This is a genomic window from Crenobacter sp. CS_VA4, from assembly GCF_055597485.1.
The window spans coordinates 1-55518 of record NZ_JBVMAE010000001.1; the positions used below are offsets into that span (position 1 = coordinate 1).

At 67.3% G+C, this 55518-nt stretch carries 53 protein-coding genes and 6 tRNA genes (1 of these 59 only partly in view); 23 read left to right on the forward strand and 36 right to left on the reverse strand.

The genetic code is table 11. The features are described 5' to 3' along the window. The 8 genes from ACZ2IA_RS00005 to ACZ2IA_RS00040 all read right to left on the reverse strand — a co-directional run. A partial coding sequence (locus ACZ2IA_RS00005; protein ID WP_039555751.1) for a GTP-binding protein occupies positions 1-86 on the reverse strand: 86 nt, incomplete at its 3' end. Positions 87-125: 39 nt separating this feature from the next. Next, a tRNA-Thr gene (locus tag ACZ2IA_RS00010) sits at positions 126-200 on the reverse strand. Positions 201-219: 19 nt separating this feature from the next. Beyond that, positions 220-293 (reverse strand) — tRNA-Gly (locus ACZ2IA_RS00015). 51 nt (positions 294-344) lie between these two features. Continuing rightward, positions 345-429: transfer RNA gene (locus ACZ2IA_RS00020), tRNA-Tyr, on the reverse strand. Positions 430-591: 162 nt separating this feature from the next. After that, positions 592-846: a YfhL family 4Fe-4S dicluster ferredoxin gene (locus ACZ2IA_RS00025; RefSeq protein WP_470290503.1), complete on the reverse strand. Its 255-nt coding sequence runs from the start codon at positions 844-846 to the stop codon at positions 592-594. A gap of 68 nt (positions 847-914) precedes the next feature. Then, positions 915-1484, reverse strand: coding sequence for a 16S rRNA (guanine(966)-N(2))-methyltransferase RsmD (rsmD, locus tag ACZ2IA_RS00030; RefSeq protein ID WP_470290504.1), 570 nt, complete (start codon positions 1482-1484; stop codon positions 915-917). Between the two features lie 67 nt (positions 1485-1551). Continuing rightward, the gene (locus ACZ2IA_RS00035; protein ID WP_470290505.1) at positions 1552-2856 is read right to left on the reverse strand and encodes a M16 family metallopeptidase; all 1305 of its coding nucleotides are present in this window, start codon (positions 2854-2856) and stop codon (positions 1552-1554) included. Next, on the reverse strand, positions 2846-4228 hold the full coding sequence (locus tag ACZ2IA_RS00040; RefSeq protein WP_470290506.1) for a M16 family metallopeptidase: 1383 nt from the start codon (positions 4226-4228) through the stop codon (positions 2846-2848). The genes ACZ2IA_RS00035 and ACZ2IA_RS00040 overlap by 11 nt, the downstream gene beginning before the upstream one ends. A gap of 73 nt (positions 4229-4301) precedes the next feature. On the opposite strand from ACZ2IA_RS00040, the gene ftsY reads away from it, so the two are divergent. The 4 genes from ftsY to rpoH all read left to right on the forward strand — a co-directional run bounded on the left by ftsY (position 4302) and on the right by rpoH (position 8078). Continuing rightward, entirely contained in the window at positions 4302-5471 is a 1170-nt protein-coding gene (gene ftsY / locus ACZ2IA_RS00045; RefSeq protein ID WP_470290507.1) for a signal recognition particle-docking protein FtsY, read from the forward strand. A gap of 63 nt (positions 5472-5534) precedes the next feature. After that, a complete protein-coding gene (ftsE, locus tag ACZ2IA_RS00050) occupies positions 5535-6188 on the forward strand; it encodes a cell division ATP-binding protein FtsE (protein ID WP_470290508.1) in 654 nt (217 codons plus the stop codon). After that, complete coding sequence (gene ftsX / locus ACZ2IA_RS00055; protein WP_470290509.1) at positions 6185-7093, forward strand: permease-like cell division protein FtsX; 909 nt, start codon at positions 6185-6187, stop codon at positions 7091-7093. The genes ftsE and ftsX overlap by 4 nt, the downstream gene beginning before the upstream one ends. Positions 7094-7223: 130 nt before the next feature. After that, positions 7224-8078 carry an RNA polymerase sigma factor RpoH gene (rpoH, locus tag ACZ2IA_RS00060; protein WP_470290510.1) on the forward strand — a complete coding sequence of 285 codons (855 nt, stop codon included), beginning with the start codon at positions 7224-7226 and terminating at the stop codon, positions 8076-8078. 78 nt (positions 8079-8156) lie between these two features. Here rpoH and ACZ2IA_RS00065 read toward each other — a convergent pair whose 3' ends face one another. The 3 genes from ACZ2IA_RS00065 to ACZ2IA_RS00075 form a co-directional block, all read right to left on the reverse strand. After that, on the reverse strand, positions 8157-9959 hold the full coding sequence (locus ACZ2IA_RS00065; RefSeq protein ID WP_470290511.1) for a PglL family O-oligosaccharyltransferase: 1803 nt from the start codon (positions 9957-9959) through the stop codon (positions 8157-8159). 82 nt (positions 9960-10041) lie between these two features. Next, the gene (locus ACZ2IA_RS00070; RefSeq protein WP_470290512.1) at positions 10042-11877 is read right to left on the reverse strand and encodes a PglL family O-oligosaccharyltransferase; all 1836 of its coding nucleotides are present in this window, start codon (positions 11875-11877) and stop codon (positions 10042-10044) included. 70 nt (positions 11878-11947) lie between these two features. Next, on the reverse strand, positions 11948-12409 hold the full coding sequence (locus tag ACZ2IA_RS00075; RefSeq protein WP_470290513.1) for a pilin: 462 nt from the start codon (positions 12407-12409) through the stop codon (positions 11948-11950). A 245-nt stretch (positions 12410-12654) separates the two neighbouring features. Between ACZ2IA_RS00075 and ACZ2IA_RS00080 the strand changes: the two genes are divergently transcribed. The 3 genes from ACZ2IA_RS00080 (at position 12655) to proB (ending at position 16713) form a co-directional block, all read left to right on the forward strand. After that, positions 12655-14001: an adenosylmethionine--8-amino-7-oxononanoate transaminase gene (locus ACZ2IA_RS00080; protein ID WP_470290514.1), complete on the forward strand. Its 1347-nt coding sequence runs from the start codon at positions 12655-12657 to the stop codon at positions 13999-14001. A gap of 72 nt (positions 14002-14073) precedes the next feature. Further along, positions 14074-15525 (forward strand): cyclic-di-GMP receptor FimW-related protein, encoded by a 1452-nt coding sequence (locus ACZ2IA_RS00085; RefSeq protein ID WP_470290515.1) that lies wholly within the window; start codon positions 14074-14076, stop codon positions 15523-15525. Positions 15526-15594: 69 nt separating this feature from the next. Further along, positions 15595-16713, forward strand: a complete 1119-nt coding sequence (gene proB, locus ACZ2IA_RS00090; RefSeq protein WP_470290516.1) for a glutamate 5-kinase — start codon at positions 15595-15597, stop codon at positions 16711-16713. Between the two features lie 178 nt (positions 16714-16891). Here proB and ACZ2IA_RS00095 read toward each other — a convergent pair whose 3' ends face one another. The 7 genes from ACZ2IA_RS00095 to amgK form a co-directional block, all read right to left on the reverse strand. Further along, positions 16892-17293 (reverse strand): hypothetical protein, encoded by a 402-nt coding sequence (locus ACZ2IA_RS00095; protein WP_470290517.1) that lies wholly within the window; start codon positions 17291-17293, stop codon positions 16892-16894. A gap of 90 nt (positions 17294-17383) precedes the next feature. Beyond that, a complete protein-coding gene (gene ruvB / locus ACZ2IA_RS00100) occupies positions 17384-18418 on the reverse strand; it encodes a Holliday junction branch migration DNA helicase RuvB (RefSeq protein WP_470290518.1) in 1035 nt (344 codons plus the stop codon). A 140-nt stretch (positions 18419-18558) separates the two neighbouring features. Beyond that, entirely contained in the window at positions 18559-19314 is a 756-nt protein-coding gene (locus tag ACZ2IA_RS00105) for an NYN domain-containing protein (RefSeq protein ID WP_470290519.1), read from the reverse strand. A gap of 12 nt (positions 19315-19326) precedes the next feature. Beyond that, positions 19327-19920 carry a Holliday junction branch migration protein RuvA gene (gene ruvA / locus ACZ2IA_RS00110; RefSeq protein WP_470290520.1) on the reverse strand — a complete coding sequence of 198 codons (594 nt, stop codon included), beginning with the start codon at positions 19918-19920 and terminating at the stop codon, positions 19327-19329. A 29-nt stretch (positions 19921-19949) separates the two neighbouring features. Continuing rightward, complete coding sequence (ruvC, locus tag ACZ2IA_RS00115; protein WP_470290521.1) at positions 19950-20480, reverse strand: crossover junction endodeoxyribonuclease RuvC; 531 nt, start codon at positions 20478-20480, stop codon at positions 19950-19952. Next, entirely contained in the window at positions 20480-21178 is a 699-nt protein-coding gene (murU, locus tag ACZ2IA_RS00120) for an N-acetylmuramate alpha-1-phosphate uridylyltransferase MurU (protein WP_470290522.1), read from the reverse strand. Before murU ends, ruvC begins: the two co-directional genes overlap by 1 nt. Further along, entirely contained in the window at positions 21178-22182 is a 1005-nt protein-coding gene (amgK, locus tag ACZ2IA_RS00125) for an N-acetylmuramate/N-acetylglucosamine kinase AmgK (protein WP_470290523.1), read from the reverse strand. Before amgK ends, murU begins: the two co-directional genes overlap by 1 nt. A 75-nt stretch (positions 22183-22257) precedes the next feature. Between amgK and ACZ2IA_RS00130 the strand changes: the two genes are divergently transcribed. The 3 genes from ACZ2IA_RS00130 to pdxA all read left to right on the forward strand — a co-directional run bounded on the left by ACZ2IA_RS00130 (position 22258) and on the right by pdxA (position 26984). Next, the gene (locus tag ACZ2IA_RS00130; RefSeq protein WP_470290524.1) at positions 22258-24513 is read left to right on the forward strand and encodes an LPS-assembly protein LptD; all 2256 of its coding nucleotides are present in this window, start codon (positions 22258-22260) and stop codon (positions 24511-24513) included. After that, positions 24503-25837, forward strand: a complete 1335-nt coding sequence (locus tag ACZ2IA_RS00135) for a peptidylprolyl isomerase (protein WP_470290525.1) — start codon at positions 24503-24505, stop codon at positions 25835-25837. Before ACZ2IA_RS00130 ends, ACZ2IA_RS00135 begins: the two co-directional genes overlap by 11 nt. 172 nt (positions 25838-26009) lie before the next feature. Next, entirely contained in the window at positions 26010-26984 is a 975-nt protein-coding gene (gene pdxA, locus ACZ2IA_RS00140) for a 4-hydroxythreonine-4-phosphate dehydrogenase PdxA (RefSeq protein WP_470290526.1), read from the forward strand. A gap of 67 nt (positions 26985-27051) precedes the next feature. Here pdxA and ACZ2IA_RS00145 read toward each other — a convergent pair whose 3' ends face one another. Further along, a complete protein-coding gene (locus tag ACZ2IA_RS00145; RefSeq protein WP_470290527.1) occupies positions 27052-27612 on the reverse strand; it encodes a 4'-phosphopantetheinyl transferase family protein in 561 nt (186 codons plus the stop codon). Next, complete coding sequence (locus ACZ2IA_RS00150; protein WP_470290528.1) at positions 27600-31565, reverse strand: Pls/PosA family non-ribosomal peptide synthetase; 3966 nt, start codon at positions 31563-31565, stop codon at positions 27600-27602. The genes ACZ2IA_RS00145 and ACZ2IA_RS00150 overlap by 13 nt, the downstream gene beginning before the upstream one ends. 191 nt (positions 31566-31756) lie before the next feature. Between ACZ2IA_RS00150 and ACZ2IA_RS00155 the strand changes: the two genes are divergently transcribed. The 3 genes from ACZ2IA_RS00155 to ACZ2IA_RS00165 all read left to right on the forward strand — a co-directional run bounded on the left by ACZ2IA_RS00155 (position 31757) and on the right by ACZ2IA_RS00165 (position 37864). Then, positions 31757-31981, forward strand: coding sequence for a hypothetical protein (locus ACZ2IA_RS00155; protein ID WP_470290529.1), 225 nt, complete (start codon positions 31757-31759; stop codon positions 31979-31981). Beyond that, entirely contained in the window at positions 31978-33783 is a 1806-nt protein-coding gene (locus ACZ2IA_RS00160; protein WP_470290530.1) for a monovalent cation:proton antiporter-2 (CPA2) family protein, read from the forward strand. The genes ACZ2IA_RS00155 and ACZ2IA_RS00160 overlap by 4 nt, the downstream gene beginning before the upstream one ends. 232 nt (positions 33784-34015) lie before the next feature. Continuing rightward, positions 34016-37864: a DUF3683 domain-containing protein gene (locus ACZ2IA_RS00165; protein ID WP_470290835.1), complete on the forward strand. Its 3849-nt coding sequence runs from the start codon at positions 34016-34018 to the stop codon at positions 37862-37864. Positions 37865-38022: 158 nt separating this feature from the next. Here the strand turns inward: ACZ2IA_RS00165 and ACZ2IA_RS00170 are convergent, their stop codons facing one another. The 4 genes from ACZ2IA_RS00170 to paeA all read right to left on the reverse strand — a co-directional run bounded on the left by ACZ2IA_RS00170 (position 38023) and on the right by paeA (position 41426). Next, positions 38023-38475: a hypothetical protein gene (locus tag ACZ2IA_RS00170; RefSeq protein WP_470290531.1), complete on the reverse strand. Its 453-nt coding sequence runs from the start codon at positions 38473-38475 to the stop codon at positions 38023-38025. A gap of 205 nt (positions 38476-38680) precedes the next feature. After that, positions 38681-39151 (reverse strand): hypothetical protein, encoded by a 471-nt coding sequence (locus ACZ2IA_RS00175; protein WP_470290532.1) that lies wholly within the window; start codon positions 39149-39151, stop codon positions 38681-38683. Next, a complete protein-coding gene (locus tag ACZ2IA_RS00180) occupies positions 39141-40007 on the reverse strand; it encodes a DMT family transporter (RefSeq protein WP_470290533.1) in 867 nt (288 codons plus the stop codon). The genes ACZ2IA_RS00175 and ACZ2IA_RS00180 overlap by 11 nt, the downstream gene beginning before the upstream one ends. Before the next feature lie 105 nt (positions 40008-40112). Beyond that, on the reverse strand, positions 40113-41426 hold the full coding sequence (paeA, locus tag ACZ2IA_RS00185; RefSeq protein ID WP_470290534.1) for a polyamine export protein PaeA: 1314 nt from the start codon (positions 41424-41426) through the stop codon (positions 40113-40115). Between the two features lie 158 nt (positions 41427-41584). Here paeA and ACZ2IA_RS00190 point away from each other — a divergent pair, with 158 nt between their 5' ends. After that, positions 41585-41989 carry an HIT family protein gene (locus tag ACZ2IA_RS00190; protein WP_470290535.1) on the forward strand — a complete coding sequence of 135 codons (405 nt, stop codon included), beginning with the start codon at positions 41585-41587 and terminating at the stop codon, positions 41987-41989. 204 nt (positions 41990-42193) lie between these two features. Beyond that, positions 42194-43039: a sulfurtransferase gene (locus ACZ2IA_RS00195; RefSeq protein WP_470290536.1), complete on the forward strand. Its 846-nt coding sequence runs from the start codon at positions 42194-42196 to the stop codon at positions 43037-43039. Between the two features lie 43 nt (positions 43040-43082). Here ACZ2IA_RS00195 and ACZ2IA_RS00200 read toward each other — a convergent pair whose 3' ends face one another. Together ACZ2IA_RS00200 and ACZ2IA_RS00205 are read right to left on the reverse strand one after the other, a co-directional pair. Further along, the gene (locus ACZ2IA_RS00200; protein WP_470290537.1) at positions 43083-43676 is read right to left on the reverse strand and encodes an alpha/beta hydrolase; all 594 of its coding nucleotides are present in this window, start codon (positions 43674-43676) and stop codon (positions 43083-43085) included. A 1-nt stretch (position 43677) separates the two neighbouring features. Further along, the gene (locus ACZ2IA_RS00205) at positions 43678-44451 is read right to left on the reverse strand and encodes an exodeoxyribonuclease III (protein WP_470290538.1); all 774 of its coding nucleotides are present in this window, start codon (positions 44449-44451) and stop codon (positions 43678-43680) included. Between the two features lie 74 nt (positions 44452-44525). Here ACZ2IA_RS00205 and pyrE point away from each other — a divergent pair, with 74 nt between their 5' ends. Then, positions 44526-45167 carry an orotate phosphoribosyltransferase gene (gene pyrE / locus ACZ2IA_RS00210; RefSeq protein ID WP_470290539.1) on the forward strand — a complete coding sequence of 214 codons (642 nt, stop codon included), beginning with the start codon at positions 44526-44528 and terminating at the stop codon, positions 45165-45167. Positions 45168-45223: 56 nt separating this feature from the next. Here the strand turns inward: pyrE and ACZ2IA_RS00215 are convergent, their stop codons facing one another. The 5 genes from ACZ2IA_RS00215 to cutA form a co-directional block, all read right to left on the reverse strand. Continuing rightward, a complete protein-coding gene (locus ACZ2IA_RS00215; RefSeq protein WP_470290540.1) occupies positions 45224-45559 on the reverse strand; it encodes a hypothetical protein in 336 nt (111 codons plus the stop codon). A 127-nt stretch (positions 45560-45686) separates the two neighbouring features. Further along, positions 45687-45762, reverse strand: a tRNA-Lys gene (locus ACZ2IA_RS00220). An 18-nt stretch (positions 45763-45780) separates the two neighbouring features. Continuing rightward, a tRNA-Lys gene (locus ACZ2IA_RS00225) sits at positions 45781-45856 on the reverse strand. A gap of 22 nt (positions 45857-45878) precedes the next feature. Further along, positions 45879-45954, reverse strand: a tRNA-Lys gene (locus ACZ2IA_RS00230). Positions 45955-46086: 132 nt separating this feature from the next. After that, the gene (cutA, locus tag ACZ2IA_RS00235) at positions 46087-46410 is read right to left on the reverse strand and encodes a divalent-cation tolerance protein CutA (RefSeq protein ID WP_470290541.1); all 324 of its coding nucleotides are present in this window, start codon (positions 46408-46410) and stop codon (positions 46087-46089) included. Between the two features lie 15 nt (positions 46411-46425). Between cutA and ACZ2IA_RS00240 the strand changes: the two genes are divergently transcribed. The 7 genes from ACZ2IA_RS00240 (at position 46426) to ACZ2IA_RS00270 (ending at position 50250) form a co-directional block, all read left to right on the forward strand. Then, positions 46426-46866, forward strand: coding sequence for an FxsA family protein (locus tag ACZ2IA_RS00240; protein ID WP_470290542.1), 441 nt, complete (start codon positions 46426-46428; stop codon positions 46864-46866). A gap of 108 nt (positions 46867-46974) precedes the next feature. Beyond that, on the forward strand, positions 46975-47439 hold the full coding sequence (locus tag ACZ2IA_RS00245; protein ID WP_470290543.1) for a Dps family protein: 465 nt from the start codon (positions 46975-46977) through the stop codon (positions 47437-47439). A 90-nt stretch (positions 47440-47529) separates the two neighbouring features. Then, complete coding sequence (locus tag ACZ2IA_RS00250) at positions 47530-48402, forward strand: TonB family protein (protein WP_470290544.1); 873 nt, start codon at positions 47530-47532, stop codon at positions 48400-48402. A gap of 29 nt (positions 48403-48431) precedes the next feature. Next, positions 48432-48803 (forward strand): VacJ, encoded by a 372-nt coding sequence (locus tag ACZ2IA_RS00255; protein ID WP_470290545.1) that lies wholly within the window; start codon positions 48432-48434, stop codon positions 48801-48803. A 14-nt stretch (positions 48804-48817) separates the two neighbouring features. Then, positions 48818-49207, forward strand: coding sequence for a VOC family protein (locus ACZ2IA_RS00260; RefSeq protein WP_470290546.1), 390 nt, complete (start codon positions 48818-48820; stop codon positions 49205-49207). Positions 49208-49324: 117 nt separating this feature from the next. Next, positions 49325-49732: an acyl-CoA thioesterase gene (locus ACZ2IA_RS00265; protein ID WP_470290547.1), complete on the forward strand. Its 408-nt coding sequence runs from the start codon at positions 49325-49327 to the stop codon at positions 49730-49732. A gap of 26 nt (positions 49733-49758) precedes the next feature. Next, entirely contained in the window at positions 49759-50250 is a 492-nt protein-coding gene (locus ACZ2IA_RS00270; RefSeq protein WP_470290548.1) for a TlpA family protein disulfide reductase, read from the forward strand. A 77-nt stretch (positions 50251-50327) separates the two neighbouring features. On the opposite strand, the gene ACZ2IA_RS00275 is transcribed toward ACZ2IA_RS00270, so the two are convergent. The 5 genes from ACZ2IA_RS00275 to rsmB form a co-directional block, all read right to left on the reverse strand. After that, complete coding sequence (locus tag ACZ2IA_RS00275) at positions 50328-51089, reverse strand: HesA/MoeB/ThiF family protein (protein WP_470290549.1); 762 nt, start codon at positions 51087-51089, stop codon at positions 50328-50330. A gap of 160 nt (positions 51090-51249) precedes the next feature. Next, positions 51250-52530 (reverse strand): sigma-54-dependent transcriptional regulator, encoded by a 1281-nt coding sequence (locus tag ACZ2IA_RS00280; protein WP_470290550.1) that lies wholly within the window; start codon positions 52528-52530, stop codon positions 51250-51252. Further along, on the reverse strand, positions 52530-54638 hold the full coding sequence (locus ACZ2IA_RS00285) for a sensor histidine kinase (protein WP_470290551.1): 2109 nt from the start codon (positions 54636-54638) through the stop codon (positions 52530-52532). Before ACZ2IA_RS00285 ends, ACZ2IA_RS00280 begins: the two co-directional genes overlap by 1 nt. After that, positions 54638-55255 (reverse strand): DUF4390 domain-containing protein, encoded by a 618-nt coding sequence (locus tag ACZ2IA_RS00290; protein WP_470290552.1) that lies wholly within the window; start codon positions 55253-55255, stop codon positions 54638-54640. Before ACZ2IA_RS00290 ends, ACZ2IA_RS00285 begins: the two co-directional genes overlap by 1 nt. Next, positions 55218-55518, reverse strand: the end of a protein-coding gene (gene rsmB, locus ACZ2IA_RS00295; protein ID WP_470290553.1) for a 16S rRNA (cytosine(967)-C(5))-methyltransferase RsmB. The gene runs 950 nt beyond the window's last position; the window shows 301 of its 1251 coding nt (coding positions 951-1251); the start codon falls outside the window, past its right edge; it ends in the stop codon at positions 55218-55220. Before rsmB ends, ACZ2IA_RS00290 begins: the two co-directional genes overlap by 38 nt.

The window sequence follows — 55518 nt, forward strand, 5'->3', positions numbered from 1 at the left end:
GTCAGAGTGGTCTTACCATGGTCCACGTGACCGATGGTGCCAACGTTTACGTGCGGTTTCGTCCGCTCGAACTTTTCCTTAGCCATGGCAAATTTCCCCTGAATCTGAAAACCAAAGTTAAGCGATGGTGCCCATGGGCAGAATTGAACTGCCGACCTCTCCCTTACCAAGGGAGTGCTCTACCCCTGAGCTACATGGGCCCTAAACTGACACTACGTTTGGAGCGGGTGAAGGGAATCGAACCCTCGTCGTAAGCTTGGAAGGCTTCTGCTCTACCATTGAGCTACACCCGCCTCTCACGATCTCGGGCGACTTACCACATGCCACCCAAACGCTAAATAATCTGGTGGGGGGAGAAGGATTCGAACCTTCGAAGGCTGAGCCGTCAGATTTACAGTCTGATCCCTTTGACCGCTCGGGAATCCCCCCTGAAAGAGACCCGAATAATATAGATCACCCTTTTGGCCGTCAACAGCTTTTTTGAAAAAAACTGCATCTTTTTTCGAGCCAAAACGGACAACGCCCCGATGTCGTTTCATGACATTGGGGCGTTGCATTTTGAATCAAATACTTAGGTTATCTAACAGCAAATCAGGCGGCTTGCCCGGTGATGATCAGGTATTTCTGCTGCAGTTGCTCCTGCGTCTCCGGGTTGCTCGGATCGAGCGGGATGCAATCGACCGGACAGACCTGCTGACACTGCGGCTCGTCGTAGTGGCCGACGCACTGGGTACAGAGGTTCGGGTCGATCTCATAGATTTCCTCGCCCTGCGAGATCGCGCTGTTCGGGCATTCCGGCTCGCACACGTCGCAGTTGATGCATTCGTCGGTGATCATCAAAGACATAGTAATTTCCTCAAGTATTCAATGGGCAAATTTTGGCACCCCGCCCCAGGGGCTGCAAGCATTCCCCGCTATATGGTTAGATCGGGGATGTCGTGGGCGGCCGCACGCAGCAGCGCGTAGTGCACCACCCCGGCCTTGCCCTGGCGTTCGACCTGCCAGTCAGACAAATCCGGCAGCGAGCGCCCTTCTATATAGAGATAGCCCGCTTCGGCCAACCTTGGCCGAACCAGTGGCAACAGGAGCGGCAGCAGGTCGGCGTCGAACGGCGGATCGAGCAGGATCAGGTCGAACCGGTCGCGGCAGCTTTTCAGGTACATCAAGGAGTCCATCGCGACCACGTCGATTTCGTCGGCGCCCAGCTCCTGGCGATTGGCCTTCAGCGCCATCAGCGGCGCACGCGCCTTTTCCACCATGACCACGCGCCGCGCGCCGCGCGAGGCCGCCTCGAAGCCGAGCGCGCCGCTGCCGGCGAACAAGTCGAGGCAAGTCAGGCCGTCGAGCTCCTGGCCGAGCCAGTTGAACAGCGTTTCGCGAACCCGGTCGGGGGTCGGCCGCAGACCGTCGGCGTCGGGGAACGACAACAGGCGCCGCCGGTAGCGACCGGCGATGATGCGCACCCGGTTACGGTTTGCCGACATGGCGGTCCTTTGCAAAAAGCGCAGAGTTTACCCCGATTGCCCTGCGCTTGCCTTGATCAACGCGCGTTTACGGCTGGGCTGTTGCGCCGATGACAACCGTCGACAACGCGTCGGGGTGGACGCGGCGCCGCCAGGCTTCGCGCACCCGTGCCGGGGTGAGCGCCGCCACCGCGCGCGGGTAGCGTTCGAGATAGTCGAGCGGCAGGTGGTAGGCGCCGATCACCGCCAGGTAGCCGAGCAGCTTGCGGTTGCTGTCGAAGCGCAGCGGGAAGCCGCCGATGATGTTGGCCTTGGCCTGGTCCAGCTCCGCCTCGGTTGGGCCTTCGTCGACGAAGCGCGCCAGCGTGTCGCGCGCCACCTCGAGCGCCTGTTCGGCCTGCGCCTTGCGGGTCGACAGCGAAATCGCGAACGGCCCGGCCTGCTCCATCGGCATCAGGTTGCTCGACACTCCGTAGGTCAGCCCTCGCTTGACGCGCACCTCCTTCATCAGCCGGGCATCGAAGCCGCCGCTGCCGAGCACATAGTTGCCGACCACCAGCGCGAAGTAGTCCGGATCGTCGCGGGTGATCAGCGGCGTGCCGAGGCGGATGTGCGCCTGACTGGCCGGACTGGCCTCGCGTACCACGCCGGGCTTGGCCGGCGGCACCGCCGGGATCGCCGGCAGCGCCGGGCCCTGGCTCTTCAGCCCAACGAGCAGTCGTTCGGCCAACCCTTCGGCGCCGGCCCGGTCGACGTCACCGACAATCGATACCACCGCGTAGCGCGGCTGGTAGTGGACCCTCCAGAACGCCACGAGGTCGGCACGCTGGATCGCGGCGATGCCGGCGGCGCCGAGGCGGAATTCGCTGCCGTACGGATGATCCGGATAGAGCAAACGGCCGAGCGCACGATCGGCGAGAAAGCCCGGGTTACTCTCCCGCTGCTTCAGGCCATCGATGGTGCGGCGCTTCTCGCGCTCCAGCACTGCGGCCGGAAAGGTCGGCTTGGCCAAGATGTCGGCGAACAGCGCCAGCGCCGGCTCGCGGGTGGCGGGGCGGGACAGCGTGCGCAGCGTCAGGCCGGCGCGCTCCTCGTCGGCGAAGCCGCCGATGGCGATCGCCAGGTCGGCGGTGGCGGTGCGGATCGCCTCCTCGTCGCGGCCGGCGCTGCCGTTTTCGAGCATACCGGCGGTCAGATCGGACACGCCCGGCTTGCTGTCGCGACGGTTGCCGGCGTCGAAGTCGACGCGCACGTCGAGGATCGGGTTGTCGTGCGACTCGACGAAGTACACCTGCGCGCCGCTGGGCTGCTGCCAGTGCTGGATCTCGACGGCCTGCGCAAGCCCGCTGCACAGCAACACGGTCAGCGCCACGGCGTAGGGCTTAACGGACATGGTCGCCTCCTTGCGGCAGCTCGACGGCCGGGGTCGGTTTGTTCTTGGTCGGCAAGGGCTGCAGCGTCACCACGGTCAGATTGTCGTCGATCAGGCTCCGCGCGGCGGCGCGCACGTCGGCCGAACTGACCTGCATGAGGCGCCGATCCATCGCCTCCTCGTCGCGCCAGGAGAAGCCCAGGCTCTCCAGCGTACCGATCTGCATCGCCTGCTCCTGCATCGAGTCCTTCCGGAACACCCGGCTGGCGTCGATCTGGTGGCGCACCCGCGCCAGCTCGCCTTCGCCGACGCCGTCGCGGGCAATGCGGGCGATCTCCTGGCGGATGCCCTGCTCCAGCTCGGCGACGCTGTGTCCGGCCGCCGGCATCGCCACCACGCTGAACAGCCCGCCGCCGCGGCCGAGCAGCTCATAGCCGGTGCTGACGTTGTTGGCGATGCGCGCCTCGCGCACCAGCTTGCGCGGCAGCCGCGACGCGCCCTGCCCGGCCAGCAGCGCCGACAACATATATAAGGTATAGGGATCGCGATCGTCGACCTGCTGCAGGCGCGGCGCCTTCCACGCCATCGCCAGGTACGGCAGCTCGGACGGCGCCTTGACGGTGACGCGGCGGATGCCGAGCTGTTGCGGCTCCTGCTGCGGCCGGCGCTCAGGCAGCGGCTGGGCGGCGAGCCTGCCGAAGCGCTGCCTCGCCTCGGCGATCACCGCCTGCGGATCGACATCGCCGACCACCACCAGCGTGGCGTTGTTCGGTGCGTACCACTGCCGGTACCACTGGCGCAGGTCGTCCGGCTGCATGTTCTTGATATCGTCCATCCAGCCGATCACCGGCACCCGCTCCGGGCTGGCGACGAAGGCGCTGGCGTAGAGGTTTTCGAACAACACGCCGCTCGGCTGGTCGTCGGTGCGCAAGCGCCGCTCCTCCTTGACCACCTCGAGCTCGCTCTGGAACGCGGCGTCCTTGAAGTCGAGGTTGTGCATCCGGTCGGCCTCCAGCGTCAGCGCCAAGGGCAGGCTGTTGGCCGCCAACAACTGATAGTAGACGGTGTAGTCGCGGCTGGTGAAGGCGTTGTCCCTGCCGCCGGCGGCGGCGATGCGGTGCGAGAACTCGCCGGCCGGCACCGAGGGCGTACCCTTGAACATCATGTGCTCGAGCAGGTGCGACAGGCCGGTGCGACCGTTTACCTCGTCGAGGCTGCCGACCCGGTACCACAGCTGCGACACCGCCACCGGCGCACGCGCGTCGCGCTTGACGACGATCTTGAGACCGTTGGCTAGCGTGGCTTCGACCGGGTGGTCGGCCAGCGCCATCAGCGGGGCGAGCGCCAGCACGGCGGCCGCCACACAACGCTGCACAAACAAGGGATACGGCATGATCGCTGTCCTGATCCTGTTTTGACGTTACAATCCGGGTATTTTCGACGAGTCGTGTTGACCTTAGCGAGACATGTTTAGTTTCTTCAAGAAGAAGTCCCCGCCGCCGGCCCCGCCGGCCACCGAAACCCCGCTGGTCGTGACCGAGCCGACGGCCGCGGTTTCGACCACCCACGAGCCGGTCGCACCCGCCGTCGAGACGGCGGTCGTCGAATCGCCGGCCGTTGTCGACGCCACCCCTATTATCTTGCCGGACGCCGCCCCTCCGACACCGGTCGCCGAAGCGCCCGGACAGGATGAGGAACCGCTCGAGCACCTGCCCGCGCCGAACAAGAAGCTCAGCTGGACCGAGCGGCTGAAGGCCGGCCTGTCCAAGACCCGCGACAAGCTCGGCAAGTCGCTGGCCGGCGTGTTCGGCGGCGGCAAGATCGACGAAGACCTGTACGAAGAGCTGGAAACCGTGCTCTTGACCGCCGACATGGGCGTCGACGCCACCATGCACCTGTTGAAAGACGTGCGTGACCGGGTGTCGCTGCGCGGCCTGAAGGACGGCAGCGAGCTGAAGGGCGCGCTGAAGGAGTCGCTGACCGAGCTGATCGGCCCGCTGGAGAAGCCGCTCGACGTATCCGGCCACAAGCCCTATGTCATCATGATGACGGGCGTGAACGGCGCCGGCAAGACCACCTCGATCGGCAAGCTGGCCAAGTACTTCCAGGACCAGGGCAAATCGGTGCTGCTGGCGGCCGGCGACACCTTCCGCGCCGCGGCGCGCGAGCAGCTGGTCGCCTGGGGCGATCGCAACAACATCACGGTGATCACCCAGCAGGGCGGCGACGCGGCGGCGGTGTGCTTCGACGCGATCAAGGCCGCCGAGGCGCGCGGCATCGACATCGTGCTGGCCGACACCGCCGGCCGGCTGCCGACCCAGCTGCACCTGATGGAAGAGATCAAGAAGGTGAAGCGGGTGATCCAGAAGGCGCTGCCGGACGCGCCGCACGAGATCGTGCTGGTGCTCGACGCCAATATCGGCCAGAACGCGCTGAACCAGGTGAAGGTGTTCGACGAGGCGCTCGGCCTGACCGGCCTGGTCCTGACCAAGCTCGACGGCACCGCCAAGGGCGGCGTGATCGCGGCGATCGCCAAGCAGCGGCCGATCCCGCTGCGCTTCATCGGCGTCGGCGAGAGCATCGACGACCTGCGCCCGTTCAGCGCCCGCGACTATGTCGACGCGCTGATCGACTGATTCATCAATTGACCAGTGGCGGCGGGCGGCTCGCCCGCCGCCAAGCAAGGGGAACCGTCTCGCATGATCCAGTTCGACCAGGTCACCAAGCGTTACCCGGGCGGCGTCGAGGCGCTGAAAAATCTCAGCTTCGGCATCGAGACCGGCGAGATGGTGTTTCTCGCCGGCCACTCCGGCGCCGGCAAGTCGACGCTGCTGAAGCTGATCTCCGGTCTCGAGCGCGCCACCGCCGGCAACGTGATGGTCAGCGGCCACAACCTGTCCAAACTGCGCGGCAGCCAGCTGCCGTTCGTGCGCCAGCACATCGGCGTGGTGTTCCAGGACCACAAGATCCTGTTCGACCGCAATGTGTTCGACAATGTGATGCTGCCGCTCGACATCATCGGCTTCGACCGCCGCGAGGCCGGCCGCCGGGTGCGCGCCGCGCTCGACAAGGTCGGCCTATTGGGCAAGGAAAAGGTGATGCCGATCCGCCTGTCCGGCGGCGAGCAGCAGCGGCTGTGCATCGCCCGCGCGGTGGTGCACCGCCCGGCGATCCTGATCGCCGACGAGCCTTCGGCCAACCTCGACCGCGCCTACGCGCTCGACATCATGGAATTGTTCAAGTCCTTCCACCAGGTCGGCGTCACCGTGCTGATCTCGGCGCACGACGAGACGCTGATGGAAGACTATGGCCGCCGCATCCTGCGTCTGAAGGAAGGACAGTTCGCCGCATGAAACACTACCTGTTCTTGCACTGGCAGAGCGCGCGCACCGCGCTCGCCAAGATCCTGCGCCAACCGGTCGGCAGTCTGCTGTCCCTGGCGATGCTGTCGGTGGCGATGGCGCTGCCCTTGTCGCTGTACCTGACGGTGATGAGCGTCCAGGACTGGGTCGGCAAGCTGACCGCGACGCCGCAAGTCACGCTGTTCATGGAGCAAAGCGCCGAGCAAGCGGATATCGCCGCGGTCGGCAGCGCGCTGAAGACCCATCCGCGGGTGAAGGGCTACACCTTCGTCAGCAAGAAGCAGGCGCTCACCGACCTGGAAAAGCGCAATGGCATGGCCGGGCTGACCGATGGGCTCGGCGGCAATCCGCTGCCGGACGCGTTCGTCGTCACCCCGGCGACGCTGGAGCCGAAGCAGCTGGAGCTGCTGCAGAAGGAGCTGTCCGGCCTGCCGATGGTGGAAGAGGCGCAGTTCGACGCCAACTGGGCGAAGCGGCTGTACGGCATGGTCGAGCTGGGCAAGCAGCTGACGGTGTTCCTGGCGCTGGCGCTGAGCGTGGCGCTGGTGCTGATCACGCACAACACCATCCGGATGCAGATCCTGGCGCGCCGCGACGAGATCGAGGTGTCGAAACTGATCGGCGCGACCGACAGCTTCATCCGCCGGCCGTTCCTGTATCACGCGCTGTGGCAGGGCCTGTTGGCCGGCCTGGTGGCGTGGGGGCTGACCAGCTGGCTGATCGCCACCGCCAACCCGGCGATCGCCGAATTCGCACGGCTCTACAACGAGCGGGTGGAACTTCGCGGCCTGGCCCCACTCGAACTGGCTTTGGTATTGGCTGGTGCGGCGCTGCTCGCCACGCTGGGCGCCCGGCTGGCGGCCGATCACCATCTGCGCCGGGTCAGCGCCAGCTAGCCCGAAGCCGCATTGAATCAGGCTATTGATATCATTGAAAAATTCCAACGGCGACCGGACCGGCGCCGTTTGGCACTCGCGAACGTCGAGTGCTAAGATACGGTCCATGCCCAAGGAGGAATGCCAACCTATGACAGCTACTATCGCTCTGCCCGTCCCTTCGACCAACGGCAGTCTGGAGCAGTACATCCAGACGGTGAACAGCATCCCGATGCTGACGCCCGAAGAGGAAAACGAGCTGGCGACACGCTTCCACCGCTCCGAGGATCTGGAAGCGGCCAAAAAGCTCGTGCTGTCCCACCTGCGCGTGGTGGTATCGATTGCCCGCGGCTACGCCGGTTACGGCCTGCCGCAAGCCGACCTGATCCAGGAAGGCAATATCGGCCTGATGAAGGCGGTGAAACGCTTCGAGCCGACCCGCGGCGTGCGGCTGTTCTCGTTCGCGGTGCACTGGATCAAGGCGGAAATCCACGAATTCATCCTGCGCAACTGGCGCCTGGTGCGCGTCGCGACCACCAAGCCGCAGCGCAAGCTGTTCTTCAACCTGCGCAGCATGAAGAAGAGCTTCGCCGCGCTGACCGACCATGAAGCGCAGCAGATCGCCGACGATCTTGGCGTGAAGCGCGAAGAAGTACTGGAAATGGAGACCCGCCTGACCGGTCAGGACATCGCCCTGGTGGCCGACAGCGACGACGACGAGGCGTTCGCGCCGATCGACTGGCTGGCCGACCACGACCACGAGCCGACCCGTCAGCTGGAGAAGCGCGCGTTCGACCGGCTGCAGAGCGACGGCCTGCGCGAGGCGCTGGAAGCGCTCGATCCGCGCAGCCGCCGCATCATCGAGGCGCGCTGGCTGGCCGACGACAGCGGCGCGACGCTGCACGAACTGGCCGCCGAGTTCGGCGTGTCGGCCGAGCGGATCCGCCAGATCGAGGCGAAGGCGCTGACCAAGATGAAGACGACGCTCGCCGCCGAAGTCGCCTGAGCGATTCGACCTCCCCATGAAAACAGCCCGCAGATGCGGGCTGTTTGTTTTGCTGCGGCCGGCTAACCCGGCCAAGATTCACTCGTCGCTGCCGGCGCTGGCGCTCTTGTAGCGCGCCGGCAGGCGGTCGTAGCCGGCCTGGGCGACGCGGCGCAGCCCGGCGTACTGCGGCTGGTCGTCCAGGTCGTCGAGGAAGCTCTGCGCGTAGGTCGGGAACGACGCCAGCGCCTGGCCGAGTGTCTCTTCGGCGCGGCGGTTGTCGCCGGCCAGCACCTCGAGCTTGGCCTTCTTCAGCAGCACGTCCGGGTACGGGCGCGACGCCGCCAACAGGTTCACCCAGCGGCGCTTCTGCGCCAGATTGTCCGGCGTGGCGTCGAGGTAGTTGTCGAGCGTGCTGAGCGCGTGGAAGGCGTACAGCGGCTCATGCTCGACGATGTCGGCGAGCCGGGCGATCCGCGGTGCGTCGCGCTTGGCGTTGTCGTACGGCGTGTACAGGCCGACCAGCTCCCAGTAGCGGTGATAGCCCTGCACCGACAGCACGGTCAGCACCACCGCCAGCACCGCGCTGCCGAACGGCCAGAGCCAACCGCGGCGCAGCGCTTCCGGCGGCGGCGCCAGCGCCACCGCCATCACCAGCACCGCCAGGAAGTACAGGTACCAGAGCGGGTATTCGAGCAGGCTGTGCAGCAGCGTCACCGCCAGCATCGCCAGCGGCAACGCGCCTTCCGGCCGCGCCGGGCGGCTGAAGTACGGCCACAGCGCCCAGACGAAGCCGCCGAGCGTGACCAGCGTGCCGAGCAGGCCGACTTCGGCCAACAGCTGCAGCACCAGGTTGTGCGCGTTGGTGAACAGCCCGCTGTTGAACGCCGCGTCGGCGAACTCCGGGCGCATCTGCAACAGCACGCTCTGCGTGCCGAACTGCGACCAGCCGGTGCCGAACCACGGCTGCGCCTGGAACACGATCCAGGCCTTGTGCCACTCGACGAAGCGGCGCGCGCCCATGCCGTCGCCGTTGGCGGCGAGCCGCTCGACACCGCTCGCCACCTCGACCTGGCTGTGGGTGAACAGCGATATCAGGTGGTTGGCGAGCGGCAGCACGAACTGGCCGGCGATGATCGCGACCGCGACACCGGTGAACGCGAGGCCGATGCGCCGTGACGCCGGCTCGCGCACCCGCCAGTGCCAGACCCAGCCGATCAGCACCATCGCCACCGCGTATAAGAGCACGGTACGCGAAGCGGCCCAGCCGATCGACAGCGCCAGCCACAGCACCGTCAGCACCGCCAGCCAGGGCTTCAGCCGGCGCTCGCAGGCGAGGTACGCGGTCGCGAGCGTCCCCCACGCCAGGTAATGCGCGTACTGGTTGCGCTGGCCGATATGGCCGAACACATTGGTGGTCGGGTGGCTCGAGTCGTAGAACAGCACCCCGCCCATGTGTCCGGCCAAGCCGGTCACCTGGCAGAAGCCGATCAGCGACTGCGCCAGCGCGCCGAACAGCAGCCCCCAGGCCAGCCAAACCGTCAGCGACACGCTGCCGTGCCGCTCGCGCAGCGCCGCGGCGACGTAGCCGAGCAGCACCAAGGCGGCGAAGCACAGCGAGGTCGCCCAGTTCAATCCCGGGAACAGGATGTCGACGAACCACGGCTGTACCACCCAGACCGCCGCCAGCACCAGCATCCAGACGCTGACCCGCGGCAGCCGGGCCGGCAGCGCGCCGCCCGGCAGCAGGAACAGCCAGGCGAGCAGCGCGAGCCACACCACGATCGCCTCGCCGAACCATTGCGGCAGCGGGACGTAATGGAGGCGCGACAGGAACGGCAGCGCGGCGATCAGGCACCAGCTGGTCAGCGCCAGCGGGGTGGCAACACGTTGGATGGACATGGCGAAGAACGGGAATAGAGCAAAACGCGAAGGATACCGCAAGGCGGCCGCAACACGAACTGCGGCGGCCTCGAGACAGGGTTTACTGTGGCAGTGGCCGCGCCACGCCCGGCGGCGCCAGCCGTTCGACCATCGCCCGGGCGCCGTCGTGGCGGTAGCGCGCCGCCGCCTGTTCGGCCAACTGTTTGAGTGGCAGCAACTGGCTGCCCGGCAACGGTTTGAGCAGCACGGCAAAACCCGGCGCGTAGTCCGGGTAGCTCGCCAGTGCCATCAGCAAGGCCTCGTGCGCCCGCGCCGCATCGCCCCGGTAGGCGCGCAGCACCGCCAGCTTCAGCAGCAGGTTCGGGTACGGCCGGTAGGCGGCCAAGCGCTCGAGCAGTGCCAGCTTCAGCGGCAGCAGCTCGGGGCTCGGCTCCAGGTAGCTCGCCAGCGTCAGGTCGGCGTCGTAACTCCACAAGGGGTGACGGCCGAGCGCGCCGAGCTCGACAATCCGGCTGGCATTGACGCGGGCGTCGCGGCTCGGCTGCTGCCAGTCGACCAGTGCCCAGAACTGCGAGCCGCCGCTGATCGCGTACCCCAGAGCGGCCACGCCGAGCGCGACGAGCAGCAGCCGGCGTAAGGTTGGCCGAACCGCCAGTTGCAAGGGTCGCGCCGGCGACAGCGCCAGCACGATCATCAGCCCGGTCAGGAACGGCAGGTACCAGAGCGGGTACTCGAGCAGCGAATGGCTGAGCGTGATCGCCGCCAAGGTCAGCAGCAGCAGGTTGTCGGCGCTCGCCGCATCGCGGCGGAAGTACGGCAGCAGGCACCCGCCGAGTCCCAGCGATGCCAGCAGCGTGCCGAGCAGGCCGGTTTCGGCCAACAGCTGCGCGATCAGATTGTGGCTGTGCGCGAACAACCAGCTCTCCGGTACCTTGGTGTAACCGCCGAACGCCTCGAGCCAGACGCTGTCGTAGCCGAAACCGCCCCAGCCGGTGCCGAGCAGCGGATGCGCCAGAAACACCTGCCAGGCCTTCTGCCACTCGATCCAGCGCCGCGCGCCGAAGCCGCCGTCGAGCAGCCGGTCGGCGCCGCTGCCGAGCCGCACCGGCAGGCCGAGCGCGGCCAGCATCGCGTCGATCTGGTGCACGAACAGCTGGGTGACCGCGATCGCCAGCGTCGCGACCGCCGCCGCGCGGGCAAATGCCTTGAGCGTCGCGTCGCCGCCGTTGCGGGCGCGCCAGAGCAGCGTCAGCAGGCCGAGCGCCACGCCGTACGCCAGCACCAGCCGCGCCCCGCTCCACGCCATCAACAGTGCCAGCAGCAGGCAGAGCGGCGGCAGCATCAGCCAGCGCAGCCGGCCGCGCGCGTGCAGGTAGCAGGCGGCGACCAGCCCCCAGCCGAGGTAATGGGCGAACAGGTTGCGCTGGCCGATATTGCCGATCACGCTGCCGGCCGGGTTGGCCGCGTCGAACACCAGCCAGCCGTGCGCCAGCGGCGCGAGGCCGAACACCTGCGCCGCGCCGATCAGCGCCTGCAGCAAGGCGCCCAACAGCAGGACCGCGGCCAGCGCGTCGAGCACTGTTTCCCGACCGAGCGTTTCGGCCAACTTAAACGCCAGCGCACCGGCCAGCGTCGCGAACAGCAGTGCGGCGGAGGTCAGGAGCGCCTCGCCGGGGTAGACCCGTTGCCCCCACTGGGCCACCAACAGCGGGGAGAGGGCCAAGGGAATGGCAAAGGCGACAATACTGGGGAGCCGCAACGGCGAGTCATTGCCGGTGCCACGCCGGCAGGCAAACAACAGGGTCGCCAGGCCGATCAGCGCGACGGCACCGGCCTGCGTCCACCAGTCGGCCAAGGGGGAAAAACGCCAGGGGTTGAGCAAGGGCAGCAGCAACGCCGACAGCAGCCCGTACAGCGCAAGGGTAGTGAGTCGCAAAGGAGCGTCCGGAAAGACGATAGGGTGCTGATCTCAGCACCCTATCGAGGAAGAAGCTGGCTACAGGCGCTTAGCCGCGGCAGTTGGCGGGCAAATACTTGCTAGGAGCCGGATTCGCGCTTGCACTATCACCAGCGCGGCAAGTCCAAGTGACGACACCACTAGCTAGGTGCCCTACTAGCGAGAACGTATCAGCAGTCGCAGAGATAGCAGAACCAACCGCACTGGCAAGAGTGACCGTAATAATGCCGTCATTGTTGGTGCCCGGGTTGTAATCAACCTTGCTCACATAGGTCGAAGATGCGTCGAGGATTCCAGCCGTTGCTTTATCTGCAGGCATCTTGTTATTGGTCATTGCATACTCAGACACCGAAGTCTTAGCCGCGCTCAACACCTGCAGCGCCTCGGTCACCTTGGCACGCGCGGTGTAGTCCTGGTACTGCGGAATCGCGATCGCCGCCAGAATGCCCACGATCGCAATCACGATCATCAGCTCGATCAGGGTGAAACCCTGCTGCATGGATTTAGCCATGACTACTGCCTCCAGAGAAAGATAGGTTTCGAAGCGACCGCTACGGTAAGGCCTCTTGTAAAAACATGTCAATATCATTTACAGCTGGCGGGTGGATAAGGCCGAGCCCGGCGGGCGATGAGTCAGCCTTCTCCGGCCCAGCGACACGTAGCGCATGGTGACAGCATTGCCGTGCAGGTGATAGCGCGGCCGGGTGGACGCTCGTGTCACAATGGCGCGATCGATTAGCCGAACGAGGACTCCCGATGTCGCACAACCAGGACTGGCTCGCCCGCAGCCGCGCCGCGGTCTGGCACCCCTGCACCCAGATGAAGCGCCACGAGACGCTGCCGCTGATCCCGATCGCGTCGGCCGACGGCCTGTACTTGACCGACTTCGAAGGCAAGTCCTACCTCGACGGCGTCAGCTCGTGGTGGGTGAACCTGTTCGGCCACGGCCACCTGGCGATCAAGGCCGCGATCAAGGCGCAGCTCGACTCGCTCGAGCACGTGATGCTGGCCGGCTTCACCCACCGGCCGGTGGTGGAGCTGTCGGAGCGGCTCGCCGCGCTGTCCGGCCTCGGCCACGCCTTCTACGGCTCGGACGGCGCGTCGGCGACCGAGATCGCGCTGAAGATGAGCTTCCACTACTGGCAGAACGTCGGCGAGCCGGCCAAGCGCCGCTTCGTCAGCCTGGAGGGCAGCTATCACGGCGAGACAGTCGGCGCGCTGGCGGTGACCGACGTGCCGCTGTTCTCCGACACCTACGCACCGCTGCTGAAGACCGGCCTGCGCGTGCCGAGTCCGGACGCCCGTTTGGCGGCAGCCGGCGAAACCGCCGCCGACGTGGCGCGCCGTGCCGCCACCGCGCTGGAAAACCTGCTGAAGAAACACCACGGCGAGATCGCCGCGCTGATCGTCGAACCGTTGGTGCAGGGCGCGGCCGGCATGGTGATGTATGACCCGCTCTATCTCACCCTGGCGCGCGAGCTGTGCGACCGCTACCGGGTGCACCTGATCGCCGACGAGATCGCGGTCGGCTTCGGCCGCACCGGCACGCTGTTCGCCTGCGAGCAGGCCGGCATCCGCCCGGACTTCCTCTGCCTGTCCAAGGGCATCACCGGCGGCTTCCTGCCGCTGTCGTGCGTGCTGACCACCGATAGCGTCTACGCCGCGTTCTATGACGACGACGTGACGCGCGGCTTCCTGCATTCGCACAGTTACACCGGCAACGCGCTCGCCTGCGCGGCGGCGCTGGCGGTGCTCGACCTGTTCGAACGGGACAATGTGCTTTCGGCCAACAGGGAGAAGGCCGCGCGTTTCGGCGAAATCCTGCTCCCGGTCGCCGAGCACCCAGCGGTACGCCAGTTCCGCCACGTCGGCATGATCTGGGCGTTCGACGTCGCGACCGAGCGCGGTGACTTCGCGCAGGCATTCTTCGCCGGAATGCTCTCGCGCGGCTGCCTGTTGCGCCCGATCGGCAAGACCGTCTACCTGATGCCGCCGTACATCATCGACGACGCGCAGATGCAGCAGCTGGCTGACGCGGTGTTGGCCGAACTGGATCGCCTCGCCGGCGGCCAAGGAGGAGCCTCCAGCCCGGCGTTGCCCTGACTGGCAGAGCGCTGACCCGCTGACTAGGATTAAAGCCACAGTCATGCCACCATCGAACCGACAGGACCGGCGTTGCCCTCCCACTTGCTGACCCTTCCGCCACTGGACCAGACGCCGTCGAAGGACGCGATACGCCCGGAACGCGTCGCCCAATGGCTGACCGACCTACCCGCCGCTCCGGCGCTGAGCGCGGCGCTGGCCATCCTGGAGGCCATTGCCACGCTCAACCACAGTCGGCTGCCCGCCGCCAACCGGCGCGCGCTGCTGGGCCTGTTCCAGACCGCCGTCGACGCGCGCCGCCCCGCCCTGCTCGCCGCACCGGTGTCGCGCCAGGCGGTCACCCTGCAGGTCGCACTCTACGAAGCGCTATTCACCGGCTACCGCCACTGCCTCACCCAGCAACTCGATACCGGCCACCCGCAAGCCGCACTCGACGCCGCCGGCGACAGCCTGCTGGCGGCGCGGCAGCTGGTCGAGCTGGCGACACGCCAGCACAGCGCGCTGCCGCCTGGCCTCTGGCAGCGCTGCCACGAGCTGTTCACGCTGCTGCGGCGGCAGGATTGGGAGTTCCTGCCCGGCCACGAGCCGGCGCTCGGCACGCTGTACCGCGAACTGCTGCTGCTCGGCCTGCTGCCGGCCGGCCGGCTGACCGGCGCCCAGTTCGACTGGCTGGCGCCTCACCTGCTCGAGCACGCCGTCGAGTTGGAACTGCGCGACGCCGGTCAGGCCGGCCACGGCGGCAGCGCCTACTACCTGGCGCTGGAGGCCGACGCGCCGCCGCAGTTCCACCACGGCGCGCCAAACGGGCCGTGGTTGCGCCTGGAATTCGGCCTGCTGCAGGCGCGGCTGCGCGACCGGCTGCAGGCGAGCCGCCCGGCCCCGGTCGACGGCGTCGACCCGCAGGAATTGCTGCGGCTGGTGCTGGCCGAGTGGACCGTGCCCAGTCACCGTCCGCCACCGCGCGAATTGCAACAGCAACCGCTGCTGATCCACAGCGGCCTGACACCGATCTGGTTCGTGCTGGCCGGCCAACGTTGGCCGAACGCCCAGGTCGACCCGCCGCCACCGCCGGCCCCGGCGATCGTGATGATCGAACAGAGCCACAGTCAGACCGGCTTCACGCTGCACGGTGAGCCGCACGGCTTGGTGCTGCACGAGGGGGAGCTATTGCTGTGCCGCTCGCTGTACGAGGCCGCCACCTGGCAGCTCGGTCTGGTGCGCTGGGTCACCGTCCATCAGGACGGCAGCGTGCTCAACTGCGGGGTGGAGCGGCTCAGCGCCGACGCCGCGCCGGTGCTGCTGCAAAGCGGCCCTGCTCACGCGTTCATGCTGGCGCTGGCGCTGCCGCCGCTGCCGCTGCACAACCGCCAGCCGCAGCTGCTCTTGCCCGGCCGGCCGTTCGCCCGGCTGCTCGAGTGCCGGCTGCGCAACCGCCACGGCGAGACGCGGCTCAGGCTGTCGCGGCTGGCGCAGCAAACGCCGCTCTACCAGTTGGTCGAATACCTGCCGTTCAACGAGCATTGAACCCGCTCTTTTGCCGGAACGGCGAGCGCCGTATACTTTGCCGTTAACCTATTCTTCCGGCGCCACCCCATGCACTCCGTCATCCACACCGCCTCCCGTCTGGTCGTCAAAGTCGGTTCCAGTCTCGTCACCAACGACGGCAAGGGACTCGACCTGGGTGCGCTGGCGCGCTGGGCGGCCGAGATCGCCGAACTGAAGCGGCGCGGCAAGGAGGTGGTGCTGGTCTCGAGCGGCGCGATCGCCGAGGGCTGCCAGCGCCTCGGCTGGAGCCGCCGCCCGAAGGCGGTACACGAGTTGCAGGCCGCCGCCGCGGTCGGCCAGATGGGCCTGGCGCAAGCGTACGAGACCGCGTTCCGCGAGCACGGCCTGAAGACCGCGCAGGTGCTGCTGACCCACGAGGACCTGGCCGACCGTACCCGCTACCTGAACGCCCGCTCGACGCTGACCGCGCTGTTGGCGCTGAACGTCGTGCCGATCATCAACGAGAACGACACGGTGGTGACCGACGAGATCCGCTTCGGCGACAACGACACCTTGGGCGCGCTGGTCACCAACCTGATCGAGGCCGACGCGCTGGTGATCCTCACTGACCAGCAGGGCCTCTACACCGCCGACCCGCGCAAGCACCCGGACGCCCAGTTCGTGCACGAGGCCGAGGCCGGCGACCCGGCGCTGGAAGAGATGGCCGGCGGCGCCGGCTCCAGCGTCGGCACCGGCGGCATGTACACCAAGATCGTCGCCGCCAAGCGCGCGGCGAGGAGCGGCGCGGCGACGGTGATCGCCAGCGGCCGCGAGACCAGCGTGCTGTCGCGGCTCGCCGACGGCGAGGGGATCGGCACCCAGCTGGTGGCGCCGACCACCCGGATGGCGGCGCGCAAGCAGTGGCTGGCCGACCATCTGAAGCTGACCGGCCGGCTGGTGCTCGACGCCGGCGCCGCTTTGGCGGTGCGCGAGAAGCACACCAGCCTGCTGCCGATCGGCGTGATCGGCGTCGAGGGCGACTTCCTGCGCGGCGAGGCGGTCGCCTGCGTCGACGAGGCCGGCCGCGAGGTGGCCAGGGGTCTCGTCAACTACAGCTCGGACGAGGCGCGGCTGATCATGAAGAAGCCGACCCGCGCGCTGGAGGAGACGCTCGGCTACCTGGTCGAGCCGGAGCTGATCCACCGCGACAATATGGTGACGCTGTAAGCCGACGCGCCGTTCGGCCGGCCGTCGTCGTTGATCATGCAATACGGGCCGCCCCGATCGGGCGGCCCGACTCGTTTTCGGCCAAACGGTTGACCGGGGCACGAGCGAGCACCGATCGGGCTAGCGCAGACAAAACAAAGGGCGCCCCGTGGGGCGCCCTGCCGACCTTGCGAGCGGCTCAGCGGCCGTCGTCCTGGTGCTCGTGCTTCAGCTCGATCGCGCGCACGATCACGTAGGCGATCATCGCCGCCAGGAAGAACAGCAGCAGCACCCAGGCGATGCTCTGCAGCGTGTCGATGAAGGTGCGGTAGATCTCCAGCGTCCAGCGCATGCCGTTCAATTCCAGCGCCGCCGACTCGCGGGTGGCGGTAACGTACTTCTCCAGCTCCCACAGCCGCACCCCGCCCTGCACGCCGACCACGACGATCGCGAAGCTCAGGTACTTGCGCCAGGCGTCGGCGAGGTCGCTGCCGATGATGCGCGCCAGAATCTTGTTGACCGCGGAGTCGAAGAAACGCGCGACGGCGATTGACGTGAGCAGCGCCACGGCCAGCGTGGCGCCCAGCAAGGCGTAGAACATGGAATCCCTTCGTGTGGACAATGATGAACGGTTCGCGGCGATTGTACGCGAAAGCGCAGCGGCATCGACAGGCTTGGTGCGCCAGCGAGCCTAGTCTTTGAGCGGCAGGCCGAAGTGCTGGTAGGCGAGCGCGGTCGCCATCCGGCCGCGCGGGGTGCGCTGCAGCAGGCCCTGCTGGATCAAATACGGTTCGATCACGTCCTCGATCGTGTCGGTCGACTCGCCGATCGCCGCGCCGACGTTGTCGAGGCCGACCGGGCCGCCGCCGAACTTGTCGAGGATCGCGCTCAGCAGCTTGCGGTCCATCACGTCGAGGCCGGCGTGGTCGACGTCGAGCATCGCCAGCGCCGCGTCGGCGACCGCGCGGGTCACCGTGCCGTCCGACTTCACCTCGGCGTAGTCGCGCACCCTTCTTAACAATCGATTCGCGATCCGCGGCGTGCCGCGCGAGCGCTTGGCGACCTCGAACGCGCCGTCTTCGGCCAACGTCACGTTCAACAGCCCGGCCGAACGGCTGACGATGCGGGTCAGTTCCTCGGCGTTGTAGAACTCCAGCCGCGCGACGATACCGAAGCGGTCGCGCAGCGGGTTGGTCAGCATGCCGGCGCGTGTCGTCGCGCCGACCAGCGTGAACGGCGGCAGGTCGATCTTCACCGAACGCGCCGCCGGCCCCTCGCCGATCATGATGTCGATCTGATAGTCCTCCAGCGCCGGGTAGAGGATTTCCTCGACCACCGGGCTCAGGCGGTGGATCTCGTCGATGAACAGCACGTCGTGCGGCTCGAGGTTGGTCAGCAGCGCCGCCAGGTCGCCGGCGCGCTCCAGCACCGGGCCGGAGGTCTGGCGCAGGTTGACGCCGAGCTCGCGCGCGATGATGTGCGCCAGCGTGGTCTTGCCGAGGCCAGGCGGGCCGAACAGCAGCACGTGGTCGAGCGCCTCGCCGCGCTTCTTCGCCGCCTCGATGAAGATTTCCAGCTGCTCGCGCGCCTTCTTCTGGCCGACATAGTCGTCGAGCGCCTTCGGGCGCAACGCGCGTTCCAGCGCCTCTTCCTGCGCCGACAGGCTTTGCTGGGTGACGATGCGCCGCTCCGGTGCACCGCCGATGAGGTTATCGGTTTCGATCATCGCTTGGGCCTGAATGGGAATGGGGCGATCTTACCATTGCGCTATACCCATTGCCGGCCGTTTCTGCCGCGCAGCCGGCCTGAGCGACGGACGCAAAAAAACAGGGAGCCAGCGCTCCCTGTTTTTTTGTTCTGGACGCCTTACTGGCCGTTCTTGTTCCTGGCCGTCTTCAGCCGCACCAGCGGCGAGCGGTTGCTGCCTTCGCTCGGGATCAGCACCTCGAACAGGCCGACCGCCTTGATCAGGCTGGAGAGCTTGGCGTAGCCGTAGTTGCGCGAGTCGAAGTCCGGCAGCCGCTTGGTGATCAGGCTGCCGACGCCGCCGAGCTGCGCCCAGCCCTCCTCGTCCGACGCGGTCACGACCGCCTCGCGCAGCGCCGCCTTCAGCTGCCGGTCGATCGGCAACTTCAGCCCAGCGGCGTGGACGACGGCGGGGCGGCTACCGTCCCCCACCTCCTCGTCCTCCTCGTCGTCCGCCTCGAGGATTTCCACGTAGACGAACTTGCTGCACGCCTTGACGAACGCTTCCGGGGTCTTCAGCTCGCCGAAGCCCCACACGTCGCCGCCGTCCTCGCGCAAGCGGGTCGCCAGCCGCGAGAAGTCGCTGTCGCTCGACACTAGGCAGAAGCTCTCGTAGCGGCCGGAGTGCAACAGGTCCATCGCGTCGATCACCATCGCGATGTCCGAGGCGTTCTTGCCCTTGGTGTTCGGAAACTGCTGCACCGGCTGGATCGCCTGCCGCGCGCACAGCTCGCGCCAGGTCTTGTCCTGCTTGCTGAAGTCGCCATAGACGCGTTTGAGCGCGAGCGAGCCGAGCTTGGTCGCCTCGGTCAGCACGTTTTCGATCCAGTTCGGCGACACGTTGTCCGCGTCGATCAGTACCGCGACATTGGCCATCGGTCTTCCCCTTTAAGCTTTCACCAGCCCCTTCAGCGCCAGGCGGATGCCCTCGCTGACGCCGACGCAGGCCGGCAGCACCTTCACCGCCGCGGCCGCTTCCTTCTCGTTGTAGCCGAGCGCCAGCAAGGCGTTGGCGACGTCGTCGAGCGCTGACGGCTCTCCCGCCAGCGGCAGGCCTCCCGGCGTCGCCACCGCACCACCGGTCACCAGCTTGCCACGCAACTCCAGCACCAGCCGCTCGGCGGTCTTCTTGCCGATGCCCGGCACCGCCGACAGCCGCTTGATGTCCTCGGCGGCGATCGCGATCGCCAGCTCGTCGGCCGACAAGGTCGACAGGATCGCCAGCGCGATCTTGGCGCCGATGCCGGTGACCTTGATCAGCGCGCGGAAGGTCTGGCGCTCGTCCTTGCTGGCGAAGCCGAACAAGAGGTGCGCGTCCTCGCGCACCACCTGGTGGGTGAACAGAACGACTCTGTCGCCGAGCGGCGGCAGCTGGTAGAAGGTGCTCATCGGCACGTCCACCTCGTAGCCGACGCCGTTCACGTCGAGCACCACCTGCGGCGGGAGTTTTTCGATCAGCGAGCCGCTGAGGCGTCCAATCATCGTGAGTCCTTAGGGGGAAAAGGTTGAAATCAGGCGAGCCGGCCGCCCTTGACGCGCAGCCCTTGCCGGGCCAGCGCACCGATCGCGCCGCCCGAATGGTTGGCATGCGCCAGCGCCACCGCCAGCGCGTCGGCGGCGTCGGCCTGCGGCGTGCCGGACAGGTTGAGCATGGTCACCACCATATACTGCACCTGCTCCTTCGGCGCCTTGCCGTGGCCGACCACCGACTGCTTGACCTGCAAGGCGGTGTACTCGGCGACCGGCAGATCCTTCAGCACCAGCGCCGACACACAGGCGCCGCGCGCCTGGCCGAGCATCAGCGTCGCCGCCGGGTTGACGTTGACGAACACCTGCTCGATCGCCGCCTCGCTGGGCTGGTAGGTGGCGATCACGTCGAACAGGCCGTCGACGATCACGCGGATCCGTTCGGCCAAGGTGGCGCCCTGCGGGGTGCGGATGCAGCCGGAGGCGATGTAGTGTCGCTGCTGGCCGACCACGTCGATCACGCCGAAGCCGGTGATGCGGCTGCCCGGGTCGATGCCGAGGATGCGCCTCGACATCAACTCACCCAGTGGCGCGCGATCGCGTCGGCCTCGGCCAGCCGCTCGGCGGTGCCGACGTCGATCCACAGGCCGGGGTGGTGCTCGCCGCTGATCTGCCCGCTGGCCATCGCCGCGCGCAACAAGGGCGCGAGCTTGGCCGGCTGATGGGCCGCGGTGTCGACGAATAGAGCCGGGTGGTAGACGCCGACGCCGGCGTAGGTCAACGGCGCACCGTCGGCCGGGTTGGCCGAAAGCCGGCCGTCGGCCAGCAGGCCGAAGTCGCCGCCCGGGTGATGCGCCGGGCTGTCGACCATCACCAGATGCGCCAGCCCTGTCGCCCCGTCGAGTCCGGCGGCCCGTTCGGCCAGGCCGGCGAAGTTCACGTCGGTCAGCACGTCGCCGTTCACCACCAGGAACGGCGCGTCGCCGAGCAGCGGCAAGGCGGTGGCGATGCCGCCGGCGGTCTCGAGCGCGTGGCCCTCGCACGAGTAGGCGATGCTCACGCCCCAACGCGCCCCGTCGCCGAGCGCCGCCTCGATCTTGTCGCCGTGCCAGGCGTGGTTGATCACCAGCTCGGTGATACCGGCGGCAGCCAGGCGCCGGATGTGCCAGACGATTAGCGGCTGGCCGCCGACCGGCAGCAATGGTTTCGGGGTGTGGTCGGTCAACGGCCGCAGCCGTTCGCCGCGACCGGCGGCGAGGATCATCGCCCGCATCAGAAGGTGTACCCGGTGCTGACCTCGTCGTCACCGACTAGCTGGACGATCAGCTGGTAGAGCGGCGCGAGCTCGTTGTAACGGCGGCAGGTCTTCTTCAGGTAGCCGAGGAAGCGCGGGATCTCGCCGCGGTACTTGTCCTTGCCGTCGCGGTGATAGAGCCGCGCGAAAATCCCGGCGACCTTCAGGTGGCGCTGCACGCCCATCCATTCGAAGTCGCGGTAGAACGCGTCGATCTCCGGATTGACCGGCAGGCCGGCGGCACGCGCCTTTTCCCAGTAGCGCACCACCAGGTCGAGCACGAATTCCTCGTCCCAGCCGAGGAAGGCGTCGCGCAATAGCGACACCAGGTCGTAGCTGATCGGGCCGTACACCGCGTCCTGGAAGTCGAGCACGCCGGGGCGGCCGCGGGTCAGCATCAGGTTCCGCACGATGTAGTCGCGGTGCACGAACACCTTGGGCTGCGCGAGCACGCGCTCGACGATCAGCTTGACGCTGGACTCCCAGACCTGGCGCTGCGCGAAGGTGAACGGCTTACCGAGCTCCTTGGCGGCGAACCACTCCGGGAACAGATTCATCTCGCGGGTCAACAGCGCGGCGTCGTATTCCGGCAACACGCCGGGGCGGCTGGCCTGCTGCAGCGTGATCAGCTCGTCGATCGCCTCGAGCAGCAGCAGCTTGGCGACTTCCGGGCGCGGGTCGTGCTGCAAGGCGGCCAGATACGTGGTGTTGCCGAGATCCTCGAGCAGCATGAAGCCCTGCTCGGCGTCGTGCGCGACGATCTTCGGCACATTGAGCATCGCGAACAGTTCGCGAACTTGCGCGTACGGGCGGGTGTCCATCTGCTCCGGCGGCGCATCCATCGCGATCAGGGTATGACCGTCGGGAAAACTGGCGCGAAAGTAGCGCCGGAAGTCGGCATCGGCGGCAGCAAACGCCAGCTCGATGTCGGTATTCGGATAAAGCGTGGCAAGCCAGGTTTGCAGGGCGTGTTGTCGCGGCATGTCGTCTCGAAGCAAGGTGCTGATAGAATGGTGCGATTTTATACGTCCAGACCACCCCACGATATGGCTATTTGCATGCCGTTACGACCGACCCGGCTGGCGCTGGCGCTGGCCACCGCTTTCTGCTCCCCATTCGTGCTGGCGGACGAGCCGGTGGTGCTGACCACTCCCGAGGCCCAGCCGGACCAGACCCACGTCACCGCCGACGACCTGTCGGGCACGATGGACCAGGGCCTGAAGGCGCGCGGCAACGTGGTCGTGACCCGCAATGACCAGACCGTCAACGCCGACTGGCTCGACTACTACCAGGACAAGAACCGGGTCAAGGCGGGCGACCGCTTCACGCTGACCCAGCCGGGCGCCGTCGTCACCGGCCACGAGCTCGACTACTACCTCGACAGCCGCACCGGCCAGGCGAGCGACGCCACCTTCGACGCGCAATCGCAACAGGGGCCGAAGCGCCGGCTGCGCGGCGACGGCAAGGAGATCGGCTTCGAGGGCAAGGACCAGTACCAGCTACGCCAAGGCAAGTTCAACACCTGCACGCCCGGCGACGACACCTGGTACATCAAGGCGTCGACGATCGACCTCGACTACACCCGCAACGTCGGCGTCGCACACCACGCCCACCTCGAATTCGAGGGCGTGCCGGTGTTCTACACGCCGTGGATCGACTTTCCGCTCGACGGCGGGCGCAAGTCGGGCCTGTTGACGCCGACGGTCTCGGGCGGCAGCGACGGCTTCGGCATCGACATCCCGTACTACTTCAACTTGGCGCCGAACTACGACGCTACGCTGACGGCGCGCTACAACGAGAAGCGCGGCTACGGCTTCGCCGGCGAGTTCCGTTACCTCGAGCCGAGCTACCGCGGCTCGATCTACACCGAGCAGATGCCGAACGACCGCACCACCGACACCAGCCGCTGGCTGTGGAACGGTGCACACAGCCAGACGCTGCTGCCGGGGCTGACGTTCAACTACACCGCCACCCAGGTGTCGGACGACACCTACTTCAAGGACTTCGGCGACCGCCAGGCGATCGCCGCCAGCACCAACCTCGACCGCGAAGCGTGGTTCAACTACGGCTTCAACACGGCCGGCATCGCCGGCAACGCCCAGTTGCGCTGGCAGCGCTATCAGACGCTGCAGCAGGACCCGCTCTCGCCGGTGACGCCGCCGTACGCGCGGCTGCCGCAGCTGACGCTGAGCCTCAACAAGGGGCTGCCGGAGGGCTTTTCGGCCAACCTGGCCAGCGAATGGACCTACTTCAGCAGCAATGTGCAGCAAAGCGGCAGCCGCTTCGTCGCCTACCCGTCGCTGAACTGGAGCTTCGACAAGAGCTGGGGCTATGTCCGGCCGAAGATCGGCTACCACTACACCGAGTACAGTCTCAACAGCTTCAGCGGCTCGTCGATCGCCACCGCCGCGCCGGGCAGCACCCAGACCCGCGGCCTGCCGATCTTCAGCACCGACAGCGGCCTCACCTTCGAGCGCGACGCCGAGTTCTTCGGCCGCGAGCACACGCAGACGCTGGAACCGCGCCTCTACTACGTCTACATCCCGACCAAGGCGCAGAACCAGCTGCCGAACTTCGACACCTCGGAAAACGACATCAACTTCGCGCAGCTGTTCAGCGAGAACCGCTTCTCCGGTTCGGACCGGATCAACGGCGCCAACCAGGTCACCGCCGGGCTGACCAGCCGCCTGATCGACAATGAAGCCGGCTTGGAGCGGCTGCGGCTGACCTTTGCGCAGCGCTACTCTTTCAGCCGCGACGACATCACCCTGGCCGGCACCGAAACGCAGCGCACCACGCGCGGCTCGGACATCCTGGTCGCCGCCGGCGGCGACCTGAACAAGAGCTGGCGCTTCGACTCCAACTACCAGTACAACCAGGCCGATAGCCATACTCAGCAGGTTACCGCCGCGCTGCGCTACAACCCGGCGCCAGGCAAGACCGCCAGCCTGCGCTACCGCTACGGCTTCGATCAGGACGTCGACGCCAACAACCAGCCGCAGACGCTGCGCCAGGTCGACCTGGGCGCGCAGTGGCCGATCGCCCGGCGCTGGTACGGCTTGGCCCGCCTCAACTACTCGCTCAACCAGCGCAAGCCGCTTGAGCAACTGGCCGGCTTCGAGTACAACGACGGCTGCTGGACGCTACGGTTGGTCGGCCAACGCTACGTCACCGACCTCGTCAACACCAAGAACAAGTTCTTCGTGCAAGTCGAACTCAAGGACCTGGCTGGCATCGGCAACAACCCGCTCAACACGCTGCGCCTTTCCATCCCGGGTTACAGCAAGATCAACGAGACAAGCAATGACCTCTAAGCAGACCCTGCTCGCCGTCCTCGTGGCGGGCTCCTTCGTTTCGGCCCACGCCGCGACCTCGCCGACCCCGCCGCTGACCAGCGGGTTCGCCGTCGCGCCGGCCCCGGTCAAGGAAATCGACCGGATCGTCGCCGTGGTCAACAAGCAGGTGATCACCCAGCTCGACCTCGACCAGCGCATCCGGCAGGCGCTCGACAACCTGAAGCGCCAGCACGTCGCGCCGCCGGAGGCCGAGGCGCTCAAGCGCCAGGTGCTCGAGCAGATGATCACCGAGGACGTGCAGCTGCAGTACGCCGCCAACAACGGCATCAGCGTCGACGACGCCGACCTCGACCGCACCGTCGCGCAGATCGCCAAGCAGAACAAGGTCAGCGTCGATGGCATGTACGCGCAGCTCGCCAAGGACGGCGTAAGCCAAGCCCAGTTCCGTGCCGACATGCGCCGCGACATCACGCTCGACCGCTTAAAGCAGCGCGAGGTCGAGTCGCGCGTCGCCGTCACCGACACCGAAGTCGAGCAGGTGCTCAAGAGCGCCAACACCGCCAACCGCAGCGAATACCATCTCGCCACCCTCCTGGTCAGCGTGCCGGAACGCGCCAACGCCAAGGACATCGACGCCAAGTCCAAGCGCGCCGAGACGGCGCTCGCCGACATCAAGGCCGGCAAGCCGTTCGCCCAGGTGGCGGCCACCTACTCGGACGCGCCGAACGCGCTCAAGGGCGGCGATCTGGGCTGGCGGCCGGCCACCTCGCTGCCGCCGGAGCTCGCTTCGCTGCTCGAGACGCTGCAGCCGGGCGACAGCAGCGGCGTGATCCGCAGCCCGCAGGGCTTCTACATCTTCAAGCTGATCGAGAAACGTGCACAGGGCGCCGCGCAGCTGGTCGAGCAGTTCCATACCGAACACATCCTGATCCGCACCAACGAGGCGGTGTCCGAGGCCGACGCGCGCACCAAGATCGAGCAGATCCGCGACCGCATCGCCCGCGGCTCCAGCTTCGAGGAGATGGCGCGGCTCTACTCGGAAGACGGCAGCAACACCCGCGGCGGCGACCTCGGCTGGGTCAACCTCGGCGACACGGTGCCGGAGTTCGAGAAGGCAATGGTCGGCCTGCCGCTCAACCAGGTCAGCAGCCCGGTGCGCAGCCCGTTCGGCTGGCATTTGATCAAGGTGGTCGGCAAGCGCACCCAGGACGTCGCCGACCAGCGCGAACGCCTGGCGATCAAGCAGCAGCTGCGCGCGCGCAAGGTCGAGCAGGCCTACCTCGACTGGGTGCGCCAGCTGCGCGACTCGGCCTACGTGCAGGAACGGCTCGACGACAAGTAAGCGTCGTCCGTCCTGCCCGACACCCGGTCGCGCCCTGCCGACCGGGTGTTTTGTTTTGGCTATGACATGAGAATGGCGCGATGGGCGGGCGGATTTCCCGCCGCCCGCGCCGGTCGTAGCCGGTATCGGAACTGCGCATTGACGAGGCCGCGGCCTCCTGAACGGACACATCATGCTTCCCGTCATCGCCATCACCGCCGGCGAACCCGCCGGCATCGGCCCCGACCTGGTGCTGAGCCTGGCCGAGCGCGCCCATCGCTGCCGCCCGGTGGTGATCGCCGACCGCACGCTGCTCGCCGAACGCGCCGCGCAGCTCGGCCGCCCGGTCACGCTGATCGACTACCGGGCGGACACGGCTCCCCCGCCGGGCGTGGTCGAGGTGTGGCACGTGCCGCTCGCCGCCGCCTGCCGGCCCGGCGAGCTCGATCCGGCCAACGGCCGCTATGTGCTCGCCACGCTCGACACCGCGATCGACGGCTGTGTATCCGGGGAGTTCGCCGCGATGGTCACCGCGCCGGTGCACAAGGGTGTGATTAACGACGCCGGCGTGCCGTTTACCGGCCATACCGAGTACCTGGCCGAGCGCACCGGCACAGCGCGGGTAGTGATGATGCTGGCCGGCGGCAGCCTGCGCGTCGCGCTCGCCACCACCCACCTGCCGCTACGCGAGGTCGCCGACGCGATCACTCAAGACAGCCTGACCGAGGTGATCCGCATCCTGCACCACGACCTTGTGCACAAGTTCAGCGTCGCCCACCCGCACATCCTGGTCGCCGGCCTCAACCCGCACGCAGGCGAGGACGGCCACCTCGGCCGCGAGGAAATCGACGTGATAGCACCGGTGCTGGAGTCGCTACGCGCCGAGGGCATGGACCTCACCGGCCCCTTGCCGGCCGACACGCTGTTCCAGCCGCGGCTGCTCGAGCACGCCGACGCGGTGCTGGCGATGTACCACGACCAGGGCCTGCCGGTGCTCAAGTACGCCAGCTTCGGCCGCGGCATCAACATCACCCTCGGCCTGCCTATCGTCCGCACCTCGGTCGATCACGGTACCGCCCTGGAACTGGCCGGCAGCGGCCGCGCCGAGCCGGGCAGCCTGTTCGAGGCTCTGACCTTGGCCGAACAGCTGAGCACCCGCAAGGCATGAAAAAAGCCGCGAAGACCGCACGGGTTAACCGTGCCGTTTTAGCGGCTTTCTCTCAAAGAACCGGTAATTAGCCCACCGCCACCGCCAGCGCGAAGCCCTGATCCAGCACGCGGCAGACTAGCTCCGTCCCGCACAATATCGCCGCGCGATCTGTGCTCCATTCGGCGAGACCGACCCCGCGCGCCTTGCCGCGCGCCTCCAGTTCCGCCCACGCCAGACAAAACGCCGCCGTCTGTTCATGCTCCGGCAGCGCGATCAGCTCGCGCGTCGTTGCCGGCCCGAGGAAGTCGTACGCGACGTCCTGCCAGTCGGGCAGTGCGCCCAGCTCGACCAGGTCGACGCCGACCGGTCGCGCCGCCAACGCGAACGCCACGCGCTCACCGGCGTACGACAGCGACAGCCGCTCGGCGCCGGCGAGACCGATCAGGCGCGGCGCGGGCTCTCCGTCGACCAGCCGAAGCGACTCCAGAGCTTGGCCGGAGCCGGCCGCGACCAGCGCCGGCAGCGCCCGTCGCACCGCCAGCCGCTGCACCGCGCGCGGCCCCGGCAGCCCCAGCCAGCCGACGCAGACACCGCGTTCGGCCAACGTTGCCGGTGGCAGCCACCAGCCGTGCGCTAGCGCGGCCACGGCACCGCCGGCGAGCCGGTCCAGGCGCTGGCGGCCGGGATGTGCTCACCCTTCATCACCAGGGTCAGCGGGCCAAGCGTCGCGCCGTCGCCGATGCTCGCGTCGTAGAGCACGGTGGCGCGCGCACCGACGGTGACGCCGGCGCCGATCTCGACCCGGCCAATCTTCATCACCCGGTCTTCGAACAGGTGGGTCTGCGGGCCCGACCAGGCGTTGAGCACGCTGTAGTCACCGATGCGCACGCAGTCGAATTCGGTCACGTCGGCGGTGTCGAGATACACGCCGCGGCCGATGGTCACGCCGAACAGGCGCAGCGCGTACGGCAGTAGCGGCGTGCCGCGCAGGAAGTTCAGGCAGTTCGGGATCGCCATCGATTCGTACACGCTGGTCACCGCCTCCGACACCCAGACGAAGCGCGTCCACATCGGCGCGGCGCGCGGCTTATAGCGGCCGATCAGCAGCCACTTGAGCGCAACGACCAGGAGCAGCGAGCCTGCGCCGTACACCAGGCCGGTCGACGCCATCAGCGTGATCGCCTCGAACCAATCGCCGCGCGCGGCGATCGGCAGCACCGACAGTACCGTCCAGTAGCCGACCGCGATCACCAGCGCCAGCGGCAGCACGGTGCGCAGCGCCTCGATCGCGCCTCGCGCGATGCGGCGGCCGGTCGACGGGCGGAAGGTCAGGTGAGCGGGGAAGCCGGCGAGCTGCTCGCGCGCCGGCAGCCTCATCGGCGGGCAGCCCACCCAGGTGTCGCCTTGCTGCATCGCGGCCGGCGCCTTCGACTGCACGCCGATCAGCACGTCCTCGGGCAAGGTGGTGCCGTCGGGGATGTAGGCGCCGTTGCCGACGAAGCTGCGGTTGCCGACCACGGTCGGGCGCAGCCGCATCCAGCCGGCGTCGATCTCCTCGTCGCCTAGCATCACCGCGTCGGCGATGAAGGTGTCGTCGCCGAGCGTCAGCATGTCGGGCACCACGCCCATCGCGGTCGAGATCTCCGCGCCGCGGCCGACGCGCGCGCCCAAGAGCCGGTACCACCATGGCGCGAACACCGTCGCGTACAGGCCGTGCAAGGTCTGCAGGCTCGACTCCTGGATCTGGTTGGTGATCCACTTGCGGAAGTAGACGCGGCTGTGCACCGGCCACTGGCCGGCCGTGAGCCTCGGCAGCACCAGCCAGCGCAACGCCGCCGCGGTCAGCATCGTCGCGACGACCAACAGCGCGCTCGCCGGCAGCGCCAGCAGCAGGTAGATCGCGAAGGCGGCGACGCCCGGCGGCGCGTCCTGCGACGACAGGTCGAGCCAGCTAGCGTCCAGCCAGTCGATCAGCATGAAGCTCGGGAACACCGGCATGAAGAACAGCGCCGCCACCAGCGCGGCGCCGCCGAGGTAGGCGAGCGTCGCCAACAGCCGCGCACCGCGCCCCGGCTGCGGACGCGGCGGGTAGCGTTCCGGCTGGCGATCGGCTTGCCAGCGCGCCGGCGCGCCGTCCCAGACCTGGCCGGCCGGCACGCGCTGGCCCGAGCCGAGCGCCGACAAGCCATCGAGGTGTCCGCCCGCCTCGATCACCGTGCCGCCCTCGAGCGTCGCGTACGAGCCGACGTAGCCGTCGCGGCCGATCTCGATGGTGCCGAGCAGCAGGCTGCCGCGCTCAACGCGCGCATTCTCGAGGTTGACCGACGCACCGATGCTGACGCCGTCGCCGACCGTCAACAGGTCGGGTGCGCGCAGCGAGATCGAGCCTATCGTCGTGTCGCGGCCGATCCGGGCCCCGAGCAGGCGCAGATAGATCGCGTGCAGCGGCGAACCGGCGATCAGGTAGACCGACGGGATCTCGGAGAGGCGATCGGCCAGCCACCAGCGGAAGTAGTAGCCGCCCCACAGCGGGTAGCGGCCGGGCTTGGCGCGGCCGAGCACCAGCCACTTGCCGGCGACGGCGATCGCGAAGCTCGCCAGCTGCGCGGCGAGGAACACGCCGAGCGAGGCGAGCACCGCAAGCAGCATGCTGTCGCCGTCGTCGCCGGTCAGGTAGTTGTAGGTGAAGAACGGCGCCAGCCAGTGCAGCATGCGCAAGCCGATCAAGGGCGGCAGGCACAGCGCCTGCGCCGCGCCGCACAGCGTGCGCTTGAAGCGCGACGTGGTCGCGATCACCGGTTCGGCCAACGTTGGCGCGTCATCGACGCGGCGCTCGTCCATCACCACGGCGATCGCCGCCAGCGTGCGGCGCTGGTAGACGTCGTGCACGGTGATCGCGGCAAAGCGCGCGTCGCGACGCAGCGTCGACACCAGCCGCGCGGCGAGCAAGGAATGGCCGCCCATGTCAGTGAAGAAGTCGGCCGAAAGGCGCAGCGCCTGGCCGGGGAACAGCGGGACCAGTGCATTGAACAGCGCGAGCTCCGCGTCGCTGACCGGCGTATCCGATTCGCCGTCCGGCGGCGCGTCGGCCACCGGCAACGCGCGCAGCGCCTTGCGGTCGATCTTGCCCGAGGTCAGCCGCGGCAGCACCTCGACCGGCTCGAACAGGGCCGGCACCATATACGGCGGCAGCCGTTCGCGCAGCCGCTGGCGCAGCACCGGCATCGCGATGTCGGCGCCGCCCTCGGTCGCGAGGTAGGCGACCAGCTGATCGACGCCGGCCAAGGGCTTGAGCACCACTGCCGCGGTGCCGACACCGTCCAGCTCGCACAACGCCGCCTCGATCTCGCCGAGCTCGACGCGGAAGCCGCGCACCTTGACCTGGTCGTCGGCACGACCGAGGCACTGGATCTGGCCGTGCTCGTCGATGCGCGCCAGGTCGCCGGTCTTGTAGAGGCGCAGCTCGTGCTCGTTGTGCGCGTACGGGTTGGGCAGGAATTTCTCGGCGGTCAGCTCGGGGCGGCCCAGGTAGCCGGCGGCGACGCCGGGGCCGATGATGCACAGCTCACCGGTTTCGCCGGCCGGCAGCGCGTTGAGGCCGGCGTCGACCACCAGCAGACCGTAGTTGGGCAGCGGTTTGCCGATTGTCACCGGCTCGCCGCGTTTCAGTTCCGCCAGGCTCGCCGACACCGTCGCCTCGGTCGGTCCGTAGGTGTTGAACATCAGCCGATCCGGCGTCGCCCAGCGCTCGACCAGCGTCTCGGGGCACATCTCGCCGCCGAGGTTGATGATGCGCAAGTCCGGCACGTCGCTGCCGAACAGCGCCAGCAGCGTCGGCACCGCGTGCAGCACGGTGACCTGTTCGCGGATCAACGCCGCCGGCAGCGCATCCGGGTCGCTGACGATCTCGCGCGGCGCGAGCCACAGCGTCGCGCCGACCAGATAGGAGATCCAGATTTCCTCGAACGACATGTCGAACGCGACCGAGAAGCCCTGGTAGACCTTGTCGTCGCCGCGCACGCCGAGGATTTCGTTCTCGCTCCTCAGGAAGTGGCAGATGCTACCGTGCTCGATCGCGATGCCCTTCGGCTTGCCGGTCGAGCCCGAGGTATAGATCACGTAGGCCGGGTGCTCAGGGCGCAGGCCGGCGCGGCGCGCGAGCGGTCCGGCGACCGGCGCCAGCAGCGCCTCGGCGGTCCATACCGGCAAGGGGAAGCCCGCCAGCGCCGGCAGCAGCGCGGCGCAGCCGACCAGGCCGGTCGCGCCGGCGTCTTCCAGGCAGACCGCGATGCGCTCGACCGGGGTGTCGGCGTCGAACGGCAGCCAGGCGGCGCCGGCCTTGGTGATCGCCGCCTGCATGATCAGGAGGTCGGCGCCGCGCGGCAGCCACAGGCCGACGATCTGGCCCGGCGCGACGCCGGCCTGGATCAGGTGGTGCGCGGCCAGGTCGGCCAGCGTGTTCAGTTCGCCGTAGTTGACGACGCGTTCGCCGTCGATCAACGCCGGCTGGTGGGGCGCCCGGGCGGCGGTGGCCTCGAGCAGATCGGGCAGCACCTCGTGCCGCAGCAGGTCGGGGCGGTGGGGGCCGCGTAATACCATGTTTTTTTCCTAGTGACGCAGGAACCGTTCAAACGGCTCGAAGCGTCGAAATGTAGCAAAATAATGTGATTTTCATGGTATCGGTTTGTATCCTCCGTCCGTTCGTCGGTTACCTTCCGTTACAGCCACGGCGCCGAGCCGTCTCCCTCACCCGTTAGGCCTAGACAAGCCGGCAGCGTTACACTCACGGCATGAAAACACCGATCGTCTACGCCCATCCGAGCCATCGCGACTCGCGCGCCAACCAGGCGCTGCTCGGCGCGATGCGCGAGTTGTCCGACGTCACCCACGGCAGCCGCGGGGTCGGTGTCGAACCGTTGGTCGGACGGGCGCTCGCCTACCGCGACTACCTGAGGGCGCTGCGCGCCGACGCCTCGCCCTATAGGCTCGACCGCCGCCATGGGGGCGCCCGATGAGCGTGTTGTCGTCCCCCGACTTCTTCCAGCAGGCGACCATCTATCTGGGCGCCGCCGTGCTGATGGTGCCGCTGACCAAGAAGCTCGGCCTCGGCTCGGTGCTCGGCTACCTGGTGGCCGGCATGGCGATCGGGCCGTGGGGGCTGGGGCTGATCGGCCAGGTCGAGGAGGTGCTGCACTTCTCCGAATTCGGCGTGGTACTGATGATGTTCCTGATCGGCTTGGAGCTGGAGCCGCGCCGGCTCTGGCAGCTGCGCGGCACCATCTTCGGCCTCGGCGGCCTGCAGGTGGGGCTGACCTTGGCGGCGGTGTGGGCGCTGGCGCGCTGGGCCGCTTGGCCGAACGAGGTAGCGGTAGTCGCCGGCATGGGCGTGGCGATGTCGTCGACCGCGATCGTGATGCAGACGCTGACCGAACGGCAGCTCGCCAATACCGCACCCGGTCACGCCGCGTTCGCGATCCTGCTCTTGCAGGACCTGGCGGTGATTCCGCTGTTGATGGCGCTGGCGCTCTTGGCCCCGACGTCCGGCGGCGGCTTCGACCCGATGGCGGCGGCGCGGGCGCTGGCGGCGATCGTGGCGATCGGCCTGTTCGGCAAGTTCCTGCTGCGGCCGTTGTTACGAATGATCGCCGGCGCCGGCTTGCGCGAGGTGTTCATCGCCTTCTCGCTGCTGTTGGTGGTCGGCGTCGCGCAGCTGATGCTGGCGGTCGGGCTGTCGATGGCGCTCGGGGCGTTCCTCGCCGGCGTGCTGCTTGCCGACAGCGAGTACCGCCACGAGCTGGAACTCGACATCGAGCCGTTCAAGGGGCTGCTGCTCGGGCTGTTCTTCATCGCGGTCGGTATGTCGGTGAACCTGGCGCTGGTACTGCGCGACCCGCTGACCGTGCTGGCGCTGGCCGCCGCGGTGCTGCTGCTCAAGAGCGTGCTGCTGTTCCCGCTCGGCCGGCTGTTCAAGCTGCCGACACCGCATGCGCTGCCGTTTGCGCTCTTGTTGTCGCAGGTCGGCGAGTTCGCCTTCGTGCTGTTCGCCGAGGCCAACCGGCTCGGCCTGCTCGACGAGGCCCGCGCCGCGCAGTTCAAGGCGGCGGTGGTGCTGTCGATGGTGGCGACGCCGCTGCTGTTGATGCTGTTCGAGCACCGGCTGCTGCCCCGGCTCGAGCGCCAGGGCAACCCGCGTCCGGCCGATGTGATCGACGAACAGCACCCGGTGATCATCGCCGGCTTCGGCCGCTTCGGCCAGGTGGTGATGCGGCTGTTCCACGGCATCGGCCAGCGCGCGACCATCGTCGAGCACGACCCGAACCAGATCGACATGGTGCGCCGCTTCGGCTGGAAGGCGTATTACGGCGACGCCAGCCGGCTCGACATCCTCGAGTCAGCTGGCGCCGCACGGGCGCGCCTCTTGGTGCTGGCGCTCGACGACCCGGACACGGTGATCAAGATCGCCAGGGAGGTGCGCCAGCGCTATCCGAACCTGGCGATCATCGCGCGCGCGCACGGCCGCAGCGACGCGGCCGACCTGCTGGAGCTGGGCGTCGAGGTGGTGCGCGAAACGTTCGGCTCGGCGCTGATCGCCGCCGAACTGGCACTGCGCCAGCTCGGCCACGAGCCCTACACCGCGCGACGCCTGGTCTGGCGCTTCCGCCAGCACGACGAGGCCTTGTTGGCCGAAGGCCTGAAGCACCGCCACGACCGCGGCCGGCTGATCTCGCTGATGAATCGCGGCCGCCGCGACCTGGAAAACCTGCTCGGCGCCGAGCTGAAGCGCCCCAACGAACACGACGAGCCGGACTGGCATTGAAACCGTCCAGCACAGATGACTGGCATGAACGGTGCTTACCGCCGGATTCTGCAGTGAAAAAGGGCAAACTCGCCAAGCTCGGCAATTAATCGCCCCAGACGGCAGGCTGGGCGACAACATCCCCCTCATGCCAACTGTCGAACAAAAACCATGCCGGGAATGCCATTTTTCGCGGCGCAGCATTTCGGATACACTTTAAAGCATCCCCCCATCCGATTGCGGCTTGAGCACGATGACCACCCAGCCCCGACTACGCGAAATCCCCTACAACTACACCTCGTTTTCCGACCGCGAGATCGTCATCCGCCTGCTCGGCGAAGAGGTCTGGTCGGTGCTCGACGAGCTGCGCGGCGAGCGCCGCACCGGCCGTTCCGCCCGTATGCTGTTCGAGGTGCTCGGTGACATCTGGGTGGTGGAACGCAATCCCTACCTGGTCGACGACCTGCTCGACAACCCGAAGCGGCTGAGCGCCTTGGTCGGCGCGATGCACCACCGCCTCACCGAAGTGGAAAAGCGCCGCGAGGGCAACGACAAGGTCGGCGGCATGATCGGCGCGGCCCGACTGGCGGTCGAGCGCTTCGAGCAGAGCTTCGTCGAGACCCGCGAACTGCGCACCAAGATCCTCAAGCGCCTGGGCAAGACCTCCCGCAAGGACAACATCCTGTTCGACGGGCTGGCGCGCGTCTCGCACGTCACCGACGCCACCGACTGGCGCGTCGAGTACCCGTTCGTGGTGCTGTGCCCGGACACCGAGGCCGAGATCGCGCCGCTGGTGAAGGGCTGTATCGAGCTCGGGCTGACGATCATCCCGCGTGGCGGTGGCACCGGTTACACCGGCGGCGCGGTGCCGCTCGATCGGATGAGCGCGGTGATCAACACAGAAAAGCTCGACCTCCACAACGGCGTCGAGTACATCGAGCTGCCAGGCCTCGGCGGCAAGTACCCGACCATCCAGTGCGGCGCCGGCGTGGTAACCCGCCGCGTCGAAGAGGCGGCGTACGCGGCCGGCGTGGTGTTCGCGGTCGACCCGACCTCGGCCGACGCCTCCTGTATCGGCGGCAACGTCGCGATGAACGCCGGCGGCAAGAAGGCGCTGTTGTGGGGCACCGCGCTCGACAACCTGGCCAGCTGGAAGATGGTCGACCCGGACGGCCACTGGCTGTTCATCGAACGGATCGGGCACAACTTCAGCAAGATCCACGATGTCGACAAGGCCACCTTCCGCATCACCAAGTTGGCCGAAGACGGCAAGACCGTGCTGGACACCCGCGAGCTGGCGATCCCCGGCAGCACCTTCCGCAAGGTCGGCCTGGGCAAGGACGTCACCGACAAGTTCCTCGCCGGCCTGCCTGGCATCCAGAAGGAAGGCTGCGACGGCATCATCACCAGCGCGCGCTTCGTGCTGCACCGCATGCCCAAGCACACCCGCACCGTCTGCCTGGAGTTCTTCGGCACGGTGGCGCAGGCCACCCCGGCGATCGTCGAGATCACCGACTACTTCAAGCCGGGCGGCGCGGGCTTGGCCGCCGGCGTGCAGCTGGCCGGCCTCGAGCACCTCGACTGGCGCTACGTGCGCGCGGTCGGCTACGCCACCAAGGCCAAGTCCAAGGGTCGGCCGAAGATGGTGCTGATCGCCGACATCGTGTCGGACGACGAAAACGCCGTCGCCGAAGCGTCCAGCCACGTGGTACGGCTCGCCAACGCCCGCTCGGGCGAGGGCTTCATCGCCGTCACTCCGGAGGCGCGCAAGAAATTCTGGCTCGACCGCTCGCGCACCGCGGCGATCGCCAAGCACACCAACGCGTTCAAGATCAACGAAGACGTGGTGATCCCGCTGCCGCGCCTCGGCGACTACTCCGACGGCATCGAGCGGATCAATATCGAGTTGTCGATCCAGAACAAGCTGGCGCTATGCAACGCGCTGGCCGACTACTTCCAGGGCAAGCTGCCGGTCGACAAGCTCGGCGCCGACGTGTCGTCGAACGAGCTGATCGGCGACCGCCGCGACGACGCGCTGACGCTGATCGAGACGGTGCGCGAACGCTGGCAGTGGATGCTCGACAACCTCGATGCGCAGTTCGGCGAGTACACCGCCCGCTACCCGGGCGCACCGCTGGAAGACGGCCCCGCCGATGCGGCCGACTCGCTGTTTATCGCGATGCGCGACGTCCACTTGCGCATGTCGTGGAAGCGCGAACTGCTGGCCGAACTGGAAACGCTGTTCTCCGGCAAGAGCGACGCGCCGCTGATCGAGCAGGTGCACGCGCTGCACCAGAAGGTGCTGCGCGGCCGGGTGTTCGTGGCGCTGCACATGCACGCCGGCGACGGCAACGTGCACACCAACCTGCCGGTCAACTCGGACGACTACGAGATGCTGCAGACCGCGCACCGCGCGGTCGCCCGGATCATGGCGCTGGCGCGCGCGCTCAACGGCGTGATCTCCGGCGAGCACGGCATCGGCATCACCAAGCTCGAGTTCCTCACCGACGAGGAAATGGCGCCGTTCACCGCATACAAGCAGCAGGTCGACCCGAACGGCCACTTCAACCGCGGCAAGCTGCTGGCCGGCGCCGACCTGTCGCGTGCCTACACGCCGTCGTTCGAGCTGTTGGGCGCCGAGTCGCTGATCCTCGAGCAGTCCGACATCGGCCAGATCTCGTACATGGTCAAGGACTGCCTGCGCTGCGGCAAGTGCAAACCGGTGTGCTCGACCCACGTGCCGCGCGCCAACCTGCTGTACAGCCCGCGCAACAAGATCCTCGGCACCGGCCTGTTGACCGAAGCATTCCTTTACGAGGAACAGACCCGTCGCGGCGTCAGCATGAAGCACTTCGACGAGCTGTCCGACGTCGCCGACCACTGTACCGTCTGCCACCGCTGCCTGAACCCCTGCCCGGTGAAGATCGACTTCGGCGACGTGTCGGTGGCGATGCGCAACTTCCTCAGGAAGACCGGCAACAAGAAGTTCAACCCGGGCACCGCGCTCGGCATGGCGTTCCTCAACGCCAAGGACCCGGCCACCGTCAAGTTGCTGCGTAAGGGCATGATCGAGTGGGGCTACAAGGCGCAACGCGCCGGCCACAATCTGGCGAAGAAGTTCCACCTGATCAACGGTCAGACCCGCCAACCGCCGGTCACGCTCGGCAAGCCGCCGATCAAGCAACAGGTGATCCACTTCGTCAACAAGTCGCTGCCGGGCGGGCTGCCGAAGAAGACTGCGCGCGCGCTGCTCGACGTCGAAGACGCCAGCATCGTGCCGGTGATCCGCAACCCGAAGCTCGCCGACGACGCCGAGGCGGTGTTCTACTTCCCGGGCTGCGGCTCGGAGCGGCTGTTCAGCCAGGTCGGCCTCGCCACCCAGGCGATGCTGTGGCACGCCGGCGTGCAGACGGTGCTGCCGCCGGGCTACCTGTGCTGCGGCTACCCGCAGACCTCGGCCGGCTTCGCCGACAAGGGCGAGCAGATCACCACCGAGAACCGCGTGCTGTTCCACCGCGTCGCCAACACGCTCAACTACCTCGACATCAAGACCGTGGTGGTCAGCTGCGGCACCTGCTACGACCAGCTCGCCAAGTACCGCTTCGAGGACATCTTCCCGGGCTGCCGCATCATCGACATCCACGAGTTCCTGATGGAGAAGGGCATCAAGCTCGACGGCGTCAGCGGCCAGAAGTACATGTACCACGACCCGTGCCACACGCCGATGAAGGCCTACCAGCCTATCCAGGTGGTGAACGAGCTGATGGGCGGCGGCGTGCCGCTGTCCGACCGCTGCTGCGGCGAATCGGGCACCTTCGCCGCCACCCGCCCGGACATCGCCACCCAGGTGCGCTTCCGCAAGCAGGAAGAGATCGCCAAGGGCGTGGCGGAGCTGACCGGCGGCGCTGTGCAGGAAAAGCCGGTGAAGATCCTCACCAGCTGCCCGTCCTGCCTGCAGGGCCTGTCGCGCTACGACGACGACACCGGCACCGAGGCCGACTACATCGTGGTCGAGATGGCCAAGCATGTGCTCGGCACCAACTGGCTGCCCGAGTATGTCGAGAAGGCGCGCAACGGCGGGATCGAACGGGTTCTGCTCTGACCCTTGTCGTAGGTGGAAAAGCCCAGTCTTCGGACTGGGCTTTTTGTTGGCCGAACGGGGCCGCGCTTCAACCCGGCGGCCGACGACGACGGCCGGGTTGATGCGCGACAATAAAAAAAGGGAGGCTTGCGCCTCCCGCCGATCTACCACCTACCCCCTTACTTAGCCGGTTTGCCAGACTTCTTGTGGCCCTTCTTGTGCGTCTTGGTCTTGTAGTGCTTGCTCGACTGGGCCTTCTGCGGCGCGGCTTTCTTGGCTGCATGGTGATGCTTATGGTGCGTCTTGTGATGATGCTTCTTGGCAGCCTGGGCCTTCTGCGTGGCGGCCGGTTTCTTGCCCGACTTGTGATGCTTCTTGGCCTTGTGCTTAGAGTGTGCCTTCTTGGCAGCCTGGGCTTTCTGCGCGGCCGGCTTGCTGGCAGCCTTCTGTTCGGCCGGCTTCGAGGCCGATTTTTTCTTCAGATGGGTCTTGTGGATGGTCGACGACTTGGCCGGCGCCTTGGCTTCGACCTTCGGAGTCGGCGCCTGGGTGGCCGGGGCATCGGCGGCGAAGCTGCCGGCCGATACCAGGCCGAATACGGTGGTCAGGGCGATCAGTACGAACTTTTTCATGGCGGCCAACTCCTTATGAATTGAATCGAGCATCTCCGGAACACCGCTGTTCGGTGCGTCCTTGTGCTCAATACTAGGTAGGCCCCCCGGTAGGGTATGTAAGGCAAATGTGAGCAGATGTAACCGCCTGTACCGCACGGCACAGCATGCGGCGACCACGAAAAAGGCCGGCTAACGCCGGCCTGATGGGAAAGAAGGGGGGACCTTAGTTGGCCACTGCCGGTTTCACGTCCACGGCGACCGCACGGGTGAACTTCACCTTCAGGAAGTCGCCGGCCTTGATCGACTTCAGGCGCTCCTGCAGTGCCGGGTTCTGCACCTTCAGGGTTTCGACATTCTGCTTCGCATCCTGAACGGTCACCAGGTTCTTCTGTTGGTCGACGTTGAGCACTTTCACCGAGGTGGCCACCTGGCGCACCACCGCGCCCAGCGGCTTCTCGCCCTTCACGGCCTTGACGGTGGTTTCCTTCTCGACGATCGCCGTGCTTTGCTCCTTGGCGCGCTCCAGCGCCACGGCCAGTGCGGCGACGGCATTCACCACCAACTTATCGCCCGGCTTCACCCGGTCGAGGTTCTTGACGGCCTTGCCCACGGCCACGACGCGAGTCGAGCCGTCCGCTTCGGTCAGCGTCACCAGGCGCTTCTTCAGGTCGACGCTCTGCACTTCAGGCCGCACTGCCGACGCTACGCCAGCGCCTGAACATCCCGGGGCCGAGCGTGCCGAGCATGGCGCCGCCGAGGATCAGCAGGATCGCCCAGCCGGCCACCGCGTTCAGTTCACCCTGACCGCTGGCGACCAGCAGCAGCGTCGACAACAGCGGCGTGGTGTACGACAGCGAGCCGATCTGGCGCGGGTCGCCGGTTTTCAGCGCGCGATCCCACAGGAAGAACGCGCCGCCCATCGGCCCCAACCCCAGGCCGAACAGCGACAGCCACTGCGCCGTGCTCGGGCTGACCGCCGGTTCGAACAGTGCGTGGCAGAGCAGCGCCAGCAGCCCGGACAGCAGGCAGAAGCCGCCGACCGCGCCGTTCGGGAAGGTCAGCCGCCGCGTCAGCAGGCTGTAGGTCGACCAGACCAGCGCCGCCGCGATCGCCAGCAGGTAACCGGGCAGCGCCTCGCCGGACACGGTCAGCGGACCGCCGGTGACGATCAGCCCGGCGCCGACGAAGCCGAGCAGGCCGCCGACGATGTGGCGCGCGGTCAGCACCGTTCCGGGCAGGATCAGCGGTGACAGCAGCACGATCAGCAACGGCCACAGGTAGTTGAGCAGGTTCGCCTCCAGCGCCGGCGCGTGGCGGAACGCGAAGAACAGCAGGAAATGGTAGCCGAACAGGCCGTACAGGCCGACGCCGAACACCGGCAAGGGGACCTTCCACTCGCGCAGCCGGTTGACCGACAGCAGGCTGCCGATGACCAACGCGACGCCGACCACGAAGAACGGCGGCAACGAACGGGTCAGCGCGCCGAGCGTGGCGAGCGACGCCCACAGCAGGATCGCGCCGGCGGCAAACAGCATCGGGTGGGAGCGCATGCGGGAGAATTCCTTGATCTGAAAAAGCTTGGCCGAAGGGCCAAGCTGGCAGCATACCGTAAGCCCGTCCTCGCCCCTACGCCCGGGGGACGACCGGCGCCGTGATTACGGCGGGGGCGGCGGCGCTTCGATCTTCAGCCGGGTCACCAGCAGCTGGTCGATCCGGTAATTGTCGATGTCGACCACCTCGAACTTGTAACCGGCAAACTCGACGCAGTCGGTACGCTTCGGGATCTTCTTCAGCATGTACATCATGAAGCCGGCGATGGTCTCGTAGTTCTGGTCGTCCGGCATTCCCTCGATGTCGAGCGCGCGCAGCACGTCCTCGACCGGCGTCACCCCATCGATCAGCCAGGAGTCGGTGTCGCGCTTGACGATCTGATCCTCGGGGGACGGGTTGACCAGGTCGCCCATCAGTGTGCTCATCACATCGTTGATGGTGATCACGCCGACCACCAGCGCGTATTCGTTGAGGATGATCGCGAAGTCCTCGCGGCTGCCCTTGAAGCGCTCGAGCATCTCCGACTGGGTCAGCGTGTCCGGCACCACCAACAGGTTGTGCACCAGCTTGCGGTCGGACAGCGAGATGCTCTGGCCGGTCAACAACCGCTTCAGGATGTCCTTCGAGTCGACGTAGCCGACCATCGCGTCGATGCTGCCGTCACAGACCAGGAACTTGGAGTGCGGGTGCTCGGCGATCTTCTCCTTGATGCTCGCCTCGCTCTCCTGCAGCGTGAAGTAGACGATGCTCTCGCGCTGCGTCATCGCCGATGGCACCGAGCGCGACTCCAGTTCGAACACGTTTTCCAGCAGATGGTGTTCCTGCCGCTGCAACATGCCGGCCTCGGCGCTGGCGTCCATCATCGCCAGGATGTCGGCCGAAGTGACCACGTCGCTGCGCGCGGTCGACACCTTGAGCAGCCGGAAGATCAGGTTGGCGAGGCCGTTGAACAGCCACACCAGCGGCCTAAACAGCCGGATACAGAACAACACCGGCTCGACCACCCGCACCGCCAGCGCCTCGGGCGACACCATCGCCAGCCGCTTCGGCATCAGGTCGGCGATCAGGATGAACAAGGACGTCACCAGCACGAAGGAGCAGAAGAAGCCGACCCGTTCGGCCAACGCCGCGTCGTGCAGCAGCGGCTGCAGCGCGGCGGCGAAGTACGGGGTGAACGCCGCCTCGCCGAGGATACCGCCGAGGATCGCCACCGCGTTCAGACCGATCTGCACCACGGTGAAGAAGTTGCCCGGGTGCGCCTGCAGGTGCAGCACCTTGGTCGCACGCGCGTCGCCTTCGTCGGCCAGCAGCTGCAGACGCAGCTTGCGCGCCGCCGCCAGCGAAATCTCGGAGATCGAGAAGAACGCACTGGTAGCGATCAAGAGGGCGATGATCAGGAGGTGATTGAGTAGACTCATGGTGTGTGGCGTAGAAAATCGACGATAGGCGCGAGCGTACCGCAGTCTAGCATATGGCCCGCTCCACCTTGATTGACCCGTCATGAGGGCCGCGCGGCGGCAGCGGCCGGCTGTGCTAGCATCGCTTTTCCGTGCTTCACCCTGATGGATTGCCTGCGATGACCTGCGAACTGTGTACCCGCGACGCCGGCCAGCTGCTTTACCGCGACGACTTCCTGCGCGTAGTGCTGGTCGACAACGAGCCTGACTACCCGGCGTTCTGCCGGGTGATCCTGAACGCCCACGTCAAGGAAATGACCGACCTGACGAGCGACGAACGCCAGCGGCTGATGGACTGGGTGTTCCGTACCGAGGCCGCGCTGCGCTGCGTGCTCAACCCGGACAAGATCAACCTCGCCACGCTCGGCAACGTGGTGCCGCACCTGCACTGGCACGTGATCCCGCGCTTCGCCGACGACGCGCACTTCCCGGCGCCGATCTGGGCGCCGCGCCAGCGCGACGGCGTCGCGCACCGCACCGACACCTTGGCCGAACGGTTGCGCTCCGCCTTGCAGGAGAGCTGACCCCCCTGCTAGCGCCACGCCATGACGGCACCGTCGGTCGGACTTGCCCCGTGCCCGCCGGCCTTGTAGGCTAATCCATCAGCATGGGAACCGCTCCCAAGCCGGCCAGCACGGCCGGCTCGCAAGCGGCTCCCCCGGCACCCTGCTCAAAGGGTGCGCCCCGCGCGTCGCTCGAACGTGGCGCGCCGTCCCGACGGAGACGTCATGTTCACCACCCTAATCAGCGCCCGCGAACTCGCCGCCCTGCCCGCGGCGCAGACCGTGATCCTCGACTGCCGCTTCAAGCTCACCGACCCCGGCTGGGGCCAACAGGCCTACGACGCCGGCCACCTGCCCGGCGCGCACTACCTGAATCTCGACTACCACCTGTCCGGCACCAAGACCGGCCAGAACGGCCGCCATCCGTTGCCGGACGGCCAACGGCTGGCGGTGGTGCTCGGCGCGTTCGGCGTCACCCCGGCCACCCAGGTGGTCACCTACGACGACGCCGGCGGGCTGTACGCCGCGCGCGCCTGGTGGCTGTTGAAGTGGCTAGGCCACAACGCGGTAGCGGTGCTCGACGGCGGCGTGGCCGCCTGGCAGGCCGACGGCGGCACGCTGACCGCCGACGCCCCGGCCGGCCACCCGACCCGTTTCGCGCCGCGCAGCGCGCTGAGCGGCAGCGTCGACGTCGACGCGGTGCTCGCCAATATCGGCCAGGACGACTTCCTGCTGGTCGACGCCCGTTCGCCGGAACGCTACCGCGGCGAGGGCGAGACGATGGACCCGGTCGGCGGTCACATCCCGGGTGCGGCCAACCGCTTCTTCCAGCACAACCTCGGCGCCGACGGTCGCTTCAAGCCGGTCGATGCCTTGCGCGCCGAATGGCAGACGCTGCTCGGTGGCCGCGAGCCGGCCGAAGTGGTGCACCAGTGCGGCAGCGGCGTGTCCGCCTGCGTCAACCTGCTGGCGATGGAGCACGCCGGCCTCGCCGGCAGCCGGCTCTACCCCGGCTCGTGGAGCGAATGGTGCAGCGACCCGGCCCGGCCTATCGCAACCGACCAGCCATGAAAAAAGCCGGCAAACGCCGGCTTTTTTCTCGCCTACCCAAACCTCAGCCGAGCATCAGCCGCTGCAGCAGGCGTTGCCCGGCCGGCCAGCTGCCGAGCCCGCTGTCGCTGCCCATATGGCCGGCCCGGCCGGCGTCGATCAGCGGCATGCCCCAGCCCTCGGCCATCCGCTCGGCCTCGGCGAAGCCACAGAACGGGTCGTCCCGGCTCGCCACCATCAGCGTAGGCACAGGCAGGCGCAGCAGGCGCGGCGCTTCGAAGCCGGCGAAATCGGGCAGCGGCGCGTCCTGCGGCAGCTCCCCGCTGGCGCGCGCCAGTTCGGCGTGGATCGGCAGCGCCGGCGGCGCGACCAGCAGCATCCCCTGTACCCGGCGCTGCTCGACGAGCGACGCCGACAGCAGCCACTCGACCGCCGTGTGGCAGCCGAGGCTGTGCGCGGCGATCACCACCCGGCCGTCGACATCGGCAAGCGTGCCGGCCAGCGCCGCCACCCAGGCGTCCCGGCTCGGGTACAGCCAGTCGCGCTGTTCGACCCACGCCGCCAGCGGGTAGCCCTTCTCCCAGTTACTCTGCCAGTGCAGCGGCCCGGAGTTGCCCCAGCCGGGCACCAGCACCAGCGTGATATCCTCGTCGAACATGTTAGCTCCAGTCGTAATCAACGGTCAGCGGCGCGTGGTCGGAGAACTTCACCTCCTTGTAGACGCTCGCCGCCCGGGCCTTCGCCGCGACCCCCGGCGTGGTGATGTGATAGTCAATGCGCCAACCGACGTCCTTGGCGTAAGCCTGGCCGCGGTTGCTCCACCAGGTATAACCGGGCACCTCCGGGTACAGCGTGCGCCACACGTCGACCCAGCCGACACGGTGGAACAGCTCGGTCAGCCAGGCGCGCTCCTCGGGCAGGAAGCCGGAGTTCTTCACATTGCCCTTCCAGTTCTTCAGGTCGATTTCCTGGTGGGCGATGTTCCAGTCGCCGCAGATCACGATGTCGCGGCCCGCTTCGAACAGCTCCTCGAGGTGCGGCAGGAACACCTCCATGAACGCGAACTTGACGTCCTGGCGCTCGTCGCTCGACGAACCGGACGGCAGGTACAGCGAGATCACCGTCAGCGTACCGAAGTCGGCGCGCAGGTAACGGCCCTCGGCGTCGAACTCGGGGATGCCCAGGCCCTCTTCGACCCGGTCCGGCACCCGTTTGCTGTACAGCCCGACGCCGCTGTAGCCCTTCTTCTCGGCGTAGTGAAACAGGCCGTGGTAGCCGGTCGGCGCGCGCATCCGTTCGGACAGGTCGCCGTCCTGCGCCTTCAATTCCTGCACGCAGACCACGTCGGCGCCGCTGGACTCCAGCCAGTCGAAGAAGCCCTTGCGATCCGCCGAGCGGATGCCGTTGAGGTTGGCCGAAACGATTCGAAGCATGGGTTCTCCCGTGGTATCCTTGCCGGCGATTTTTTGCCGACCAATCAGATGCTTGTAATAGACAGAGGAATGCGATGAGCGATTTTCGTCAGGATTTTATTCGTTTTGCGCTCGAGAAGCAGGTGCTCAAGTTCGGTGAGTTCATCGTCAAGTCCGGCCGCAAGTCGCCCTACTTCTTCAACGCCGGCCTGTTCAACGACGGCGAGAGCGTGCTGAAGCTGTCGCGTTTCTACGCGCAGGCGATCAACGCCAGCGGCCTCGAGTTCGACATGCTGTTCGGCCCGGCCTACAAGGGCATCATCCTCGCCGCCGCCGCTGGCATGGCGCTGGCCGAAGGTGGCCGCAACCTGCCGTTCGCCTACAATCGCAAGGAAGCCAAGGCCCACGGCGAGGGCGGCACCCTGGTCGGCGCGCCGCTCAAGGGCCGGGTACTGATCGTCGACGACGTAATGACCGCCGGCACCGCGGTGCGCGAATCGCTACAGCTGATCCGCGACGCCGGGGCTACACCTGCCGGCGTGGCGATCGCGCTCGACCGGATGGAGCGCGGCACCGGCGCGCTGTCGGCGGTGCAGGAAGTCGAACAGCAGTACGGCCTGCCGGTAGTGGCGATCGCCACCCTCGACGACGTGCTCGGCTTCCTCGGCAACAGCCCGGAGCTGGCGGCCAACCTGGCCGCGGTACAGGCCTACCGCGCCGAATACGGCGTGGACTGAATCCGCCTCACGTAACAACGGCCCGCCGGCATGCTGCCGAGCGGGCCGTTTTTCCATCAACCGCCGCTTTCCTTGCGCTGCCAGGCCTTGTTCAGCGCCTGGGTGGCCTGCTGCAGCGCGCCATCGGCCGCGCTCTTGGCGCTCTTCGCGGTCGCCAGCTCGGCGTCAGCCTTCTGCACCGCCGCCTGCGCATCGGCCAGCCGGGCGTCGGCCTGCTGCTTGGCGGTTTCGGCGCGCTGCTGCGCCGCACGGCTGGCATCGGCCTGCTGGCGGGCGTCCTGGAACGCCATCTGCGCTGCCAGCAGCTGTTCGTCGGTGTTCTGCGCCAGCGCGCTGCCCAGCCACAGGCTGGCGATCAGCGCGAAGCCGGCACGGGGTGCATATCCGATCATGCTCATTCCTTGAAGTTGGCCGAAAACAGCATCGAGCCGGCATTATGCCGAGTGCGGGCTGTTTGATCCAATGTCGGCCAAAACAAAAAACCCCTGCCGTTTGGCAGGGGTTTTTCAAAATTCATGCTGGTGGGTCGTGCGGGATTCGAACCTGCGACCAACGGATTAAAAGTCCGCTGCTCTACCAGCTGAGCTAACGACCCGACCTGGGCTCTATTTTATGGTGGGTCGTGCGGGATTCGAACCTGCGACCAACGGATTAAAAGTCCGCTGCTCTACCAGCTGAGCTAACGACCCCCAAAAAAAGCCTGGGTTCTCGTGGTGGGTCGTGCGGGATTCGAACCTGCGACCAACGGATTAAAAGTCCGCTGCTCTACCAGCTGAGCTAACGACCCTCGAGAGGCCGCAAATATACAGAGGGGCGGCTTTCCGGGTCAAGCGCTTTTTTGTTGCCTGGCACAAATATCCCATCGGCAAGTCGGGCCAAAGACGAGCCGCACCGCGCTGCCCGCCCGGCAAAAAATCGGCTATCCTCTTGAATTGGCTTGTTCGGCTACCCATGTTAAGTAGGACGGCAAGCCGGCTTCGACCGGCAGCGCCAGGATTTCCGGCACCTCGTACGGATGCAGTTCGGCCAACCTGGCTTCGAGCCGCGGATACGCCGCAGCGGTCGTCTTGATGATCAGCGGCACCTCGCTCGCGCACTCCAGCTGGCCCTGCCAGCGATACACCGACTGGCACGGCGCCAGCAGATTGACGCAGGCGGCCAGCCGCTCCTCGACCAGCGCGCGGGCCAGCCGCTCGGCGGTCACCGAGTCGGGTGCCGTGCACAACACAACCAGATTTTTCATAGTGGCTCCGTTTCCATGCGTGGATTATTGCTTTTACTCCTGTTGTACCCGTTTGCCGAGATCGCCACGCTGGTAATGCTGGCCGACAACATCGGCGCCGGCTGGACGCTGCTGTTCGTGGTCGCCTCGGCGCTGTTGGGCCTGACGATGCTGCGCAACCAGAAGGTCGGCGCGCTACTGACGCTCGGCGCGGTGTTCCGCCAGGGCGAACAGGTGTCGCTGTACAGCCTGCTCTGGCCGCTACGCTACCTGCTGGCCGGAGTGTTCTTCCTGATCCCGGGGCTGATCTCCGACGTGCTGGCGGTGCTGCTCCTGCTGCCGCTGAAGGGCCCGTCGATCACGATGCGCACCGGCACAGGACCTGGATCAAGCCCAAACGGCACCGGCACCGATATCATCGAAGGCGAATACACCCAGGTGGATGAAACGGTCGAACGCGACCGCCACCTACCCTAATTCCTTTCGCCTCCGGCCGCGCACCATCCCGCCGGCCGGGCTTTTTGGCCCCATCGCGGGGCCGGGCAATGCCAGGCAGGGCCCCCTGCCGCCACAAGGAGATGCTTCATGGATATCGGAATCAACGAGCAAGATCGCGCAGAAATCGCCCAAGGTCTGTCTCGCCTCCTGGCCGACACCTACACGCTCTACCTGAAGACCCACAATTTCCACTGGAACGTCACCGGCCCGATGTTCCGCACCCTGCACCTGATGTTCGAGGAGCAGTACAACGAACTGGCGCTGGCAGTCGACTCGATCGCCGAGCGGATCCGCGCGCTGGGCTTCCCGGCACCGGCCACCTACAGCGAGTTCGCCCGCCTCTCGAGCATCCCGGAAACCACCGGCGTGCCGAGAGCCGAGGACATGATCAAGCTGCTGGTCGACGGTCATGAAGCGGTCTGCCGCACCGCCCGCGGCGTGTTCCCGGTGATCGACAAGGCTTCCGACGAGCCGAGCGCCGACCTGTTGACCCAGCGTCTGCAGATCCATGAGAAGACCGCGTGGATGCTGCGCAGCCTGCTGGAAAAATAAGCCCACCGGCGCCGTGCCCGCCGCCCGGCTGGCACGGCCTTGGCCGCCGCCCGCGTCATGCTAGACTAGCGACGATGACCGGGTTTTCTCATGTCCAGCCAAGCATTTAGCGCCTACTCCCCCTCCCCGCGGCTTCCCCTGATGGTGATGCTGCTGGTCTCGCTCGCCGTGCACCTGGCGTTGCTGGTCGTGCGCCCGTTCGGCTGGCTGCCAAGCGCGCCGCCGCCCAAGCCGGTGCCGCTTGTCGTGACGCTGGCGCCGCCACCGGTACCCAAGCCACTCGCCGCGCCGATGGCCGAACTGGCCGTGCCCCCGGCAACGCCGACCGTGGCACCGCCCGCGCCCAGCCATCGCATCCCGACCAAACCGCCGCATAAGTCGGCCCCGCACCATACGCCGGCGCCCAGGCCGGTACTGAGCCGCGACAGCGCCACGCCGGCCATCGCCCGGCCGGCCAAGCCCGCACACGCCGCCCCGACCGAGCCCGACACCCCTCTGCCATCCACCGGCCGTTTCAGCGCACAGAGCCTGCTCGCGCAGGGCCGCAACGCCGCCCGCGCGCTCGACGGCGCCGACGATGCGGCGGACAGCGACACTGGCAGTGCCAGCGCACGCCGGCTGCTGGTCTACGGCCGCAGCGCCAGCGGCACCGAATGGAACAGCTATGTGGAGGGCTGGCGGCAGAAGATGGAACGGCTCGGCACGCTCAACTACCCGGAAGTCGCACGCGACCAGCAGGTGTCGCTGGAGCTGGCGGTGGTGATCGACAGCAGCGGTGCGCTGCGCTCGGTGAAACTGCGCCGCGGCTCCGGCCAGCCGGCGATCGATCAGGCGGCGATGGACCTGGTGCGGATGGCCGCGCCGTTCGCGCCGTTCCCGGCGCAGCTGGCGGCGCGCGCCAGCGCGCTGGAAATCGTCCGGCCCTGGAGCTTCACCCGCGACAACCGCTTCGCCGGCCGCTAAGCTAAGCGTTTCTTTCGCAGGATCCGTCCATGTACGAAGTCAACCGCAGCCTCGCGCTGATCAAGCCCAAGGCCCCGTTCCTCGCCTGGCTGCAGGGCTTGCCCGGCAACAATACCGCCGGCCTGACGCTGGCCGCGCTGCAGCAGGGCTGCAACGCGCTCTTGGTGCCGCCGGCCGACGACGCCGACGAGGCGCACGCCTTCGTGCTCGAGCAGTACGCCACGCTGTTCGCCGCCGAGCTGGCCGACTGGTGCGAGGACGAGGCGCTGTGGCCTACGCCGCTGACGCCTGCGCTGTTTGCCGACTGGTTCGACATCGAGATTCACCCGGTGCTGACCGACCTGGTCGACGTGCCGCTCGAGCGCGAAGCGTTCGTGCCGTTCGAGTTGCCGGACGCCTGAACCGGAGCACCGCCATGCCGGCCATCGGACTCAGCCACTACAATCTACGCGCGCCGCGCCCGCTGCTCGACGAGCTGAAAACGTTCTACGTCGCCGCGGTCGGACTTACCGAGGGCCCGCGCCCGCCGTTCCAGCGCTTCGGCTACTGGCTGTACGCCGGCGACGAGCCGGTACTGCATCTGACCGAGGCCGACCCGGGCGAGCGCCGCGGGACACACGCGGCCGGCACCTTCGACCACGTCGCGTTTCGCTGCACCGACCCAGCGGCGATGGCGGCCCGGCTCGACGCGCTCGGCATCGCCTACCGGCGGGCCGAAGTGCCGCAAACCGGGTCGCGCCAGTTGTTCTTCCACGACCCGGCCGGCAACGGCGTGGAACTGAACTTTTCCGGCGACAACACCTAAGCACCATTACAAACAACGCGATGCCCGGTCTCCGTAAGGTTGGCCGAAGGCGCCGCAATCCACCGGCCGGGCTGTCCACACGCCCGCCGGCCCACCACGAGAACGCAAGGGAAACACATGACTCACAGCACACTGATCAAGGTGCGCGGCTATCACCTCGACCTGTACAGCCACGTCAACAACGCCCGCTACCTAGAATTCCTCGAGGAGGCGCGCTGGAGCTTCTTCGAGGAGCGCGGCGACCTGCCGTGGTTCCTGCAGTCGGGGCTGGCGCTGGTGGTGGTCAACATCAACATCGATTACCGCCGCGCCGCGACGATGAACGACCTGCTGGCGATCGACACCGCGGTGAAGAACGTCGGCCGCCGCAGCGCGGTGATGCACCAGACGGTGCGCCTCGACGGCACGGACACCGTGGTCGCCGAGGCGGACGTGACCTTTGTCGTGTACGATGGCGCCCAGCAGAAAGCCGTGCCGCTCGAGGGGACGCTGAAGGAACTTCTCGAAGCGATGCAGGGCGAATGACCCACCCACATGTTTGAACGATTGCGATGAAGAAGGCCCTGTTTGCCCTGGTCGGTGTGGCGATTGCCGCACTGGTCGCGTACACCGTATTTTTCGACAAGGAGTCGGCCCCCGAGGTCAACTACACCTCGCTGACCGGCCAGACCGCCAGCACCGGCTCGCTGAAGGGCAAGGTGGTGCTGGTCAACTTCTGGGCGACCAGCTGCACCGGCTGCGTCGCCGAGATGGCCAAGCTCAAGGCGACCCACGAGCGCTACGCGCCGCAGGGCTATGAGACGGTGGCGGTGGCGATGAGCTACGACCCGCCCAACTACGTGAAGGCGTTCGTCACCGACAACCGGCTGCCGTTCTTCGTCACGCTCGACACTTCGGGCAGCATCGCCAAGGCGTTCGGCGACATCCAGCTCGCGCCGACCACCTTCCTGATCGACAAGCACGGCAAGGTGATCAAGCGTTACGTCGGCGAACCGAACTTCGCCGAGCTGCGCGGCCTGATCGAACAGGCGCTGAAAGCGTAGGTCGTTCCGGCAAGCAAAAAGCCCCGCATCGCGGGGCATTTTTTTCATGGCACAGGCTGTTCGGCCAACTGCCGGGCTCAGACCGGCCGGCTCGCACACACCGGGCAGGCCGGGTCGCGCGGGACCTTCATCGCGCGGAACTCGCCGGACAAGGCGTCGTACAGCGTCAGCCGCCCCAAGCTTGGCCGAATCCCGGCCAACAGCTTGATCGCCTCGACCGCCTGCAGGCTGCCGATCACGCCGACCAGAGGCGCGAGCACGCCGAAGGTCGCGCACGGCCCGTCGCTCGCCTCGCCCTCGTCCGGGAACAGGCAGTGGTAGCACGGCGACGCCGCATCACGGGTGTCGAACACCGCCAGCTGGCCGGAAAAGCGTACCGCCGCGCCCGACACCAGCGGCACGCCGGCGGCGACACAGGCGACGTTCACCGCGTGGCGGGTGGCGAAGTTGTCGCAGCAGTCGAGCACCACGTCGTGCTCGGCCACCCGTTCGGCCAGGCTGGCGGCATCGAGCCGCGCGGCGAGCGGAATCACCCGGATGTCCGGGTTCAACGCGTGCATCCGCCGCGCCGCCGACTCGGCCTTGTTGGCGCCGAGGCTGTCCATGTCGTGCGCGATCTGGCGCTGCAGATTGGTCAGCTCGACCACGTCGTCGTCGGCCAAGGTGATCGTGCCGACCCCGGCGCTGGCCAGGTACAGCGCCACCGGCGAACCGAGCCCGCCGGCGCCGACCACCAGCGCGCGCGCGCCGACGAGGCGCTGCTGGCCCTCGATGTCGATTTCCGGCAGCAGGATGTGGCGGCTGTAACGCAGCAGCGCCTGGTCGTTCAGTTCGGTCATGGCAGGTCGGATGAAATAAGGGGCCTGGCGCCAAACGGGCGCCCTGGCGATGGGACGATTCTAGCCGAAGCGAACGCGCCGGTGTACGCAAGATCGCCCGGTCGGCCGCGCTGTAGGGCGTGGCCGACCGGGCGATCTCAGGAAGGGCAGTCCCGCCGGCTCAGGAAGAAGACGGCTCTTCGGCGGTACGGCGCGAGAACTTGATACCGAGCTGTTTGAGCTTGCGGTACAGGTGGGTGCGTTCCAGCCCCACCTTCAGCGCCACCCGGCTCATATTGCCGTTTTCCAGCGTGATGTGATACTCGAAGTAGCGCCGTTCCAGCTGCTCGCGCAGTTCGCGCAGCGGCAGGTTGAAGTCGAAGCCAGTCTCTTCCACCGGTTTCTCGTGCTTGAACTGCGCCAGCACCTTGTTGACCTCGGGTGCGTCGATCGCGTCGGCTTCGGCGGTCAGCGCGATGCTCTTCAAGATGCTGCGCAACTGCTCGAGGTTGCCCGGCCAGTCGTACTGGCGCAGCGCGTTCAGCGCCGCGGTGGTCAGCTTGCGCGGCGGCACCTGCTTCGATTCGACCAGCTCACTGAGCAATTGCTCGGCCAGATGGATGATGTCCTCGGCGTGCTCGCGCAGCGGCGGGATCGGCACGATCACGCTCGACAGCGCGGTCAGCAGCCGGTTGTCGCACTCCGGGTCGACCAGCAGCTCCTGCAGCGGGCGGCTGCACGAGCACACCAGCCGCACGTTGAAGCGGTCGAGCTTGGACAGCAGGAACAGCAGGCCCTGCTGGATGCGGCGCGGGTACTGGCCGATCTCCGGCAGGTAAAGCACACCGTTATTGGCCTTCTGCAGCAATTCCAGCGGCGCGTCGGCGAGTTGTTCGAGTTTGGCCGGCGTCACCCACGGCGTATTGCCCTGGTGGAAGAAGCGCGCGACCAGTTCGAAGCCGGAACCCGGCTCGCCGGTCAACAGCACCGGCGACTTGACCTTGGACACCCGCTCGAGCTGGCGCTTCAGTTCCTGGATCGGCTCGCTGCGCCCCAGCTTGTCGAGCGACAGCGAAGTATTGGCCTGCATGTCCCCGTATTTCAGGCCGCGCTGTACCGTCGCCAGCAGCTTCTGCAGCGCGATCGGCTTCTCCAGGAAGTCGAAGGCGCCGATCCGGGTCGCCTCGACCGCGGTGTCGATGCTGGCGTGACCGGACATCATCACCACCGGCATGTTCAGTTGGCCGGACTTGGCCCACTCCTTGAGCAGAGTCACCCCGTCGCAGTCCGGCATCCAGATATCCAACAGCACCAGCGCCGGGCGGATCTGGTTACGCAATTGCCGGGCCACTTCGGCGTTTTCGGCCAAGGCCACCGAGTACCCCTCGTCCTGCAGGATCTCGGACAGAAGCTCGCGAATGCCGATTTCGTCGTCGACAATCAAGATATCGCTGCTACGCATTAAGCCTCCAGCAACGGCAAGGTGATAAGAATGCGCGCGCCATGTGGTTCGGCGTTGCTAAGCGTGATCGCACCGTGATGTTCCTCTATTATTTTTTTCACCACTGCCAAACCGAGACCGGTCCCCTTTGGCTTGTTGGTCACGTAGGGCTCGAAAGCACGCGGCAGAATGTCCGGGCTGAAGCCCGCCCCACTGTCTTCGACACTCAGCTGCACCTCGTGGCCAACCAGACGGCTGCTAATGTGAATCATCGGGATGTCAACGTCAAGAACCGCATCCTGTGCGTTTTGCAGCAGATTATGCAGCACTTGGCGCAACAGTGCCGCATCGCCCATGATCCGCAGCGGTCCGTCGGCAATGGCCGTGTTCAGCGCCGGGTTCGCCTCATAGAGCGTCAGCACCTCGCGGATCACCCCATTCAGGTCGAGCGGCGACAGCTGGGTGCGCGGCGCGCGGGCGTAATCGCGGAACGCGTCGACCATGCCCTTCAAGGCGCCGACCTGCTTGACGATGGTGTCGGTCGAGCGGCGCAGCATATCGGCATCGTTGCCGGCGAGCTTGTCGGCAAGCTTCATCGCCAGCCGCTCGGCGGCCAGCTGGATCGGCGTCAGCGGGTTGCGGATCTCGTGCGCCAGCCGCTTGGCGACCTCACCCCAGGCGGCGTCGCGCTGCGCGCGCAGTAGTTCGGTGATGTCGTCGAACACCACCACGTAGCCGCTGCCCGAGCGCTCCGGCAGCGGCGTGCCGCGCGCCAACAGGATCAACGAGGCACTCGGCGTGACATAGTCGAGTTGCTGCTGCCACTCGCCCTTCTTGGCGGTAGCAGCCCGCTCGAGCACGATGTCGATCAACGGCGACATCGCCGGCTTCAGCGTCGCCCAGGCGGTGAACGGCTCGCCGACCAGTTCGGAGAAGTCGACGCCGAGGATGTGCGCCGCGCTGGTATTGGCGGCGCGCAGATGCCAGCTGGCGTCGAACGCCATCACCCCGGCGGTCAGGTTGGCAAGGATGCTCTCCAGATACAGCTTGGCCGCCTCTTCCTGGCGACGGTTCTCGTCGGCGCTGTGGCGCGCCTCCTCGAGCTGCTGGGTCATCCGGTTGAACAAGGTGGTCAGCATCCCCAGCTCGTCGCGCCGGTACACCGGGTGGCGCTTGGAGAAGTCGCCCTGCGCCACCGCGCGGGTACCGGCGGCCAGTTCGGACAGCGGCGCCGACAGCCGTTCGGACAGGAACAGCGCGAACGCCAGCGCCGCGGTCAGCGCCAGCAGGAACGACAGCAGCAGCGTCAGCATGTAGAAGGTCTTCAGCCCGTCGCGCGAGATCAGCAGCTGCCGGTATTCGGAACGGGCGTTCTCGATCAGCGAGGCGTCACGGGCGATCCGGTCCGGCGCGCTCTGGCGCACCGCCAGGATGCGTTGCTGGTCGTCCAGCGTGCGATAGCTCGCCAGCACGCGCAGCACCAGGCCGCGGTCGCCCTCGTTCTCGATCGTTGCCAGCGGCCGGCGCGTCTTGATCTGGCGGATCGCCTCGCGCGACGGCGGCACCGGGATCGCGGACGCCTGCGCGGCGGCGAAGCCGACCAGCTGGCCGTCGCGGCTGAACACCGACACCTCGGACAGACCCAGCTGCTCGCGCAGCCGCTCCAGCCGCGACGGCAGCAGCCCGTCCGAGCTGTCGGCGATGTCGTCGAGGATCACCCGCGACTTGCGCGACACGTCGTCGAGCATCGCCCCCAGCGCGTTGCGACCCAGATCGAGGCCGCGGTCGAGCGCGCTCTCCACCCGCACGTCGAACCAGCTCTCGATGCTGCGGGTCAGGAACTGCGCGGAGATGGTGAACACCAGCACACCGGGCACCAGCGCCACTAGCGCGAACATCACGGTGAGTTTCTGGGTCAGCTTGGCACCGAACTCGCGCTGCTTCAGGCGGCGGCGCAGCCGCAACAGCTGGCGGGCGATCACGCCGACCAGGCCGGTCAAGAGCAGCGCGTTCAGGCCGAACACCCACCAATAGTATTCGGCCAACTTGGAAGTGTTGCCGGTGGACAGCGCCAAGAGGTACAGCAGGATGGTGCCGAGCGTGGCGACGGCGAGGATGACCTGGCGCATCAGTTGGCTCCGGCCGGGCGCGGCGGCGCCACGGTCAGGTCGGCCCAACCGGACGACAGCGCCCAGTCGGACGAGCCCAAGGCATTGAACTGGAACGGTTTTGGCAGCTCGCCGAAGTCGAGCGCCAGCCGCACCCGGCCGGCCACGTCGCCGGCCTTAACGCCGTCGAGCGTGCCCGAGTCGAGCACCCGCCAGCCGGTGATCGCCCCGGTGGCGTTGAGCGCCTCGTTGAGCGTGGCGTAGTGATTGGCCAGGCTGCCGATCGAGACGCGATAGCGGTTGGTGAGGCTGTGGTAGCTGAGCTTGAAGTCGATGGAGGCGGTCGGGTCGAACCAGTTGCCGAACTTCAGGCGGTACGCGGTGATGCGCGGCCGGGTCAGCTCGAACTCGAGCCGGAAGTTCAACGCCACGCCCTGCGCCAGCGCCTGCGACAGCGTGCTCGGCAGGCGCAGGCCGAAGCGGGTGCTCAGCGACAGCTGGCCGTCGCTGGTCAGCTCGGCCTCGGCGCGGCGTACCTCGATCGACTCGGCGCGGCTGATGAGCGGCACCAACGCCAGCCCGACCAGGAGGACGAGCAGGTTAATGCTTTTCAAGCAGCGCGTAGTAAAAGCCGTCATGACGCTCGCAGGGCAGCAGCTGCTCGTCGCCGGGGCAGGCCGCGTCGGGATGACGGGCGAGGAAGGCGTCGAGCTGCTGACGGTTCTCTTCAGGGAAAATCGAGCAAGTAGCGTAAAGCATTTTGCCGCCCGAGGCGAGCAGGGGCCACAGCGCGTCGAGCATCGCCGCCTGCTGCCGCGCCAGTTCGGCGAAGTCGCCGGGGCGGCGCAGCCACTTGATGTCCGGGTGACGGCGCACCACGCCGCTGGCCGAACACGGCACG

What these genes read in the sequence shown, in the direction of transcription:
- ACZ2IA_RS00065 (WP_470290511.1), bottom strand. Translation starts at nt 9,959, where the DNA reads ATGTCCATCCAACGTGTTGCCACCCCGCTGGCGCTGACCAGCTGGTGC.
- ftsX (WP_470290509.1), top strand. Translation starts at nt 6,185, where the DNA reads ATGAAACACTACCTGTTCTTGCACTGGCAGAGCGCGCGCACCGCGCTC.
- ACZ2IA_RS00260 (WP_470290546.1), top strand. Translation starts at nt 48,818, where the DNA reads ATGCCGGCCATCGGACTCAGCCACTACAATCTACGCGCGCCGCGCCCG.
- ACZ2IA_RS00135 (WP_470290525.1), top strand. Translation starts at nt 24,503, where the DNA reads ATGACCTCTAAGCAGACCCTGCTCGCCGTCCTCGTGGCGGGCTCCTTC.
- ruvB (WP_470290518.1), bottom strand. Translation starts at nt 18,418, where the DNA reads ATGATCGAAACCGATAACCTCATCGGCGGTGCACCGGAGCGGCGCATC.
- ruvA (WP_470290520.1), bottom strand. Translation starts at nt 19,920, where the DNA reads ATGATTGGACGCCTCAGCGGCTCGCTGATCGAAAAACTCCCGCCGCAG.
- ftsY (WP_470290507.1), top strand. Translation starts at nt 4,302, where the DNA reads ATGTTTAGTTTCTTCAAGAAGAAGTCCCCGCCGCCGGCCCCGCCGGCC.
- ruvC (WP_470290521.1), bottom strand. Translation starts at nt 20,480, where the DNA reads ATGTCGAGGCGCATCCTCGGCATCGACCCGGGCAGCCGCATCACCGGC.
- paeA (WP_470290534.1), bottom strand. Translation starts at nt 41,426, where the DNA reads ATGAGTCTACTCAATCACCTCCTGATCATCGCCCTCTTGATCGCTACC.
- ACZ2IA_RS00040 (WP_470290506.1), bottom strand. Translation starts at nt 4,228, where the DNA reads ATGCCGTATCCCTTGTTTGTGCAGCGTTGTGTGGCGGCCGCCGTGCTG.
- ACZ2IA_RS00290 (WP_470290552.1), bottom strand. Translation starts at nt 55,255, where the DNA reads ATGACGGCTTTTACTACGCGCTGCTTGAAAAGCATTAACCTGCTCGTC.
- ACZ2IA_RS00105 (WP_470290519.1), bottom strand. Translation starts at nt 19,314, where the DNA reads ATGGCCAATGTCGCGGTACTGATCGACGCGGACAACGTGTCGCCGAAC.
- ACZ2IA_RS00215 (WP_470290540.1), bottom strand. Translation starts at nt 45,559, where the DNA reads ATGATCGGATATGCACCCCGTGCCGGCTTCGCGCTGATCGCCAGCCTG.
- ftsE (WP_470290508.1), top strand. Translation starts at nt 5,535, where the DNA reads ATGATCCAGTTCGACCAGGTCACCAAGCGTTACCCGGGCGGCGTCGAG.
- ACZ2IA_RS00205 (WP_470290538.1), bottom strand. Translation starts at nt 44,451, where the DNA reads ATGCTTCGAATCGTTTCGGCCAACCTCAACGGCATCCGCTCGGCGGAT.
- ACZ2IA_RS00150 (WP_470290528.1), bottom strand. Translation starts at nt 31,565, where the DNA reads ATGGTATTACGCGGCCCCCACCGCCCCGACCTGCTGCGGCACGAGGTG.
- ACZ2IA_RS00245 (WP_470290543.1), top strand. Translation starts at nt 46,975, where the DNA reads ATGGATATCGGAATCAACGAGCAAGATCGCGCAGAAATCGCCCAAGGT.
- ACZ2IA_RS00240 (WP_470290542.1), top strand. Translation starts at nt 46,426, where the DNA reads ATGCGTGGATTATTGCTTTTACTCCTGTTGTACCCGTTTGCCGAGATC.
- ACZ2IA_RS00265 (WP_470290547.1), top strand. Translation starts at nt 49,325, where the DNA reads ATGACTCACAGCACACTGATCAAGGTGCGCGGCTATCACCTCGACCTG.
- ACZ2IA_RS00155 (WP_470290529.1), top strand. Translation starts at nt 31,757, where the DNA reads ATGAAAACACCGATCGTCTACGCCCATCCGAGCCATCGCGACTCGCGC.
- ACZ2IA_RS00095 (WP_470290517.1), bottom strand. Translation starts at nt 17,293, where the DNA reads ATGTTCTACGCCTTGCTGGGCGCCACGCTGGCCGTGGCGCTGCTCACG.
- ACZ2IA_RS00035 (WP_470290505.1), bottom strand. Translation starts at nt 2,856, where the DNA reads ATGTCCGTTAAGCCCTACGCCGTGGCGCTGACCGTGTTGCTGTGCAGC.
- amgK (WP_470290523.1), bottom strand. Translation starts at nt 22,182, where the DNA reads ATGCCGCGACAACACGCCCTGCAAACCTGGCTTGCCACGCTTTATCCG.
- ACZ2IA_RS00025 (WP_470290503.1), bottom strand. Translation starts at nt 846, where the DNA reads ATGTCTTTGATGATCACCGACGAATGCATCAACTGCGACGTGTGCGAG.
- rsmD (WP_470290504.1), bottom strand. Translation starts at nt 1,484, where the DNA reads ATGTCGGCAAACCGTAACCGGGTGCGCATCATCGCCGGTCGCTACCGG.
- cutA (WP_470290541.1), bottom strand. Translation starts at nt 46,410, where the DNA reads ATGAAAAATCTGGTTGTGTTGTGCACGGCACCCGACTCGGTGACCGCC.
- ACZ2IA_RS00285 (WP_470290551.1), bottom strand. Translation starts at nt 54,638, where the DNA reads ATGCGCCAGGTCATCCTCGCCGTCGCCACGCTCGGCACCATCCTGCTG.
- ACZ2IA_RS00075 (WP_470290513.1), bottom strand. Translation starts at nt 12,409, where the DNA reads ATGGCTAAATCCATGCAGCAGGGTTTCACCCTGATCGAGCTGATGATC.
- ACZ2IA_RS00250 (WP_470290544.1), top strand. Translation starts at nt 47,530, where the DNA reads ATGTCCAGCCAAGCATTTAGCGCCTACTCCCCCTCCCCGCGGCTTCCC.
- ACZ2IA_RS00200 (WP_470290537.1), bottom strand. Translation starts at nt 43,676, where the DNA reads ATGTTCGACGAGGATATCACGCTGGTGCTGGTGCCCGGCTGGGGCAAC.
- pyrE (WP_470290539.1), top strand. Translation starts at nt 44,526, where the DNA reads ATGAGCGATTTTCGTCAGGATTTTATTCGTTTTGCGCTCGAGAAGCAG.
- ACZ2IA_RS00270 (WP_470290548.1), top strand. Translation starts at nt 49,759, where the DNA reads ATGAAGAAGGCCCTGTTTGCCCTGGTCGGTGTGGCGATTGCCGCACTG.
- murU (WP_470290522.1), bottom strand. Translation starts at nt 21,178, where the DNA reads ATGCGGGCGATGATCCTCGCCGCCGGTCGCGGCGAACGGCTGCGGCCG.
- ACZ2IA_RS00130 (WP_470290524.1), top strand. Translation starts at nt 22,258, where the DNA reads ATGCCGTTACGACCGACCCGGCTGGCGCTGGCGCTGGCCACCGCTTTC.
- rpoH (WP_470290510.1), top strand. Translation starts at nt 7,224, where the DNA reads ATGACAGCTACTATCGCTCTGCCCGTCCCTTCGACCAACGGCAGTCTG.
- ACZ2IA_RS00255 (WP_470290545.1), top strand. Translation starts at nt 48,432, where the DNA reads ATGTACGAAGTCAACCGCAGCCTCGCGCTGATCAAGCCCAAGGCCCCG.
- ACZ2IA_RS00160 (WP_470290530.1), top strand. Translation starts at nt 31,978, where the DNA reads ATGAGCGTGTTGTCGTCCCCCGACTTCTTCCAGCAGGCGACCATCTAT.
- ACZ2IA_RS00195 (WP_470290536.1), top strand. Translation starts at nt 42,194, where the DNA reads ATGTTCACCACCCTAATCAGCGCCCGCGAACTCGCCGCCCTGCCCGCG.
- ACZ2IA_RS00190 (WP_470290535.1), top strand. Translation starts at nt 41,585, where the DNA reads ATGACCTGCGAACTGTGTACCCGCGACGCCGGCCAGCTGCTTTACCGC.
- ACZ2IA_RS00275 (WP_470290549.1), bottom strand. Translation starts at nt 51,089, where the DNA reads ATGACCGAACTGAACGACCAGGCGCTGCTGCGTTACAGCCGCCACATC.
- ACZ2IA_RS00080 (WP_470290514.1), top strand. Translation starts at nt 12,655, where the DNA reads ATGTCGCACAACCAGGACTGGCTCGCCCGCAGCCGCGCCGCGGTCTGG.
- ACZ2IA_RS00170 (WP_470290531.1), bottom strand. Translation starts at nt 38,475, where the DNA reads ATGAAAAAGTTCGTACTGATCGCCCTGACCACCGTATTCGGCCTGGTA.
- ACZ2IA_RS00280 (WP_470290550.1), bottom strand. Translation starts at nt 52,530, where the DNA reads ATGCGTAGCAGCGATATCTTGATTGTCGACGACGAAATCGGCATTCGC.
- ACZ2IA_RS00165 (WP_470290835.1), top strand. Translation starts at nt 34,016, where the DNA reads ATGACCACCCAGCCCCGACTACGCGAAATCCCCTACAACTACACCTCG.
- proB (WP_470290516.1), top strand. Translation starts at nt 15,595, where the DNA reads ATGCACTCCGTCATCCACACCGCCTCCCGTCTGGTCGTCAAAGTCGGT.
- ACZ2IA_RS00180 (WP_470290533.1), bottom strand. Translation starts at nt 40,007, where the DNA reads ATGCGCTCCCACCCGATGCTGTTTGCCGCCGGCGCGATCCTGCTGTGG.
- pdxA (WP_470290526.1), top strand. Translation starts at nt 26,010, where the DNA reads ATGCTTCCCGTCATCGCCATCACCGCCGGCGAACCCGCCGGCATCGGC.